Origin of the sequence: Oceanobacillus sp. MO10714A (genome assembly GCF_037072045.1) — a bacterium.
Taxonomy (GTDB): Bacteria; Bacillota; Bacilli; order Bacillales; family Amphibacillaceae; genus Oceanobacillus; species Oceanobacillus indicireducens.
Genome location: NZ_JAXHDC010000001.1, coordinates 286997 through 344667, shown reverse-complemented (window position 1 = coordinate 344667; position 57671 = coordinate 286997). Strand labels below are relative to the sequence as shown.

The window sequence follows — 57671 nt, the reverse complement described above, 5'->3', positions numbered from 1 at the left end:
TTATCCCATTATTGATAAGAGTCTCTTCCCCCGCCTATCTCTTTAACTTGTTATTCAAACCACTGGATTTCACCAGAATATATTTTTTCTTCTTTCCCATTATCATGTAAAACAAGGAGGGCACCGTCTTCTGCAATTCCGTGGAAAATCGCTTTTTTCTCTTCTTTTAGGTTTTTAATTTTAATTTTTTCACCTATTTTAAAACCATAGCTTTCCCATTTTTTCTTCACATCGGAAAAGCCATGGGCTAAATATGCATCAAATGCCGCTTCAAATTTTTGTAAAAACTGTTGAATCAGTTCTTGAATAGACCAATGTTTCCCTGTTTCCAAATAAAGGGAGGTCGCTTTAGATGCAAGCATTCCAGGTATATCATCACTTGTATGGTTGATATTTAGACCGATACCGACCACTATATATTGAATCTGGTCCTGTTCTGCTTGCATCTCTGTTAAAATTCCAGCCGTCTTCTTCTTATTAATCAAAAGGTCATTTGGCCATTTAATCATCGGCTCTACACCTGTATAGTCTTTTAACACGTCAGCCAACACAGTTGCTGTAAGCAATGTTAGCTGGGGAGCCTCTTGCGGAAGGATTTTAGGGCGAAGCAAGATGCTTAGCCACATCCCTTTATTCCCTGCAGAATGCCATTCTCGGTTCATTCTCCCCCTGCCCGCCGTTTGTTCATCAAGAATAGCAACTGTTCCATGCTTCGCTCCATCTGCGGCAGCTTGGTGGATTAATTGCTGGGTAGAAGCGGCGGAAGATTTATGGATGATCGTCTGACCAAGCCACTCTGTTTCCAGGCCCCATTTGATCGTATTATCACTGACTTTATCCGGATGTTTAAGGATACGATATCCTTTTCTTGGGACTCCTTCAATGATATAACCGTCTTTCTCCAATGCTTTCATATGTTTCCAGACACTATTACGGGATATTTGTAAAGCATCGGAAATATCCTGACCCGATATATAAGTCTCCTCATTCTCCGATAGGATATGAATTAATCTGTTTCTCGTTGAATCCACTCTAACCATTCCTTTATGTCACGATACTGATTATTTATTTTACCGGTAACTACAGCATCTTCCGTTTTTTCAAGCAAATGTTTCACCCATACTCCTGGTTTTTTGTCAGGAAAAAGAGCTAAAAGATCATTTCCATTGATGGCTAAGTCTTCCCTTGATTGAATTGGTAACCTTTGCTTCAATTGAATTAATTGTGCCAGAGATGGTTTAACATCTAATAACAAGTCGGCTAAGCGGATAAAGGGTTCAAACCGCTCGTCGTTAAGCTGATATATTCCAATCGCATCCAAGCCTCTTTGCTTGTAACGTTCGATATCGTCAATTAAATCACTTGCAAGCCGCTTCGTCCTGTTGGAACACTTCCATTCCTTTGCCCACTCATTGATAGCTATTTCAGGCTGATGATAGTGAAAGAAAGCAATAACTTCTGCAAAACTTAAGAGAGGCTTCATGTTTTGTGGAATTGCCTCGATTAAAGTCGGATGTTCTTTAAAAACCGGTAAAACAGTCTGAACAGCTGATTTCTTTAAATAATTTATCCCGACTGACACATATTTTCCTGCAAAAAAACGTGCCATTTCATTTGTAATTCTCTCCACTGAAATATCGAGTACTGCTGATTTACAAGCTACCATTGCTGCAAATGTTTCTTCTTCAATATGAAAGCCGAGCACACTGGAAAAACGGAGGGCGCGTATAATCCGCAGTGCGTCTTCTCCGAATCGTTTTTCCCCATTGCCGACAGTCCGAATCATTCGCTGCTTTAAATCTCTTCTACCGGAAAATAAATCCGTAATATGACCTGTTTTATCCATCGCAAGGGCATTGATTGTAAAATCACGCCGTTCTAGGTCTTTTTCAATGTTACGGATGAATTCAACGTGATCTGGACGCCTACCATCCGAATAACTGCCTTCTGTACGGAATGTAGTCACTTCATAGGATTCTTTCTCATGTCTCACGATGACAGTTCCGTGTTCAATCCCAACAGGTATGACACTTGGAAATATCGCTTGAACAATATCAGGGGTGGCAGATGTCGTAATATCGATGTCTTTGATCGGCCGACCGAGCAAATAATCCCGCACACAACCACCAACAAAATATGCTTCATAACCTTCTGCTTCAAGCTTTTCTAAAATCGGCTTTGCCCGTTGAAAATATTTCGTTAACATGCCTTCACCAAATTTCTTTTACTTCAGTAGCTTTTTATATAACTTAATATATTGCTCGACAATGATGTTAGACTGAAATTTCTGCTTTACAACTTCGAGGACCCGTTCCCGGAGCGCTTGCTGATATGCCGTATCTGTAAGGATTTCGAGCGCATAAGCTGCTGCTTGCTTTGTGTCGCCCTGCTCTACAAGATAACCGGTTTCTCCATGTGTGATCACTTCAGGAATACCACCAATATTCGTTCCGATGCCAGGAACCCCGCAAGCCATTGCTTCTAATAAAACAAGTCCGAAGCTTTCTTTTTCAGAAAGTAATAGCGTTAAATCACTGATTGCAAGCAGTTCATTAATATTATTCTGTTTCCCTAAGAACAACACATCAGAATCTAGTTCCAATTCCCTAACTAGCTGCTTTGTTGCTGAATATTCCGGTCCGTCACCTACGAGCAGCAATTTGCTAGGTATCTCCTGGTGAATTCGATGAAACGTGTCTATAACGTCTGGTAGCCGCTTCACTTTCCGGAAATTAGAAATATGAATGATTACTTTTTCTTCATCTTTTATCTCGAACTGTTCCTTCAAATATGGTACTTGAAAAGGATGATATTCCGCTTCATTCACAAAATTATATATGACAGATATCGGATAATCCGTCTCAATCATTTCCATCGTCTGTTTGCGTAAACTGTTCGATACACTCGTTACCGCGTCAGACTGTTCAATACCATATTTTATCATTTTCTTAAATGCATCATCAATTCCAAGTACTGTAATATCTGTCCCGTGCAGAGTCGTGACAACCTTTACTTTATGTCCGGCCATATCCCGCGCAAGAATTGCACAAATCGCATGGGGTATCGCATAATGCACATGCAGGATGTCAAGCTGTTCCTGGTCGATTACTTCTGCCATTTTCGAAGCAAGTGATAAATCATAAGGCGGATATTGAAATACTGGATAATGATTTACTTCCACTTGATGATAAAAGATCTTCGGATGTACTTTATCTAATCGAAACGGAAGGCTTGATGTAATAAAATGGATTTCGTGGCCACGTTCTGCTAACAGTTTTCCTAACTCCGTCGCAATGACTCCAGATCCACCGACAGAAGGATAGCAAGTTATCCCAATTTTCATTTCTTATTTGTCTTCCTTTGCCCGAACAATTTCCCGCCATTTAAAATCTCCTCGTTCCAGGCCATGGATAAAGATTTCCGCTCCGGCAATATTTGTTGCAAGTGGGATTTGGTACACGTCACACAAGCGCATCAGGGCTGTTATGTCAGGTTCGTGCGGCTGAGCTGTTAATGGATCACGGAAGAATATTACCATATCCATTTCGTTATCGGCAATTAGTGCTCCTATTTGCTGGTCGCCACCGAGTGGTCCTGATTTAAATCTATGTATACTAAGTTTTGTAGCTTCTTTAATTAATTTACCAGTCGTTCCGGTAGCAAACAGTTCATGCTCTTTTAACACATGCTCATAAGCGATGGTGAAACGTATCATATCTTCTTTCTTCTTATCATGGGCTATTAAGGCAATTTTCATCATAGCCTGACCTCTTTTCTATTATAAAATATTTTCTAATCCATAAACGAGTGTTTCTAACTCCATTACTTTATAAATGGAAGTTTTTATCCCGTCCATAAAGGAATCCCGGCTCATGGAATCATGTTTGATCGTGAATAGCTGACCTGGGCCACCGAAGATTACTTCCTGATGGGCAACAAGTCCAGGTAGTCTTACGCTATGAATATGCATGCCATCTAATTCGGCGCCACGCGCTCCCTCGAGTTCTTCCCTTTCATCAGGATGACCCTGGGCTTTCGTTGTCCTTGTTTTCTGAATCATCTCCGCCGTCTTAACCGCTGTTCCAGATGGTGCATCAACCTTTTGGTCATGGTGCATTTCGATAATTTCGACATCCGGGAAATATTGTGCGGCCATCTGAGAGAACTTCATCATCAGCACAGCACCGATTGCAAAATTTGGTGCAATAATACAACCAGAGTTATATTCATTCGAAAGATCTTTTAGTTCCTTTATATTCTCTTTCGTGAATCCAGACGTACCAATTACAGCTCGGACACGGTGTTCAATCGCGAGTTTTGTGTGTTTATAACCAGGTTCAGGACTCGTAAGATCAATGAATACATCTGCATCTATCTGTTGAAAGCATTCCGCCAAGTCTTCATAGACTGGAACTTGCGCATCCGATTCCTCTGTAATTTCGTTTAAAAATTTCCCATCATTTTTACGATCAATTACAGCGACAAGGTTAAAATCAGGTACACGCTCAATCATCTTGATCGCTTCTTTCCCCATCTTACCACGTGGTCCCGCTACTATAATATTAATTGCCACTTCTGTTCCACCTCTCCTGTTGTTATTTCTTCGTCCATCTATCTTTATCCCGTGTTTCAAATTTCGACATGGAACGCTCGAAACTTTCGGATAAATCAATGTCAAGTGAATTTGCAAAGCTCGCGATCACAAACAAAACGTCCCCGAGTTCTTCTTCAACCGTTTTTTCTTTCTCTGTCGTCTTTTTCGGTTTCTCTCCGTAATAATGGTTCACTTCTCGGGCAAGTTCGCCGACTTCCTCTGTCAGCCTTGCAATCATTGCCAACGGAGAAAAATAGCCTTCTTTAAATTGGCCGATATAATCATCGACCCGCTTTTGGATTTCTTGCGTCGTAAATTCTTTCTGCATTCGTTAACAATCTCCTTTTTCTCCGTGGTTACCTACCTTTCATGTTAGCTAACCTTACGTAATTTGACAAATTTTTTCTTTGAAAAATCATGAATTTATTTTCTCAGGGCAAAATGATACTAACTTGGCATGGATATGCAAGTATTTTGGAGGTGTTCTAGTATGCTGCTTGGATTGCGGATGAAAAATATTTTCTTCATTTTAATCGGTGCCGCGATTTATTCTTTTGGGATCGTACATTTTAATATGCAAAATAATCTTGGTGAAGGCGGCTTCACTGGTATCACCTTGCTCCTTTATTTCATTTGGAAATTAAATCCGGCGATTACAAATATTTTATTAAATATCCCTGTATTCTTAATTGGTTGGAAACTATTAGGACGGAACACCTTCATCTATACGATAATCGGAACTTCCGCAGTATCCTTCTTTTTAGCTATCTTTCAATCCTATCAATTTGCAATTCCTTTGGAAAACGATATGACTTTAGTTGCCTTATTTGCAGGAGTATTCATCGGAGTTGGTTTAGGGATTATCTTTCGCTATGGGGGCACAACGGGAGGTGTAGATATTATTGCTCGGCTTGCCAATAAATACCTAGGGTGGAATATGGGAAATACGATGTTCTTATTCGACCTGATTGTTATTTCTTCCTCTATTCTGCTAATATTAGACCTCATCCAGGGCATGTATACATTAGTTGCAGTCTATATTGGGGCCCGCGTAATTGATGTTATTCAAGAAGGTGCATATCTTGCCAAAGGGGCGACAATTATTTCGAATCAAAGTGCAGAAATTGTGAAAGAAATTCAAAAAATGGACCGTGGCGTGACTATCTTTTTAGGCCGTGGTAGCTATACCGGAGAGAAGCTGGATATCCTTTACTGTGTCGTACCTAGAAATGAAATTGTTCGTCTGAAGAATACGATTCTAAGGGTTGATCCGTATGCTTTTGTTTCAATAAGTACAGTTCAAGATGTTCAAGGTGAAGGATTTACTCTCGATGAAAACAAGAGACCGGTACAATGATAAAGGCTTAAGCAGCCTTACAAGCTAAGTACTCGCAGAAGCTTTCTCAAGAAATAAATCATTTGGGTTCCGCCAGGCGTGGGTGTAGAGCTAACGTGGCTTTTGGTACAGCATACAATAAAAAAGAGATTGGCATACCGTTTACCAATCTCTCCTCTATCTAGTCTCGGTTGTTCAAAAATATTAAGATAAAACGTGCAAGCTCGAGTAAGGCGACAAGAGCTGCTGCAACATAAGTTAAAGCAGCGGCATCCAATACCTTCTTCGTTTCCCGTTCTTCATCATTCCGGATAATTCCAGTCGAGATAAGCTGTGTCATCGCCCGGTTGGAAGCATCAAACTCTACTGGCAGTGTAACAAGCTGGAAAAGGACAGCCGCCCCCATGAAGATAATTCCAAAAAAGAACAGCTCCATCATATTGAGGAAAATACCTGCAAGAATTAAAAAGAAGGAAATGTTTGAACCGAAGTTAGCGACCGGAACGAGTGCACTTCTAAAACGCAAGAATGCATATTCTTCCTGGTCTTGAATGGCATGTCCAACTTCATGCGCCGCAATTGCGGAAGAAGCCATCGAACGGCCTCCGTAGATTCCGTCTGAAAGTCGGACAACCTTGGAGCGAGGATCATAGTGATCAGACAGTGTACCCTTTGTCCGTTCAATATTTACATGATATAATCCATTATCATCTAGAATCTTTCTTGCTACCTCAGCGCCTGTCATTTGGGAAGATGTCGGTTTTTTCGAGTATTTATTGTAAGCTGACTTAACTTTACCTTGCGCCCATAACGGTATAATGAGGATAAGCGCTATATAAATTAAATAGCTACCCATTTATATCCCTCCAATCGTACTTATATAAGTCAATTTTAGTCAGGATCTCGATTCCAGTCAACTATTTTGTCGCCGTCCTTTGTTTTTCTTCCCCGTCTTATTTTTTCTCCTTTATATTTTCTCCAACTCACATAAGATAATGTAATCAGAATGAACCCACCAACAATCAATAATGCTGGTAAAAGCGGAATCAACTCCGCATTTGTAAAGAGCCATTGCGGAAAACTAATCCTTTCTATGTTCAGTAACGGATACGGAAACGCGGCAGTAACGATCGAATAAATTAAGGTAATACCGGATGTCATTCCCATTTTAGTCACCTCACCTAATCCATTTATATGATGAGGGACTCCTGTTTATCACCTTAGGATAACTTATTCTGCTTCCGGACCGTAAGCCAGTAAGCAAGGAATAAGCAAGCAATACTAAGCCAAAAGGTGAAATAACCAATTCTCTCCATGTACTGGGTTAATGAAGAATAAATAGGCATCATTCCAAATACGTAATCAATTACATCATTATGTAATGTCCATATCCCGGCAACAACAAGGTGTCTCATTTTTATTTTATAAAAAGGGGTATAGAGCACAGCTTGTATTGCCATCCCTGCATGGGAAAACATCAACATATAGCCCGCCGGACTTAAAGAGCCATCAATGATTAATGTAAGTAAGTTCATTACAACAGCCCAGGTACCGTATTTCACGAGCGTTACAAGCCCTAATGCTTCAATATAGGGGACGTTTCTGCCGAATAGGAAAAATAAAAGAAAAATCGTAAAAAATAAACTTGCTGTTGGGCTATCCGGAACAAAAATCAGGAATATATCAGGTGTGATTTCTAGTTGCGGAAGGTACCAAATATAACCATAGATTGTGCCGAATAGGTTTACAATAAAAAGTATGAAAATAAATATTTTATTAGAAAGAATATACCTCATCATCCGGTGACCCGCTCCATTCCTTAAAATAAATATCATTCCCTCCATTTCCACCCGCATTTGCTTTTATTCAGCGTACGTGCAACTTTCATCTGGAAGTCCGCAGTCCAGACACCTCTCGCTTTCCGCAGGCGGCTGGTGAGCCTCCTCGGGCTGCCGCCCTGCGGGGTCTCACCTATGCCTTTCCTCCTGCAGGAGTCTCGAGGTGTCTGGACTGCTCCGAGAAAAGGCCAAGTTTGGAGCACTACTTTTCATTTTAGTAAGAGAGTACCTATCATGCTGGGATATTTTCCATTAATAATAATCCCCTCTACCAGTTCAGTTGCCCGGTGGACGGTGACTCCTGCGGGAATAGCACGAGTCCGAAGACCCCGCAGGGCGATAGCCCGAGGCAGACTAAGTTCGCCACGTCCTGTGGCAACGTCTGCATTAGCACGTCCTGTGCGTCGAGGCTTCGGCTGTGCCCGCGGAAAGCATCCGTCCACCGGGCAGCTGAACGGCGATTAGAACACCATAATTAGTGAACGAACCAGACACTTACGCTGAATGAAAGCGAGTAGTTGCTTTTGGGTTGTGAAGGTTGAGTAATTTAACTATAAGCCTTCGTGTTCCTCATTAGCAAGTATTAAATGCAACAAAAAGCACCTTTACCATTTCGATGGTAAAAGTGCTCTTCATGCTGAATAAAATTATTCTTCTTCGATCGATTCGTTAACGGATAAAATAAAATCTACCAATTGCTCTAATTCTTCATCCGTACCAGTAAATTGATCTGGTGGCATTGCTCCAATTCCGTTCACCGAAATGTCAGCAATTTCTTCCGCAGTGTGGTCAAACTCAGGACCGTACAATGCTGGAGCTGCCGTACCTTCTAATTCGGCACCGTGACACGCTAAACAGCTTGTTTCATATACTTCGTATCCCGGATGATCTGTGTCAATCACGACATCAACATCATCTGACGGTGGAACAGGTTTGTTCGCTTCTGCACGACTTTCCCAGTCAACTGCAGCTGCAGAAGTATAAGTCAACCAAATAACTGACGCTAAACCAAGTAACATCATTCCGACAGCAATTGGACGTTGATGAGGTCTGCGTCCTGGACCGTTATCCAAGAATGGTGCTAGAAGTAATGCACCGAATGCTATACCTGGAATTCCAAGCATTCCTAGCAGGATATAATTTCCGCTAGCAAATTCATATTTCAATAGTTCATACAGAAACAGGAAATACCAGTCTGGCAAAGGAATATATGCAGCATCTGTTGGATCTGCCAACCCTTCAAGTGGTGAAGGATGTGCCAATGTTAAAATTAAAAATCCAATAAGGAATACTGCACCTGCCAACCATTCTTTTAATAAAAAGTTGGGCCAAAAAGCTTCTGTTCTGCCAGGGTACTCTGAATAGTCTTTCGGGATTCGCGAGACTGTCGGTCCTTGTTTGATCCGCGAGTCTCCAACGAATTTCATGCCTTTCCCTCTTTGCATGATGCTTTCCCCTCCTTTTTATAGTGGTCCGGATATACCTTGTCTTCTAATTAAGATAAAGTGTACAGCCAATAGTGCAAATAATGCAGCTGGCAAGAAGAATACATGAATGGCAAAGAATCTAGTTAGTGTTTGTGCACCTACAATGGAGGCATCACCAGCTAATAGAATCTTTAATTGATCGCCGATAAACGGAACTTGCTGCGCTATTTCAAGACCTACTTGTGTAGCGAAAAACGCTTTGTTGTCCCATGGTAGCAAGTAACCTGTGAATCCTAGTCCAAGCATGACGAAGAAAAGCAGGACCCCAACCATCCAGTTGAGTTCACGAGGCTTCTTGTATGCACCTTGGAAAAACACACGTAAAGTATGTAATAAAAGCATCACAATTACCACACTGGCACCCCAGTGATGCATTCCTCGAACTATTTGAGCATGAGCAACTTCAGTTTGCAAGTAATAAACGGATCGCCACGCATTTTCAATATCCGGTACGTAATACATTGTTAAAAACATACCAGACAAAATTTGAATAACGACAACGAAGAATGTCAATCCTCCAAAACAGTAGACGAATGCTGAGAAGTGGTGGGCAGGGTTAACATGCTCAGGAACTTCGTGATCAGCGATGTCACGCCATATTGGTTGAAGGTCGATGCGTTCGTCGATCCAATCGTATATTTTCTGTAGCATCTTTAATTAAGCCTCCCTGTGTGGTTTTGGATCTCCTAAGAATAGCATTCCATCCTTAATTTCCATTTCATATTCATCTAACGGCGCTAAAGGTGGTGTGCCTGGTACGTTAACTCCATCCTTATAGTAGCGTCCATCATGACATGGGCAAAAGAATTCGTCTGGATACTGATCGCTTCCTTCCCAAGAAACAACACATCCTAAGTGTTTACATATTGGGGAAAAGGCTATAATTTCATCACTGTCATTTCTATAAACCCACGCAGAGCGGTTTACTTGTGATTCGTACCAGCCGTCTACTTGGTCTATGCTCCAGTCAATACGTTGTGGTTCTGATGTAATATCATCAACAGACAGTCCGACGTTAGCCAAATCTCCGGCACCTGTTGATTTGAGTACAGGGTCAATTGCCATTCTTACTGGAGAAATGAGCAGACCGGCTGCCATAAATCCACCTACTCCCATTAGTGTGTAGTTCAAAAATTGTCTACGGGATACTTGTTGCTTTTTTTCTTCACTCATGATTTTCCCCCCTCTATTCTTCATTAGTTGCGGACATTTTAAAAATTAATTTAGATTACTAGGACAATACCATGATAGCGCAATCTTGTACTTGGGTCAATATATAAACTAGACTCAAGCAGATAATATTCCTATTTAACAACATTTTTCAAAAAACTAAACGAAAAAGACGAAGTAGAACAAAATATAAAACCGTTATACTTACCAATAGGAACGGATAATTTCTGATAGCTGGGAAATCTGATCCCGGACAACACTTTGCATTTCATTTGAATGAATATCTCCTGTTTGAATCCCCGGCAACCATAATAGATCACCTTCTAATTCTTTTTCATGCTTTCGCCAGGAAGGATCAAACGTCAGTAAAATGGTATGGTTGAATGGTTGATTCTCTGTTTCACTTATCCACTGATTCAATCGCTCTACCTCAATTGCTTTTTCTGTGTCTTTCAAATAGAAATAACTCGGAATAAGTAACACTCTACCACTTAGCTCTTGCTCGATTTCATTAGCGAATATCGTCATTATTTCCTGTTGAAAAGCATCTTTCCCTATGTCCTCATCATTTGTCAGCTGGAAAGGAATTAAAGGCATCAGAATGGTGTCAATATATTCTTTTGCTTGTACATACTTTTCCAGATCGTCTTTTCTCCACTTCATTGCAAACATTCAGCCTCTCTATATTATCAATTTTCATATACACTCAAGTTTACCCTAAGTAATGAAAAAGAATCAACCCATTCGTTAAGAAGTTGGTTGATTCTTTAGGTTTTTCTCGGTTTTCTTTAGTTCGTCGGAAAGTCTGATAAACTTATCATAATCTCTTTCATCGAGCGACTCATCAATTTGTTCTATTAAGCTTTTTCTTATTTGCGCTTGAAGTGTATATTTCATCAGCCGTTCTGCTTCCCGCTTGTCCTCATCCGTAATAAAATCGTCATCCGATAAGAACGGATTTTCTTCAAGGATGAGCGCATATTGCGGGTTCTGTCTCCATTGATGAAAGTTCAATTGGACATAAAGAGCTTCATCATCGTTTAACCGAATATCGTGAAATGCTTTCTCCGGATCAGACGTAATTAATTTGTTGCGGTGGAAACGAAAAGCTACTCCATTTGAACATTTAGTTGAGATAATAATACTGCGCGGACAAGCCTTCGCATGGCGAACAAAATGCAGATTACGCAGTAATTTATTATGACTCGCCAAATAAGATAAAATCCAGTTGCTTTCCCGAGCTTTCATTTCATACTGGTTCAGGAACCAATAAATAAATGCTTTCTTCTCATGCGGATGAATGACAGCATTAGTCATATTAATCCTCCTCAGGTAGTCTTGGTGCATTCATAATCGAGATAAGAATTCTTCAATCGTGTAATCATCAGGAACAAGCTGTAAATACCTTTGAAACACGGCTATTGCTTCAGGTGCCTGCCCTTCTTCAATCAAGAAATAACCATATTCCTTCAGAAAGTCTGTATCATCACTTAAATTCAAATACGCATCCTGATAAGCTTGAAGAGCTTCCTTATATTGTTCCTCCTCATTATAGGCTCTTGCCAGTTCCCAGTCATATAAAGGCTCTAGAGATCCAATTGACTTCACGCTCGAGAGCAAGTCGATAATATCCGCATGCCTGTCCCGCTCTTTTAAAAATTCCAAGAAAAAGAGAATAGCTTCTTTATAATCCGGATCAATCGCAATTGCTTCCCTTATATATTCCTCACTAGCCGAATCATTATTCAATTGACGCGCAATCATCCCTGCAAGGAAATATAAATGTTTATTAAATGTATCTTGCTTCAGCCCTTTTTCTACAATATCAAATGCTTCTTGCAACATACCTTCATCTTGTAATGCTTTTGCTAGATTTTCATAAACAGAATGATAATAAGGATCTAATTCTACTACGCGCTTCCAAGCTGTTATTGCTATATCATTTCTACCAGCCTGGCTAGCGGTGACACCATATTTAAAATATTTATCCGGGGTTTTATCTTGTCCATTTTTGAAATATTCAAGTGCCTTTTCATATTCACCAATCCCTGCATAGGATTCTGCAAGGCGGTCTAATACAGAAACATCCGCAAACATTTCATGCTCCTTGGCAACTTTTTCATAATATGTCACGGCTTTTTTATATGTGCCGGTTGAAAAAGAAAGTTCTCCAAGCGCAAAATCAATTATAACTTCGTTGGGGAGCTTTTGTTTGGCAGTAAGCAGTTTCTGTTCCGCAACTTCAAATAGACCTTGGACCTGGTATAAGTCGGCTAGCTGGATTAATACTTGAATGTATGCTGGGTCCTCCTCTGATATCTCTGCTAAAAGTTCAATTGCCTGTTCGTCATCTTCTTTTTCAATTGCAATATCAGCAAGGCTTAGAATCAGATCGTTTTCATCAGGATATTTCTCCAAGAGTTCTGAAAGAATAAGTTCTGCTTCATCCAAGAATCCCCATTGTAAATACAATTCAGCGATTGTATATTTTTCATCATCATTCGCTTTTGGGGTATATTCTTCCAATAAGCGCAATGCTTGTTCTATTTTATTTTGTTCGACTAATTCTACTGCTTTTAAGATGGTATCCATTTCCCCATCCTTTCTTTAATCATGCTTACTGTAATAATATCGAAAACACCCTACATATTCAATCAAATCACATTCGCCTGCAAGCCACTGAATGTTAGTTGAACCGAATCAGGGATTTACCGAATGTTTCTCCCCACCTTCACATGTTAGGCTTCCCTCTTGTTTAATACGTGATAAAAAGTAACCAAAGAAAGCATGGTAATTTCACTTTCTTTGGTTAGATGGTTAGTTTGTTGTTATTCTTTTTAGGTCTTCGAAAAAGCTTGGGTATGAGATGGCGATAGATGAGATGTCGTCAATAATGATGTCTTGTTTTGTAAAGAAAGAAGCGATAGCACCCATCATTGCCATGCGGTGATCATTATATGCTGATATATTTCCGCCTGTCAATTCCTGGCTTCCCTCAATAATCATTCCATCTTTTGTTGCCGTAACAGACGCTCCAAGTGTTGTTAGAACTTCGACTACGGCCGCAATCCGATCTGTTTCTTTCACCCGAAGTTCTTCAGCATCTTTAATAACCGTTTTACCTTTTGCTTGAGTTGCAAGTAAGGCAATAATCGGAATTTCATCTATTAATCGAGGAATGATATCACCGGATATTTCTATTCCTTTTAAGCTCGAGCTGCTAATTTTAACATCACCAAGCAGTTCTCCGCCAATTCTTTCTTCATTACGAATCTCGATTTGTGCTCCCATTTGCATCAATACGTCAATAATTCCTGTCCGGGTAGGGTTTAGCCCAACCTTCTTTATAACAAGCGAACTATTTGGTTTAGCAGCTGCGGCGGCTAGGAAAAATGCTGCGGATGAGATATCACCCGGAACATAAATGCGCGTAGGCTTTAACGCTTGTTTTCCATCCATTCGAATAGTGTTTCCGTCAACATTAAGCTTTACCCCAAATGCTTCGAGCATCGTTTCGGTATGATCTCTTGTTTTAGCTTTTTCCGTTATAATCGTTTCACCGTTAGCAAAAAGACCTGCAAGTAATAATGCTGATTTAACTTGAGCACTTTTCACCGGTAAAGTGTATTGAATTGCTTGCAGTTCTTTCCCGCTAATTGCCAAGGGTAATAACTTGCCACCACTTCGTCCGAAAATAGTTGCATTCATATCTGAAAGAGGCAGTATGACCCGGTCCATCGGTCGTTTCGATAGGGAAGCATCTCCATAAATTGTTGTAAATAGTGGTAATCCGGATAACAATCCGATCATAAGACGGGCAGTTGTCCCTGAATTACCAAAATAAAGAGGTTCTTTTGGTTCTATCAGACTATCTGCACCGTCGCTATTGATGACAACTGTTTTCCCCTGCTGCTCGATAGATACTCCCATTTTCTGAAAGATGTCCACTGTTCGCAGGCAATCCTCACCATCTAGGAAATGGTCAATTTTTGTCCGGCCTTTTGCCAATGAACCAAAAATTACCGCACGATGAGAAATAGACTTATCTCCCGGTACTTCGAGCTCGCCTATAAGAGCAGAAGATTGAGGTGAAATTCTTTTCTCCCCCACCCAATCACATCCTTTTATCAGTTTTGAATCATTGTTTCGTAACCATTTAACTCTAATTGTTGTTTACTTAGCTTCTGCGCATCCTTTGTGTAAAAACTGACACGGAGCACTCCGGTAATTCCTTCACGGATTTCCAGGATTTCAATATTTTTAATACTAATATTATGTTCGGCAAGAATTTGAGCGACCGATGCTATTGCTCCAGTCTGATCTCGAATATCGACATAAACATCATAGAATGCAGGTATTGCTCCAGCTGTTTTCGTTGGAATGCCGTCGCGATACTTCTGCGCATCCTCTAAATAGTCTATCATTGCCCGCTTTTCACTGTTGTCGATGAGTTCTTTCAATTGGATCATTTCTTCAATCCATTCTTGCAGCAAGACGGACATTTTTTTTCGGTTATGATAGAAGATGTCTTGCCACATCACTGGATTACTAGAAGCGATTCGCGTTATGTCGCGAAAACCTCCAGCCGCTAATTTTGGCAAAAAGGCATGGGTCTGTTGCCATTTTTTCGCCCGGTGTACGAGTGACGAAGCGATTAAATGCGGGAAGTGGGAAATTACACCAGTCATTTCATCGTGTTCCTCTGGTTTTAAAACGACAAATTTACTTTTGGTTGGACTTAGTACATTTTTTAGTGTCGCAACCATTTCGTTTGTGCTCCGAATTGATGGTGCAAGCACATAGATAGCATTCTCAAAAAGGTGAGACTTGGCTGCCCCTATTCCCCGTTTATGGGAACCGGCCATCGGATGTCCGCCAATAAAAGCTATATTTTCATTAGTTAACTGTTCCGCAGCTTCGATAATCGCATGCTTCACTGAAGCCGTATCCGTCACAATCACTTGCCTTTCGAAAGGTATAGAATCAAGTCTTTTTATTAGCTCTATCGTTTCGGAAATTGGCGCTGCAAGGATAATAATATCAGCATCTTGAGCTGCCCGGGTAAAGTCGGTATATGCTTTATCGATAATCCCTTTCTCCAGTCCATATTGTAAGCTTTCTTCATTTAAATCATAGCCAAGAACGGTATGTTCTGGATTGATCTTGACCGCTTTCGCAAGTGACCCACCGATAAGTCCGATGCCTGCCACTAATATGTTTCTGTTTTCCATATTTTCACCTAATCTGCTCATCAAATTTCTGTAATAAGTGTTGAAGTTCCTGCATATCTTCCTTTGTACCAATTGTAATTCGGATTGAGTTCGGGTACCCGAGCAACTCTCCCGGTCTTATAATAAAGCCATTTTCAATTAGATATTGAAAGACGTCTAACCCACTTGCAGGAGTAGAAACGAGAATAAAGTTTGTGTGGGACCGGTAATAATCCCAGTTCAATTCATCGAGAAACTGATAAAAACTTTCTTTTACTTCCAAGTTTTTAGCTGTTGTTTCACTAATAAATGCTTGATCTTCCAGTGCGACAGTTGCTGCTCTTTGAGCTACTGAGGTCGTATTGAAAGGACCACGGACGACGTTTAAATTATGGATTAATTCTGGATTACCGATTCCGTAACCGATACGTAAACCCGCTAATCCATACGCCTTCGAAAATGTCCGCAACGATATTAAATTGGGAAAAGATTTCGTATATGTAGTAGAATCAAGTAAATATTCATCCTCCACAAATTCTCGGTATGCCTCGTCTAAAACAACTAAAACATCTTCCGGACACTTTTTCATAAATTGGAGGAATTGGTCTTCTGTGTTCATGGTACCTGTCGGATTGTCGGGTGCGCAAATCCAGACGACTACAGTATCTACGTCGATCGCTTTAAGTATCGCTTCGAGATCATGTTTCCCGTCACTTGCAATGGGAACTTCCTTTACCGTACCCCCTTCAATAAATGTATTATGCTTATATTGTGGGAATGAATTGGCGGCCATAACGGTGTTGCTGCCTTCTTGCACGAATGCTCGGCAAATAATTTGAATAAGCTCCTCAGAACCACTCCCGAAAATTAATTGATCTTCTTCTACTGCTAATCTTTTACTAAGAGCAGTTCGAAGCTCTGCCGTATGCCCATCTGGATAAATATTTAATTCCGGTAAATGTTCCGATAAATCAGCTTTCACCTTGGAAGAATAACCGTAAACATTCTCATTGGAAGCAAGTTTGACAATTTTTTCCAAGCCATATTCTTCTTTAATCTCATGAGTTTGTTTTCCTTGCTGGTATGCAGTCAATTGACGTAATATCTGTTTCTGTTTCACTTTCTAATTTCCCCTCTTCTCAACTAATTCTGGTCGAAGCGTGATTGCTTCATTATGAAATATATGTCTGATCTCGGCCTGATTTCGGTCCGTATTTACTACCATCATAATCCGGATACAGGATTTCAAACTATTTCTCACATCGATTTCCGCCATACACATTACGGGAACATAGGTCCAACCAGAAAACTCTCTTAGTGCCCGTGCCGGAAAAGCAGCATCGATATCCTTAGTCGCAGAAATAAAAACATGGGAAACGTCTTCTGGTGCGACATCATTTGCTTCAATCATTTCCTGTAAGACACGTTTTGTATGATGGATGATTTCATCAGCTGTATTTTCCGTGACTGTAGTTGCTCCTCGTATTCCTCGTGAAACCATGTTACACCAGCCTCTCTCTAAATGTTTCTAAATGAACTTGTATTGCTTCATCAGACAACTCTTCTGTTTTTAATTTTCCGGGACGTTCTAAAAGCACCATTTTAATCCGTTGTTTCGTTGCCTTTTTATCTGCCTTCATATGATTGATGATTTTTTCCGCTTTAACAGTAAAACCTGTCAGTGGATAGTTGTTATCCACTAACCAATTCTTTAATTTATCAAACGGTAATTTACAGTTATATTCTCTTTCACTAACATGTATTGCAAATAATAACCCAATTGCGACCGCCTCGCCATGGGTGATATTTCCATAACCTAATTCAGCCTCAAGAGCGTGAGCAAGGGTGTGACCAAGGTTTAAATGACTTCGGATACCATGTTCCCGTTCATCAGCTTCTACGATCTCCTGTTTTACTTTAATTCCCGCCATTAAGTGCGATTGTAGTCTCTCTTGGTCCAAGGAGGCAAGAGAAGCTGAAAGCATTTCCTCAAAAAGGTCTTCACTGGATATCAGAGCTTCTTTTATTAATTCCGCATAACCAGACCTCGTCTCTCGGTCAGATAAACTAGTTAATGTTTCCGTATCGTAATAAACACCGACCGGCGGATAAAATGCTCCGATTAAATTTTTACCAAGGGGGTGGTTGATCGCTACCTTGCCACCGACGCTACTATCATGGGCAAGGATTGTAGTTGGTACTTGAATATAATCGATCCCCCGCATAAACGTCGCTGCCACAAACCCCGCTAAATCGCCCACAACACCGCCACCTAAAGCGATAATTAAAGAGTTGCGGTCCAAACCGGTTTCGATTGCTTTTGTCTGGGCAGCATAATAGACATCGATATGCTTAGATTTCTCACCAGCTGGAATAATAAGCTGGGAGAAATCATAGGCTGATAATCCTTTTTTCACGTCATCTAAGTATAAATTTTCAATCGTTTCATCGGTAATGATAAGGATTTTGGAGTATGATTTAATTAAAAACTTATGTAACTTAAAACGGAGGCCTTCACCGACAAGAATGGAATAAGAACCGTTGCTATGCCGGACAGAAAGTTCCTGCATTAAAACCACCTGATTTCTTCACGGTACTTATCCAACGCTTCTTTAAGTTGTGGGAATTGATCATGCGGGAATTGATCGGTGATTGCCTTTGCAATTTCAAATGCGACAACATGCTCCATTACCACCGAAGCAGCAGGAACCGCACAAGGATCGGACCGTTCAATCGTTGCTGTAATCTCTTCCTTTGTATCAATATCCACACTCTGTAAAGGTTTTTTCATTAAAGTAGGGATTGGTTTCATTACTCCTCTGACTACGATTGGCATACCGGTAGACATTCCACCTTCAAAGCCACCTAAGCGATTGGATGTACGATGGTAACCAAGTTCTTCATTCCACGCGATTTCATCATGGTTTTCACTTCCGTATATTTTAGCCGCATCAAAGCCTATACCGAATTCTACGCCCTTAAAGGCATTAATACTAACAACACTGCCAGCAATCCGCGAATCCAGCTTACGGTCATAATGGACATAAGAGCCCACCCCTGCTGGAACACCTTCCACATACACTTCACAAACCCCGCCAAGTGTATCACCTTCGCTTTTAGCATGGTCAATTTTTGCCATCATTTCTTTTTCAGCAGCAGCGTCAAGTACCATAACCGGAGATTTCTGCGAGATTTCTTGTCTTTCTTTCATCGACAGGTTTTCTTGGTCTTCCGCCATGATACCTCCTATTTCCTTAACATATCCAGCGACTTCTATCCCAAGCTCTTTCAGCAGCTTCTTCGCTACGGCCCCTGCCGCTACCCGGGCGGCCGTTTCCCTTGCAGAGGAACGTTCCAGGATATTCCGAATATCACGATGTCCATATTTTAAAGCTCCGTTTAAGTCAGCATGTCCTGGTCGAGGGCGTGTGACTACTCGGCGCAGCTTCGTATCTTCGGGAATTGGATCCTCTCCCATAATATCTGTCCAATGCTTATAGTCATCATTATGGATAACGAGTGAGATTGGAGAACCTAGCGTATAGCCATGTCTGATTCCACCCATAATTTCAACGAGGTCTGTTTCAATCTGCATGCGCTTCCCTCGCCCATATCCTTGCTGTCTGCGTAGTAAGGAATGATTAATATCATCTTTTGTTATTGAAAGATTTGAAGGAATACCTTCAAGAATTGTAGTTAATTGTTTACCATGTGATTCTCCTGCAGTTAAATATCTCAATGTACGATTCTCCTTTTCCCCATTCAATTCAGTTTTTAAGGCCACTGATTAGATTTCTAATTACTATAACATATTCAGACATCTTTTTGGACATAAATTATGTAAATATGAATAAATTTAAGATTTTGCCTTTTGGTAGAAAAAGGTGTCTAATAATTGTAAGTTATATTTTTCTGGTGTAAAGATCTGCTCTGTACTGCCGACGAATAAAACACCGCTGTTACGCAATGAATTACTAAAGCCGCTATATATTTTTTCCTTCGCTTCATCCGTGAAGTATATCAGGACATTCCGACAGACGATCAAATCATAATTCGAAGGATAACTATCGGCAAGCAAATTATGTTTCTTGAAGGTTATGTTTTGCTTTAACAGCGGATCTAGCTTATACCGTCCATTTTCGTATGTAAAATGCCTTTGTTTCAAAGCAGGAGGAACTTCTTTTAAAGCTTGCTCCATGTATTCTGCTTTTTGAGCTTTTTTCAGAGCAGTTTCATCGATGTCCGTAGCAAGTATTTCCACTTTAATATTCGGAAAATACTCTTTAAATAAAATGGCTAAGCTGTATGGCTCTTCTCCTGTGGAGCATGCTGCGCTCCAAATGGTGATACGTGACTTGTTATTGGTTAGTTCTGGAATGACACGATCTTTTAAAACATCCCAACGTTTTTTGTTCCGGAAAAACTCCGATACATTAATCGTTAATCGTTCGATAAATTCTTTCATGAGTTCGTTGTCTTTGTTCATTGCTTCAAAGTAGTGGATATAGCTGGAAAATCCGCGTTTATTTCTTAATGTAGTAATTCGGCGTTTCATTTGTGTTTCTTTATATAAACTGAGATCGATGTCGTGCCTTCTGTTTACACGATCAATAAACTCACTGTAATCATCAATCATCATATTCCTCCTCATATATTAATAGACTTATTGCGAGTTTCAATCAACTGATTACTTTCATACAGCGTAAGTGCAGCTCTTACCTTGAGGTTCGCAGTCCAGACACCTCTCGCTTTCCGCGGGCGGCCGGGTTACTCCTCGGGCTGTCGCCCTGCGGGGTCTCACCAAGCCTATCGACGAACAGGATGTTCTAATGCCGGCATTGGTCACAGGACGTGACCGTACTTAGCCGGCCTCCCGCAGGAGTCTCGAGGTGTCTGGACTGCTCCGAGGAATGTCCTAATTTGGAACGCTATTTTTCATTTTAGGAATTAGATCGCTTATCATAGTGGTGGGTTAGTTTCCATTAATAATAATCCTCTTTACCAGTTCAGTTGCCCGGCGGACGGTGACTCCAACGGGAAAAGCACGCGTCCGAAGACCACGCAGGAAGCGCTTTTCTTCCGAGGCAGACTAAGTTCGCTCTCGTATGTGGCAACGTCTGCATTAGCACGTCCTGTGCGTCGAGGCTGAGGCCGTGCCTTAGGATGTGCATCCGTCCTCCGGGCAACTGAACGGCAATTAGAACTCCGAAATAAGTGAACGAGCAAAGCACTTATACTGTATGATAGTAATTCAGAGGCTTTTCTTATTAGGTTTTTAAAAGGTGTTTCTGGTTGGGATATAACTATTTTCTATTTGTTATTTGTTCTTAAAAACCTCCGTTTGGGAACGGAGGTTTGTTGGTGGATTAGTAAATCCAGGTTGTATCTACTTTTTCGTAAGTAATTAATTCGCTTTCATCAAAGAATAGTTTGATTTCGCGCTCTGCACTTTCTGGTGAGTCTGAACCGTGGATGATGTTTTTTCCTACAGTGATTCCGTAATCGCCACGAATTGTGCTTGGTGCTGCTTCACTTGGATTTGTTTTCCCCATCATATTGCGTGCCGTTGCAATTACGTCCTCACCTTCCCAGACCATTGCAAATACAGGGCCAGAAGTGATGAATTCCACTAATTCACCGAAGAAAGGTCTCTCTTTATGCTCCCCGTAATGTTGCTCTGCCAGCTCATTCGACACTAGCATTAACTTTGCCCCTGCAAGTTTGAAACCTTTTTCCTCGAATCGTTGTACAATCTTTCCAATTAAATTACGCTGTACTCCATCTGGCTTTACCATTAAAAATGTCTTTTCCATACAAACACTCCTCAAGTATAATGATTATGTAACCGCTAAAATTATACAAAATTATTAGGAAAATAACAATTATTTTCCTTATGCCCTCCGTTTTCCAATATATTTGGCAATGGATTGTAAGGTTTGCTTTGATTTGCTAGAGGGCAGTTTTTCCAATGTTGCCAAAGCTTTTCTTAAATATAAATCACTTAATTCATAAGACTTCTTAATTGCATCTGTTTGTTTCAATCGCTCAATGACAGCTTTCATATCTTCAGGATGAACCTTGGCCGGATTTTTAAACATTTCTCTCGTATAGGAATAAAATGCTTCATTATCCATTCCATATAATACAGGGAGCGTGATATTTCCTTGCAGGAGATCACTTCCCGCTGGTTTACCGAGTTGCTTTGAAGTTTCTGTGAAATCCAATATATCATCAATAATTTGATAAGACATGCCGATATAGTAACCATAACGATACATCCGCTTTATATCTCTGTCCGACAAGCCGGACAGAATAGCGCCAAGTTCACAGCTTGTTGCAATTAATAACGCCGTTTTTCTTTTGATTCGTCGCAAGTAATCTCGTAATGTCTGGTCCCAGTTAAATTTATCCTCGATCTGCTCCATTTCACCGATCGCAACCTCGACAAGCGATTTAGATAGCGCCTTGTGAACTTTTGGATTGTTAATCATCGTTATTTCTTCCAGCGCCCTCGCTAGAATATAATCCCCTGTATACATCGCTACTCGGTTAGAATAAGTATGCTTGATAGTCGGTTTCCCTCTTCTCAAGGTCGCTTCATCAATCACATCATCATGCACGAGCGTTGCCATATGTATTAATTCAAGCGCAATTGCTGCTCTATTAATATTCTCGGCATCATAATGACCCATTTGCCCCGAAAGAAGAACAAATACAGGACGAATTCTTTTTCCTCCTGCATGCAATAAATCTGTCGAAGCTTGACGTAAAACCGGGTGTTCCGCTTGAATCGATTGATTTAAAGATGCCTCGATCAAGTCGAGATCTTTTTTTAAGTATCCGTATGTTTTAGGAAGTTTCATATGTGTCACCTATACTTTTAAATTGCAACTTAGCTGGTATATTTAGCGAATCTGCTTTGTTCCCATATGCATTGCCGCTACGCCAAGGGTATAGCTTTTCACCTCGACAAAAGAAAAGCCTGCTTCTTGAAAGAGTTCTTTTAACTTATCTTTATCAGGGAAATGCTTAGTCGATTCGTTCAGCCAGGAGTATTCATCATAACTTTCCGCAAAAAGTTTACCAAAAAGGGGCATGATGAAACGGAAATAAAAGAAATATAATTGCCTGAAGCCAATGATTTCCGGCTGCGAAGTTTCTAAACAAACTACCTTACCATTCGGTTTCACAACCCGGTACATCTCTTTTAATACCGTTAAATAATCACGGACGTTTCGTAAGCCGAAACCGATCGTCACATAATCAAATGTATCGTCTGGAAAAGGTAGTTCCATTGCATCTCCATGTACAAGATCAAGCTGTGATAAATTTAATGCATCACGTTTTTCTTCGGCGATAGAAAGCATATTTTTGCTGAAATCCAAACCGACGACTTCTCCTTCGTCACCGACAGCTTCAGCAAGGGTTAGAGCCCAGTCTCCTGTGCCACAGCAGACATCCAGCGCTTTTGCACCTTTTTCCACGTGCATTCTGTCCATCACATCTTTCCGCCATAATTTATGCTGTTGGAAAGAAATAATGGAATTCATGGAATCATAATTTTGATATATCTTTTCGAATACGTGATGGACACGTTCTTCTTTCGTTTGTTTTTGCATATCTACCCTTCTTCCACATTCGAAGCTTTCATAGCAACATGATCCGCTCTTCTCTGATTAAAGTAGTTATAAATTTCTCCAGAAGAATGGGGGAGTTGCTTTAACCCTTGTTGGAGAGTCAGCCATTCTTTATGGAGAATATATCTAAATTTATCCTCTTTGTTCATATACGTATTGGAACGTTTAACATCTAACAAACTGTTAAGCACAATTTCATCTGCCATTACCCGTTCCTTCTCCTCTTGGAGCGTTGAAATATAGAACCATTGTGTTATGTTATCTACAAATTCATCGTGTTTAAAGTATGCTGCAACTGTTTTTAATAGCAATGTGTTGATTTGCACTTTCAAGTCGATATACTCATTAAGGCTTGCGAATTCCTGATAGTAAAGTTTCATTTTCAACTCATTGATCGCTTTAATTGCAGACGCTAGTTTATGTATAAAATCAAACTCATCTATTTGTGAGAGCAGATAGTAGTATAAGCCGCTATAATAATCACCAGCAAGCACGTGTAGCTGTCTGGATAGATTTTCCTCCGTGCTTTCATCTGCTTCACTTTCATTAACCAGTTCGTGGGTATCTAATGCTATCTGAACAAGCATGGTCGTAACAATATATGCATCACGCTTTGTATGGGGAAGCGCGGAATTAATTGGAACGAGATTTGATAGAATAAATAATTTATCTTCTTCTATCACGGGCTTTTGAATATTTTTCCATAGAAAGTCATATCTTATTTTTTCTTCTATTGCTTTTTTAAATCGAAGTATTTCATTTACCGAGTTACTCAAGAGAAATCACCTAAGCCCTTTCGTCTATAGAAGTGCCTTAGCTATTATAGCATATTTAATTACAATCTACATCTTCCCATTTATGTAGAAGTAAAATTTGTAAAACTAGTGAAACTCACTTTTATTCGTTGCTCATTTCTCCATTATTTGTTTGAATAACAGCTTTGCCGCGGATCTTTACTGCAGATGTATGCTCGGTGAATTGCGCAATCATGATTTCATCCTTATCAAGCTTTTCTGTATGGTGAAATTTCGTATCGGTACCTCGGGTGAGTCCAATGACATTCACACCGTCTTCCAGCGCTTTGATAACAATATAATCTGTTTTGAAATTTGGCTCTTTCATGCTTTCATCCCCTTAAACACCTTATATTTTAAATTTACCAACTTCTATATTCTCATGATTTGCATGCTTTTTGCAACATTGTAGAATGCATTAAAAAAGGGTACGTATAAAACGTACCCTTTATAAGCCCTATGTAGCAAGTTATTTAACAGCATCTTTAAGAGCTTTTCCTGGTTTGAACGCAGGTACTTTGCTTGCAGGGATTTCGATTTCTTCTCCAGTTTGTGGGTTACGGCCTTTACGTGCTGCACGGTCGCGCACCTCGAAGTTACCGAAACCGATCAATTGTACTTTTTCACCTTGTTTAAGTGAATCCATGACAGTTTCAAATACAGCTTCAACTGCTTTTGTTGCGTCTTTCTTAGAAAGCTCAGTTTTCTCAGCTACTGCATTGATTAAATCAGTTTTGTTCATGACATTCACCTCCTCCCGAAATGTTAAACTTGACAGTGTAACAAACAAAAACTACTTAATTCATTTGTTCACATCTTTGTCTCCTTTTATACCTTGTTACCAAAATCAATTAGTAACAAGGCTAATATTAAACGAATTCGCATTGAAATTCAACAATATATGCGCTTTTTCTGCATATTTTTTATAAAAACAGCTACTTCGCTCCATTCGTCAGATATTTCAGATGTGAAAGCAGTTTTCATTTGAGTACCCTATACTATACCTATTCGACAAGGATTTCTATTTTCCTGCCGTCCAAAAATAAAAAGCAGCCTTTTTCAGCTGCTATAAAATGATTGCCAATAATCCGCCCGATCCTTCATTGATGATGCGCTCTAATGTATCCTTCAGTTTATATCTGGCGTTTTCTGGCATTAATGAAATTTTTCCTTGAATACCTTCTCGTACAATCGAATTGAGAGATCTTCCGAATATATCCGATTCCCAGATAGATAATGGGTCGTCTTCAAAATCCTGCATTAAATATCTCACAAGTTCTTCACTTTGCTTCTCCGTCCCGATAATCGGTGCGAATTCTGATTCAACTTCGACTTTAATCATATGAATGGATGGAGCAACTGCTTTCAGTCTTACGCCAAATCTTGTACCTTGCCGGATAATTTCCGGTTCATCGAGGATCATATCTTGTACACTCGGAGCTGCAATTCCATAACCCGTCTGTTTTACCATCTGCAGGGCACTTGCAATCTGATCATATTCCCGTTTCGCATGGGTAAATTCCTGCATAAGTTCCAAGAGATGGTCTTTCCCCCGGATTTCTTCTCCAACAATTTCTTTTAATATTTCATCATACAATTCCGGCGGAGCGTGGAGATCAATTTCCGCAATTCCTTCTCCCATCTCCATACCGGCTAAGTTTGCCTGGTCAATGTATTCATATTCTGAAAATGTTGCAACAATCTCATCGACATCTCTTAAACGTTTAATGTTCTTCACTGTTGTTTGAATTGCGCTCTCATAATTCTCCCGCAGCCAATGCTCCTCTTTAAGGACCATCACCCAGCTTGGTAGATTTACATTCACCTCAAGTACAGGGAATTCAAACAAAGCTTCGCGGAGAACTTTATAAACATCTTGCTCTGTCATATTCTCCACACTGACAGCTACAACGGGGATATCATACTTCTCAGCTAACTCCGTTCTTAAAAATTCTGTTTCCGGGCTTGTCGGGCGAACGGAATTCACAACCATAATGAATGGTTTGCCAACATCCTTTAATTCCTCGATTACCTTTTCTTCAGCCTCTTCATAGTCCGAACGGGCAATCTCTCCAATTGTGCCATCGGTTGTTACGACAATTCCAATGGTAGAGTGTTCTTGGATTACCTTTCGAGTTCCAATCTCTGCCGCGTCATGGAATGGTATAGGTTCTTCATACCAAGGAGTGTGAATCATTCGTGGTCCATTTTCATCTTCAAATCCTTTTGCTCCTTCGACTGCATAACCGACACAATCGACAAGCCGCACATTCACATCGAGACCTTGTTCTACATTGACGGTGACTGCTTGATTAGGGATGAACTTGGGCTCCGTTGTCATGATTGTTTTCCCTGCAGCGCTTTGGGGCAGTTCATCCATTGCTCTTGATCTGTCACTTTCATCGGTGATATTTGGCAGGACGACGAGTTCCATAAACCTTTTAATAAATGTTGATTTTCCCGTACGGACAGCTCCGACTATTCCAAGATATATATCTCCGTTTGTCCGTTTAGAAATATCTTTAAAAATATCGATTTTCTCCAAAGAAATCCCTCCCGATCCTAAAAACTATTAGAAATACAGCGGAATATTACTTGACATTACAAGTCTATGATGTTGTCCTAATAAAATATGCATGATTAATCAATACTAGAATGCATTTATATATCTTCCATTATTCTTCGCCTCCATGATATGAAAAGCTATTGGAAAACTAATATGTTATGGAAAACTCCAGATCCCCTACCCTCTCCTTCCGGGGGCACCTGACGAGCCTCGACGCGCAGAATCTGCACATGTAGGCATTGACCACATACAAGAGAGAGAATAGTCTGCCTCGTGGATAAGCCTGCTGAGGGCCTTCTCGATGCTTCTCATTCCGCAGAAGTCAGGAGGCGGCCGAGGCAAACTAAAGGTTCGCACTTTAATTTATACACTCAAAAAATTAGACAGCCTAGCTAACATATCTTCCGGGAGCAGTCCGGATACCTTGAGACTCCTGCGGCAGGACTAGCCTAGGTAAGACCCTGCAGCATGCAAAGTGTGCGAGGAGTAACCTGACCGCCTGTGAAAAGGAGAGGTATCGGGACAGTGGATCTCCAGATAGAAAACCGATGATATATATCAATTAAAGCGAACAATAAAAAACCCTCGGAACAGTATATGTGCCGAGGGTGTTGGTTTATGCATGTTTTTTTGGAGGCTATTCCTCCTCCATCATTAAGACCGGTTCTCCGTCTTTTACCGTGTAAGGAAGCGAATAGGCTGGTGCAAAGGGAGTGTGGTCGGTTAAGAGATAACGGATGTCGTCTCCCTCTTCATAGTCATGATCATATTCGTCTAACGCTTGCTGTAAGTCAATCCGGTAGTCTACATATAAGTTTCCTTCCACATCCATAATAATCGGCAAGTTCTCCTGACTATACGGACTTACGACAGTCGGCGGTTCATCTAGTTTCAATTTCTCATGATCGATGAGATAAATACCATCTTCTACCTTTTCACCAAAAGCCGGGTATGTATGTTCATCACGAAATGTATTCATTCGAATATTAACACTGCGGATGGCTTCCGTAATTCTTAAATCAATCACTTTAACAGTTGGATCAACTTCTGGATTAATTAAAATATATTGATAATAGCCACCATTTTCAAAAGCGTTGCCTGGGATTTCTGCAATCGCATGGTGCTCCTTCAACAAGTTAAAATCTATTAAATATTTCTCAAAAATTGGTGTGTCGCTCGGTTTCGTGCGAATTGGCACGAGGCCATCCGTCTGTTCTTGATAAGTATTTACGGCAGACTGGACTGTTTCAAGCTGTGTAGCATGCGGTACTTGATTCTCTACTCGTTCACTGTCCGGGTACAGGCAGCCCGCAAGCAGGACGAAGGAGAAGGCAAGTACGGCTATTTTTATGTATGAAGCTTTCACTTTTTACCCTCCTGATAACTATCTTGTAGGACCTGTAAACACGACAAAAAGAATAATCAGTGCACCGGATACTAAGCTGAAATAGGCAAGTAAAGAAACGATTCCCGCTATCCAGCCCTTTAATTTTTGTCTGCTTAACCAGATCAGACCCATTGCTAAAAATAATAAAATCATCCCCGCAAACGATACGTACATTTTAAACATGGATATGCTCATTTTATTTCACCCCTAATTTATAGAATCTGCTTAGGAACACCACATATTATACCATAAGCAATTCATATAATTATATCAAGATGTATAAGCTTGTAAAAAAAACCGGAACAGAGGGGGCCGCTCCGTTCCGGGTGACTAGATAATACCCTTGCAGACTCTATCCACGAATGCTTGTGCGATTTATTGTATGCGAGAATGCAACGTTCTGTATCCTCATCTGCCTACTGACCTAATTAATTATCGAATAAATTATTCATGGTTTGAGGATTCATTGGAACTTTATTCTTAACAATTGCTTCTACGATCTTATCCTCTTTATCCTTGGAAACAGGTTTGTTCGCTAATCTAGATAAGCGTTGGATAAGTTCGCGGACCGTTTTTTCATCAGAAAAGTCAGCGTGTTTTACGGAATCTGCCACCTGGTAAATCTCCTCAGGGGATATGTTCGCTTTTTGATTGATTTTATCGAACATGCCTTTTTGAAAATTATTCACTACATTTCCTCCTTGATTCTTTATTTCAACATAGTATATGCAAGGAGAAAGAATGCGTGTGAATCAGGAGTACAGATCCTTAAGCATCTGATCAAGTCCGGCCATCTCTTCACGCTTGTCTCTTGTCATCAATTGAGTGACCGCATCTTTAGGATTTTTATTTTCAAAAAGAATCTGGTAAATCCCTGAAGTGATCGGCATTTCAACCGCTTGTTCTTCAGCAATCTGATACGCGGCCTTAACTGTACGCACCCCTTCAACAACCATGCCCATTTCACTTAGGACATCATCAAGCTGGTGTCCTTTACCCAGCAAGTTTCCAGCACGCCAGTTCCTGCTATGGACACTTGTACACGTAACAATCAAGTCACCAACACCGGATAATCCTAAGAAACTAATCGGGTTCGCTCCTAGCGATGTTCCTAATCGGGTAATTTCAGCAAGTCCTCTTGTGATAAGGGCTGATTTAGCATTGTCACCATACCCCAACCCATCTGAGATACCTGCGCCTAGGGCGATAATATTCTTTAATGCTCCGCCTAATTCAAGCCCTAACACATCTTGACTTGTATACACTCTAAATGTATCACTATTGAATAGATTTTGAGCATGTTTACTCTTCTCTGGATTCTTCGCCGCAACTGTTACCGTTGTCGGGTGTCGCAATGCAACTTCTTCAGCATGGCTTGGACCCGATAGAACAACGATATCGTCGGAAGGATATTCCGGAAATTCTTCAGCAATCATTTCCGATACGCGCTTCAATGTAACGGGCTCAATTCCTTTCGTTGCGTGAATGATCGTTGCTCCGTCCGGTAAGACATGTTGTAAAGAACGGGTCACTTCCCGGATTGCCTTTGCTGGAACAACAATTAAGACAGCCTCCGTTCCCTTCACTGCCTCATTTAAGTCAGAGAAGGCTTGGATTCCTTCAGGTAATTCTACATCTAAATATCTTTCATTGCGCTTTGTATTGTTAATCGCTTCAGCTTGCTCCGCCCGGTGGCTCCACAATCTTACGGAATGACCATTATCAGCTAAAACGATACTTAAGGCAGTCCCCCAGCTCCCTGCACCTAACACTGCAATTTTTTTCATATAACTTTCTCCTCTCTGGCTACTGACGTCTTCTTACAAAAATGTTGATCGGTGTGCCAGTATAGTCAATCGCTTCCCTAATCTTATTTTCTAAAAATCGCTTATACGAGAAATGCATTAACTCCGGATCATTAACAAAGATTACAAAGGAAGGAGGCTTCACAGAAACCTGTGTCGCATAGAGAACCTTCAAACGCTTCCCTTTAAATGTCGGAGTTGGGTTCACCGCAATTGCATCCATAATCACATCGTTCAACAAATTGGTAGGTATCCGTTTTGCATGGTTCTCACTGACCATTTTAACAACCGGAAGCAATGTGTGCAGTCGCTTTTTCGTCTCCGCAGATAAAAATACAATCGGTGCGTAATCCAAAAATTGAAACTGCATTCTGATGTCCTCTTCGAATTTCTGCATTGCCTTTTGATCAGATTCGACGGTATCCCATTTATTAACTACAATGACAACTGCCCGCCCTTCTTCATGGGCATAACCGGCCACTCGTTTATCCTGTTCAATGATTCCAGTTTCAGCATCAATCAAGACAAGGGCAACGTCCGCCCTTTCAATCGCCTTTAAAGTCCGCAGCACACTATATTTCTCCGTCGTCTCATATACTTTCCCGCGTTTTCGCATACCTGCCGTATCGATGATGACATAGTCTTGTCCATCCCTAGTGAATGGAGTATCAACCGCATCTCGTGTCGTCCCTTCCATATTACTTACGATGACACGATCTTCATTTAAGAGTGCATTTACTAAGGAGGACTTACCGACATTCGGCCGCCCGATTACACTGAAGTAAATCGTTTCATCATCATCTTCTGGTTCTTCTTCTGGAGGAAAGTGGCGAATCACTTCATCCAGTAAATCACCAAGACCGAGACCATGAGCGCCTGAAATAGGAAAAGGCTCTCCAAATCCAAGAGAATAATATTCGTAAATAGTTTCTTGCATCTCTGGATTATCTATTTTATTCACACCTAAAACAATCGGTTTGTTGGATTTAAATAATAATTTAGCAACTTCCTCATCCGCTCCAGTGATTCCTTCTTTACCATTTACTAGAAAAATAATAACATCTGCCTCATCGATTGCAATTTCAGCTTGTTGGCGCATTTGAACAAGCAATGGTTCGTCGCCCGCTTCAATTCCTCCTGTATCGATGAGATTAAATTCTCTATTCAGCCATTCCGCTTGCGAATAGATCCGGTCTCTTGTAACACCGGGAATATCTTCTACAATTGAAATTCTTTCACCGACTAATCGGTTAAATATCGTTGATTTGCCTACATTAGGTCTTCCAACTATTGCAACAACTGATTTTCTCATGAAAGGAACTTCCCTTCTGCACCATACTTTATTACTTCATTCATTCTAGCAAAATCAACCGATTTAAACAATTTTAAACCGAAATCAATGTTTTACAATGATGTACAATTCCTCGCTTAAGGAATGCGCAATTCCGTCTGTTATCGCTTCCAGATTTGCAGCAATCATTTCCAGTTCTTGCTTGGATTCACAAATAAAAATTGGTGCGCCTCCATCAATTTTTGATTGATCTGTTGTAATGACGGCAAGGATGGCTTTCTCGATATTCATCATTCATCCCTCGTTTCATGATAGGATTTTGATTCGGTAGGCATGCGGATTGCGCTTTCGAGCACTGGAACGGCACCGATAATTTTAATGGCAAGGTCAATATCACGGTTTTGCGGAAGAATAAACATACCGATTCTGCCGTCGTCCAAATCCCGTTTAATAAGCGGTGTTAAAGCTGGTGTTCCCGAGTCACGAAAAATCCCAAGTGAAACAGAAACGTCGTGAAGCATTGCCTGTCGTTGCCCTAAATTAGCTAAGGTCTGCACGACATTCCGGTTTTTCGGATAGATGATGAATCCGGCACCGTATTTCAATATTTCTTCACGTCTTTCTTTTAACCCAATATTCATAATATAAATATTATCAACATACAACCCCGCACCATCAAACTTCAAAGGGGTATATTCGATATTAGCGATGCTTTTAATCGTTTTGCCACTCATTAGGCGTAACCCTAGAAGGACGGAAACAACACCTCCAGCGATCGCAATGGGAAGGCTAAAATAAATATACAATACTGTAGAAATAAGCGCCGTGAAAATACAAAGATAATTTCTGCTTTCAAATGAAATTGCAATCCCTTCAATATACACTTTCCCACGGGGAACTAGCTCCAAGGGGTCAATCTCAGTCAATGTATTCCTCTCCATATTACGGACCTCCCGAAATTGCGTAGCGGCAACCGTTAGTAACGTAACTGCCGTATATTCTCGCTCAATTAATGCAGGAACTGCAATCGCCCCTAAAGAGGCCGCAATAAATCCAAGAGAAACGTGAATGATTTTCCCGTGGAGATAGGTTGGATACTGTCTATAATCAGTTCTCAACATTAGAATCCTTGCCATCGTACCGACAAACACGCCAAATAAAATGGCATACTTAAATTCGCTCATATTCTCACTCCTTGGCATTCAGTCTGCCAAAAAAGCAATTCTTGTATACACCAAGAAAAAGGTCCTCCTTTCGCAGGAAGACCTTTCATTATTATTTATATTTGTCGAGCTGATCGCCAATGACGTCTCCAAGTTGGAATCCGGAATGGTCGTCATCTTTTTCATAATTTTTAACTTCGACTTGCTCTTTCTCCTGTTCCAATTCTTTGATACTTAAGGAAATACGTTCGTCTTCTTCGTTCACGTCAAGCACTTTAACATTCACTTGCTGACCTACTTCAAGCACTTCATCTGGTGTGCCGATATGACGGTTCGCAATCTGAGAAATGTGAACAAGTCCTTCTACTCCAGGGAATAATTCAATAAAAGCACCAAAGCTAACTAAGCGTTTAACGGTTCCTTCTAACACATCACCTTGAGAAACGCGTTCCCCGATGTTTGTCCAAGGTCCTGGTAAGGTCGCTTTATGGGATAGAGAAATTCTTTCATTATCTCTGTCGACGGATAGCACTTCCACTTCAATCTTGTCACCTTCTGAAACAACATCGGAAGCTTTTTCAACATGGTAGTGGGCTAATTGGGAAATATGAACTAGTCCATCAATACCGCCGAGATCAACGAATGCACCAAAGCCTGTTAGGCGTTGTACAGTTCCTTCAATTACTTGACCTTGCTCGAGAGAATCAAGAAGTTCTTTCTTTTTCTCCTCTTCTTCCTTTTCAACTACGGCACGGTGAGAAAGGATAACGCGATTTTGACTGCGGTCGAGTTCTTCTACAATAACTTCTAATGTTTTACCTTCATAATCACTGAAATCTTCTACATAATATGTTTCTACGAGTGATGCAGGGATGAAACCACGCACACCCACATCAACAACAAGTCCACCCTTAACAACTTCTTTTACAACGGTTTCAAAAACTTCCTTGTTGTCATGCTTTGCTTCAAGGTCTTCCCATGCTTTTTCAGCATCTACTGCCCGCTTGGACAATACTACTTCTTCATCTGTCAATTTCTTCACTTGTAGGGTAACAGAATCCCCTTCGCTTACAACATCGCTTGGAAGCTCGACATGTAAGCTGGAAAGTTCACTAATTGGGACAATTCCCTCTGTTTTATAACCGATATCTACGAGAACTTGTTTTTCCTCTACTTTTACAACTGTTCCCGTAACCGTATCTCCTACATTTAATTCTGGTATTTCGTTAAATTCGTTAGTCATAACCTTAGCCCTCCTAATAGCATCATAGCGATATAAAATTATTCTTTCTATAACTTCTAATAATTACATTTCTTTGTCAAGTAAAGTATTCTAATTTTGCTTATTTTTATACTTTTCCACTTCTTGCAAGATAGAGTGGACGACTTCATGGATGGAAAGGGATGTTGTATCAAGTTCAACCGCATCATCTGCCTTAACTAAAGGTGCTGTTTCACGGTTAGTGTCTATTTCATCTCTTTTCTCAATTTCAGCTTTTAATTGTTCTAAATCCGATGGGATGCCTTTTGCAATATTTTCATCATGACGCCTTTTTGCTCTTTCATCAACAGATGCCACGAGAAATATTTTCACTTGTGCACCGGGAAGGACATGGGTACCAATATCCCGGCCGTCCATCACAACTCCACGGTCTTTCGCTAATTCCCTCTGCCGTTTCAACATCTCTTGGCGTACGGCAGTAAGCTTAGCAATATAAGATACATTCGCAGATACAGGCTGGTAACGGATTTCTTCTGTTACATCTTTTCCATTCAAAATAACACGTTGTCCTGTCGAATCGTTGGCAAGTTCGATATTCGTCTCTAGTAACAAGTTTAAAACTGCTGCCTCATCGGAAGGATCAACTCCATCGTTAAGCGCCTTCAACGTTAATGCACGATACATCGCACCTGTATCCACATAGATATAATTTAATTTCTCGGCTACAATTTTTGCGACCGTGCTCTTACCAGCAGCTGCCGGACCATCAATCGCAATAGCTATATGTTCTTCCTGCATCTACAAACTTCCGTCCTCTCATAAGCATGTGGGTAATTTCTTCATAAGTACTGTAAGTAATAATCATTTCTATCTCTTGTTTATCATAGCATAATTCAATTTGACTGGTCTACAATCTCTACTTAAGATAATTCTTTTTTTCTCATTTCCCGCTGTTTTTCAAAACAGTAACTGATGACTAATTGTTGATCCATCGGTTTTAATCCAAGGAACTTTATTGAAGCTGTATGGATTCCGTTTCTCAGTTGCAAGAAAACGACTTGACCCGCTGTCTGTATATAATGATATTTCCCTGAGCTAAAGCTGAGTACGAGCCAGACATTAATCACTTCATGTATATCCAGTAGATCTTCCCTTGGCACGATTAATGATAACCCGCCACCGCTTATGTCGGAAGTAACCGTTGTAAAAGCTTCCTTGTCCTCATTTTGACGATGGATAGCGGCATCAATTGTTGCATCCACACGTACAAACTGTCTCCGCTGAATTCGCTCAATATCTTCTAGCTCTGGTTTACAAAGTGCTAAAGCGGGGACATTCATCTTAACTCTATCTGCAAGTGTCGTCTGAAATTGATAAACTGCTTCATCATCACCTACGAAATCAACTTTAAAAGAGGCACCTATTTGGAAAAATTTGGTCTTCCCTGTTTGTTTATGTACGGGATAATCAATAAGAAGATAGTTGTCGTTGATGTCAACAACTTTACAATAATATTCATCCGCTTGCAATCCAGGTTCTTTAAATGTTAATCCCAGTTTTGTGCCAATCTTTATCATTGGTCCTTTCATATCTTCACCACGATTCTATCTGCCTTCATTACGGAATGATTGTATATATTTATTATTACAGATTTAAGAGAAAAGGGGAAGGCTTTTTGCCTCCCCCCTTTACCTGTATTAAAAAAATATAAAATAAAGATGCAGTGGACAACTATAGTTGCTAGCAATCGCCACATCCGTTCTGGAGCTTTTTCAGGAATACTTCAATTCCTTGCCCCCGAGTTTTTCGACTTTTTCTTCTCTGCCATCCATGGCGTTAATGAAGATGCGGTACGTATCATTGTTGAATGTACCTAAGAATTCATAAGTAAGCACTTCTTCATCCACATCATTCGTAATAATCGCTAGGCCGCTTTCTTCTATTTGGACATTCGGATTAACGAATTCACGTGCTTCTTCTTCCGTTAGTTCCGGTTCATCGATTTCTCGTTCATGATGATTACTATAATATTCGCTTGCTGTCACTCCTAAGACATCTCCATTATCTAGCGCTACTTTCACCTCTACGGAATCAGAATAAATCCGAATGCCATCCTGATTATAATTGAACGAATACATTCCGACATTATTCAGCTCCATACTTTGATATAGTTCCATATCGTCAAAGTCAAATTGCTCCAAATATTTTTCCGCATGTTCTTGTCCTTCATGCAAACTAAGCTTCTTATTTTCTACCGGACGTTCGATTAATAATGTTAACGGATAACCTCCTTTTTGAGAGAGGTCCATGTAAGCGCGTTTCTCACCATTTTGATAAGATACACTGTAAATTGGAATATCGGCGCCATCTCCAGAAGGTGTAATTTCAATATTTTCTTTCGAATTGATATCGAAAATCTTTCTGCTTTTATCTAATGCTTCCTCTTCACTCAATTCTTTTCCGGGTAGATTTTCGAAGTGATCTTCTGGTTTTGTACTAACCCCGATTAAACCGGATTGGCTGTTCGCCTCAGCGTACCCCTCCACTTGCTTCTCCACAGTTTTGAACCCATCGATAATCGTGTTATCTGTTTGGTCATTGTTAACCAATGCAAGCTGAACATCCATCCACCGCAAATTATTTTCAAGTGCTAAATGCTGTACATGCCGCAATTCATCCTTAATATCATTTGCTTGCACGTAAAGATTCTCTAGAACTTTCGTTTCATCTTCAGTTAGCGGGTCATCATCCAAGTTGCGAATTGCCGTGCGGTACGTGAAATCACCAATATTCGAGAGAAACTCTTCTGTTTTATTAAATGGCAAGAGCCCAAGTGGTAATTGGGAAACATTGGAATGGGCTTCTGAAGTAATCCGCCAAATATCAACGAACTTAGGTGATAACCGTTCATGGGAGTTCATTGCCAGCACTGTTCCAATCTCATCATGCAGTAAATCCATATAATAACTAAGTTCGTGGAATGATTTTTGATAACTGTTTTCCGCCTGTATTAAAATCGCATTTTTCTCCTGGTGTTCTTGGTAGCCCCAAATGGCTGCACCAACTAATCCGAGCGACAGAATACCAATGGTAATCCAACGAATCATACTATTCACGCCTTCCTATTTACAAAAGATATGCTTACCAATTTGCTTAATCTGCGGCCTTGACCATATCCAAGGCGAGGTTGCCGTATCCGGGTTAAAATAATAAATGGCATTGGATGAAGGATCCCAACCATTAATTGCATCAAGCACAGCCTCTTTTGCCACATCATTCGGTGTGAGCCAGATTTGACCATCTGCTACGGCTGTAAAAGCCCGTGGCTCAAAGATGACACCTGAGACTGTATTGGGAAAACTAGGACTCGCTACCCGGTTAAGAATTACGGCTGCAACTGCAACCTGACCTTCATATGGCTCTCCCCTTGCCTCCCCATATACCGCATTTGCCATCAATTGAATATCATTCTGTGAAAAGCCTTGCGGAACATTGACTGCGGTTGTATTATCTACCGGTACATTTTGCTCTGTTTGTTGTGCTTGGCCAGCCTGTTGCTGCCCGCCTTCCGTTCCGCCATAATGACTAAAGCGATTACCCTTGGAAATTTGTTCTTTCACATAAGCTTCATTGAACTGACTCGCTTTTACTAGTTTATTCTTTGTCTCCTGACCAGCGAGCCCATCAATGTTCATACCGAATTCATATTGGAAATTGCGAAGAGCCCAATATGTTCCCCACCCGAAAACTCCGTCAATATTTCCGTTGTAAAATCCTAAATATTGTAATCTCGCCTGTAATTCAATAACATCATCCCCAACTGCACCATGTTGAATAACCTGGGGACTGAATGCTTGTGCCTCTTCTTTTCCGTCGAAGAATAAAGGTAATAGAAACAAACCGAAAACGATGAAAAAACTAATCTGTCTGTATCGCAAGTCTAACCCTCCTCAAAAAACGATTCGTCATGCCGAAGAATCTTTGCTTATCTTCCGCGAAATGTTAACTAAGTTATCAGAGTATAAGCGTCCGTTTCCTCTCACCTTTTTAATTTGATTTCCTTATCTTTTACAAGCTGAAAGATATACGAACGGTTACACTTTGATAAAGCAATGACTTGAGGATAGCTTTTGTTGCTAATCTATTTTTATACACTTTTATGAAATAAAAAGCATGTACAGCTAGGGATACTGTACATGCTTTTGTAACGACGTATTCTGTTCTTTAATTCAAATCAGGTTGATTAGCAATTTTCATGCGGTGAAGTCCGAATATCCATAAGATAATCATAAATGGGACAAGGTAGTAAATCCAGTTGCTCGAAACTGACTGCAAGATGTAATTATAGATTCCATGAAGTAGAAACGGGATGAAAAAAGCGAGCCAAAGATTAAACCTTGTCTTACTTACACGTGTCTTCGCTTTTCCGAAATAATACCCCATAATAACACCGAATAATGCATGAGATGATACAGGAAATATCGCTCTTGAAAAGGCATATTCAATACCATTTGTCAGTAAATATAAGATATTTTCCACCGAGGCGAAACCCAAACTAATTGCCACAGCATATACAATTCCATCATAATGGTCATCAAATTCGTCATGATGGTACATGGAGAACATAAAAATAAACCATTTTAAAAATTCTTCCAGTAAAGCAACTTGGAAAAAGGATGTCAAGAAAATATTTAACACGAACCCTTCCTTTACAAATGCATGCTGCACAAACATAATCGGAAATACAATCAGACAGCCTAATAGAAAAGACCGTACAATTAAAGGGATTGGTTCCGTATATTCATCCTTTAGATAAAAAAAGGACATCAATGCTACAACAGGGGCAAGTCCCACAGAAAAAATAGCAATCATAGTTATAAACCTCTTTCCAAGTACAATACTTTTATCGTATCATGAAGTTATCCTATTGGAAATAGTGAAAATGTGAAGCAGGTGATTTCGTTGAAGAAAATCTTGATTATCCATACAGGTGGAACAATTTCGATGCTGGAAAACAAGGAAACTGGAGCAGTTAACGTTACAGATGAACATCCATTGACTAAACTGCAGGATCAATACAACAAATTTGCCGATGTGGATGAATTCGTTGTTTTTGACCTGCCTTCCCCACATATTACACCAAAGAACATGTTGGAACTGGCAGAGTACATTAAACAATCCATACCTAAATACGATGGGATTGTCATTACTCATGGTACAGATACACTGGAAGAGACGGCGTATTTCCTTGATCTGGTGATCGATACTGAAAAGCCGATTATCATTACCGGTGCCATGCGTTCCAGTAATGAAATCGGATCAGATGCACTCTATAATTTAATCAGTTCCCTCCGCGTTGCCTGCGCGGAACAAGCAAATGGCAAAGGTGTACTAGTTGTTATGAACGATGAAATTCATACAGCTGCAAACGTCACGAAGACCTCAACAAGCAATGTCGCAACCTTTCAAAGTCCGCAATATGGCCCAATTGGAATTGTTACGAAAGAATTGATTGTTTTCCATCACAGCATTTTAAAAAGGGAGCATTATCCTGTTACGAAAGTTCGATCTAAAGTTTTTCTTCTGAAGGCATTTGCTGGGATGGATGAGGATTTAATTCACGCGCTCCACTTAGGGAAACCGGATGGACTTGTTATTGAGGCATTTGGCCAAGGTAATTTACCAGGAGCGATTATGGATGCACTTACGATAGTTATAAATGATAATATCCCAATCATCCTCGTCTCCCGCTGTTACCAAGGAACCGTTCAGCCAACTTATGCTTATTCCGGTGGCGGTAGACAATTAAATGAAATAGGTGTAATCTTCGCTAATGGACTAACCGGCCCTAAAGCAAGAATCAAATTACTCCTTGCCTTAGAACAAACGACGAATATGGAAGAGTTGAGCAAACTATTTTCTGAACAGTAAAGGAGCTAGCAGTCGCTAGCTCCTTTATAAATTATACTTTCATTGTCCGCTTCGCCGCGATCGAGCGTGCAATTGCTTCTCCGTGAAAACGTCCATTTTCAATAAAGATAGCATTGTTGTTAAACCCTGCCGCTACGACACCTGCTACATAGATTCCTTGTATGTTTGTTTCATACGTATCTTCATCATACGCTGGAATTCCACTCATTGGATCTGTTTCGACACCCGCGTCGTGTAAAAATTTGATATCTGGTTGGTAACCGATCATTGCGAAAACAAATTCATTATCAATACGCCGCTCGACTCCATCCACTTCATAAGAAACCGCATTTTCAGTAATTTCTTTTACGTTTGCATTAAATACCATCTCAATCTCATCTTTCCTAACTAAAGAATCAAATCCTGGAAGAATCCAAGGCTTAACGCTCGAAGAATATTCCTTTCCGCGGTAAAGGACTGTCACATTTGCTCCTGCCTTATGGAGTTCGATCGCTGCATCTACTGCAGAGTTTTTCCCACCTATAATTAAAACGTCTTTATTGTAATAAGGATGTGCTTCTTTAAAGTAATGGCTAACCTTAGGCAAATCCTCACCCGGAACATTGAGACGGTTTGGTTGATCATAATAACCTGTCGCGATAATTACAAATTTTGCTTTGTATTGTTTTTTCTCATTATGATTAGTTTCCGTATTGAGCAAAAAGCCTTTATCTTTCTTTTCAATCTTAGTAACTTCCTCGAAGGATTGAATGCGCAGAGATTTTCTTTTTGCTACTTCTCTGTAATATACCAGTGCTTCATTTCTGACTGGCCGCTGTTTCTCGGTAATAAAAGCAATATCACCGATTTCCAGATTGTCACTGGAGCTGAAAAATGTTTGGTGTGTCGGGAATTTGTACAAGCTATTCACGACGTTTCCTTTTTCAATTAACAGAGGGTTGATACCTCTGTCTTGTAAAGCAATCGCTGCAGCCATTCCACAAGGTCCGGCTCCAACAATAATAACTTCTTCCTGTTGCATTTACTGCCACATCCTTTTCACATGCTCTAATAATATTCTACTATAATTTGCTTATCGGATAAACCAAGATGGTTAAAAACAAAAACTTATATTCTACTGAACGTCAGCAGTCTAAAAATGGTAATTGTATCTTACCCAACAGAAAAAACCCCTATCCTAAGATGATAAGAGTTTTTTGTGTGATTAGCTTAAGTTTCTTATACCCAACCGCGGAACCTTGCTGCTTCGGCCATTTTACGGACCCCTATCATATAAGCAGCTAGCCGCATATCGACTTGCCTCGTTTCGGAAAGATTGTAAATGTTATTAAAAGAATCAATCATAATCTCATGTAGTTTTTGATCAATTTCTTCTTCAGACCAGTAATAACCTTGGTTATTCTGTACCCATTCGAAATAGGATACTGTTACTCCACCAGCTGAAGCAAGTACGTCAGGCACTAAAAGAATATCTCGATCGGTTAAAATTTTTGTCGCTTCAGCTGTTGTAGGCCCATTGGCAGCTTCGACAATAATACTCGCTTTAATATTATGTGCATTCTCCCGTGTGATTTGATTCTCGACTGCAGCAGGAATGATAATGTCACAGTCGAGTTCAAACAACTCTTTATTCGTAATTGTATTGTCGAACAGGTTGGTCACCGTGCCAAAACTGTCTCTCCTGTCAAGAAGATAGTCAATATCAAGGCCATCAGGATCGTGCAGTGCACCGTGTGCATCCGCAATTCCCACAATCTTTGCCCCTTGATCATAAAGGAATTTCGATAGATAACTACCCGCATTTCCAAACCCTTGAATGACGATACGGGCCCCTTGAATATCAATTCCGCGTTTTTTCGCAGCTTCGTTTAGTACGATTGTAACCCCTTTTGCTGTAGCAGATTCTCTACCATGTGAACCACCAAGAACAATCGGCTTCCCGGTAATAAATCCTGGATTATTAAATTCATCAATCTTACTGTACTCATCCATCATCCAGGCCATGATCTGTGAATTCGTGAATACGTCTGGTGCCGGAATATCTTTCGTCGGTCCAACGATTTGACTGACAGCACGAACGTAACCACGACTAAGCGTTTCCAATTCACGGAAGGACATATGGCGCGGATCACAAATTATTCCACCCTTTGCTCCGCCATATGGTAAGTTGACAATACCCGCTTTCAAACTCATCCAAATGGATAAGGCTTTTACTTCTTTTTCCGTTACGTCTGGATGGAACCTAATGCCACCTTTCGTCGGGCCTACTGCATCGTTATGCTGGGCGCGATATCCAGTGAACACTTTCACCTTGCCATCATCCATACGTACCGGAATGCGAACAGTCATCATACGAAGCGGGTCTTTTAATAGCTCATATACCTCATTGGAGTATCCCAACTTTTCCAAAGCCGTCATAATTACTGCCCTTGTTGAACTTAAAACATCTAGATTTTCATGATTTTCTTCGGTAGAATCTACTGCTTTATCGGCTACCATGAAATTTACCCCCTAGAATACATATATTAATAAACCTTCTACTAAGAAGTTAGTATACACTTTCACTGTAAATATGCAATTAAAATACTATGGAACACCTATATTATTTGTCAGTTGAAACTAGTTGTAAAAATGATTCATAATCTGTTTTACAGCCTGCTTTTCATAAATAATTTTCCCGTATTCCTTTAGACGATGGGAAGTAAGAATACTTGAATGAGAATACTCCGACATGATTGCAATGATGCTTTCTTTTTCAATATCGGGAAGGGACTCTTCATCAAATAACATATAATAATGATCATCCAAATAATATACTTGCCCATCTTCTATTCCAAGTGGCGATAAATAGGATGCAACGTCGATTAAATCTTCAATGTCCTCAAATAAAAATATTAATTCATGGCTTTCGTCAAGTGTCACTTTCATTTCAATAAAATCTTCGTCTTCATTTTCCATATCACTCATTTGCGTCACGACTACATGCATACCTTGAGCCTGCATCATGAAAACTTGAACAAGCAGCATTCCATCAAGTTCTATATCTAATTCATCACTTGCATCATACATCATTTCACTAAATAAACTCCGGACACTAGCTGCATCGTGCCATATTTCATCACTCGTGAAACCACGCTCAATTAAATCGTCAAAAGTCAAAAATATGGTGAACTGATGACTGGATAGTCTTTCCACACGCATACAGTATCCCCCTTAAAAAATATTACTTAACAACAAAGACAACGGTCTATACATGCAGATGAAACATTGGATGTATACAATACTATATGCAATTAATCAATTTTTAGGTAGTAAGCTAATCCGTAAAGTCTGTTCCTTATTAGAGTTTATGCAACAGAGTCGTAATTTCATCCTGCCAGACATAAATTGCCGTTCCCAATCCCGCTATAACAATAATCACCGTAAAAAGAAATCGCAAGAGTGGCTTGCTTAACTTAATTTTAGTCCGTTTATTTTTCGTATGTACCTCTTTTCTCGGAGGTAAATTCAAAACATCAATCTCATTTATGATTTGATCAGCGAACAATTCTTCATCATTTTCATTTCCTTCTTCAATATCCTGAAAAAGGGTCCTCAACTCATTCGCTTGATCTTCCTCTTTATGTTCAAGCTGCGTACTCAACTTAGAAAGCACCTCACTTTTTGAAGCGAATAAATAATCCTAAAAGAAAGTCTACTATAAAATGAAGTGTAATAGTAACAAAAAGATTTTCCGTTAATAGAAAAAGGTAACCTATTAAAAGACTGATCACCAATATGGATAGGAATAATACCGGTTTCCTTAAATAACGGAGATGAACGAGTGCAAATAATATACTTGCAGGTATATATCCGATTGTACTTTGGATCACACCGCGGAATAGTAGTTCCTCTGAAATTGCTACTAGTAAAGCTATACCAAAAATAAAAGAAATGGATCTGTTTCTAAAAATCCTTTCATTTATTCCGCCATCATCAACTGCAGATTCAGGCAGCAATCTAATTAATAGCAAGTCCATCCCGACGATGAATATAGCAGGTAGAACACCAAAGTAAATAACTTCCTGTGTGTCCCAAACAAATAAAGTTGTCCAATCACGAAATCGATCAAATAAAAACAAGCTTAACAAGAGAGCAATTCCAAGAAATATCCCTTGGGAAAACAATAGATTAATTTTTAGTTCCCGATCTGATAATTGTTTGATTAATTCACTTTGCTTCATGTTCTGCTCCAAGTAGTAGCTTTCGAAGTTTTCCCCTCCAATCGGTATCTTTCTGTAGACTAGGGGGTAACGCTTGAGCTTCCCATTGTTCAAGATCGATCCCACAGTTACTGCAGCACTCAAAGATTGGCGGATCATAACCCGATTGAAACTTTTTATACAACTGCTTCCGTAAGCAATCATCTGACTCAGCCCAACGAATCATCTCTTGCAACTCTTCCATTTTATACAGACTTCGTGATTGGATCCACTTGACAAGATGCTCATATACATTACGCCAATGCTCAGCTTGATAGACAACTTTCTTACCATTAATCATACCATGTTTTTCAAAATGAAACCGTAAAAATCTCCATTTTATTTCACTGATTTGAAAGAGTTCATTTAAATCATGCAGCGTTTCTTTCGTCAGTTCAATTCCTTGTTCACTCAACACTTTTAACTGTTGCATAATCATCCGGATTTCACCGGATTCTGGTAATTCATTTTCAATAATACTCTTTGGAATTGCAGCATCATAACGCCCATAGAGTAATAAACAAATACTTGGTTTTCCGTCTCGGCCTGCCCTTCCGACCTCTTGAATATATGCTTCCATTTGCGACGGAATATGATAATGAATAATTAAACGGATATTCTGCTTATTAATTCCCATTCCAAATGCACTTGTACAGCAAATTACATCAATTTGATTATTCATGAACTGTTGTTGAATCTGGATTCTATCGATTGGTTCTACGCCACCATGATAGAAAGCAACTTGAAGTTCAGGTAATTTCTCTGTTAAAATACGTGCAAGATTTTCAGCTTGGATTCTGCTCGAGAAATAAATTAAAGCAGGTCCATAATGTTTATTGAGGTATATAGTTAATAATTCAAGCTTCTCTTGATCAGAAGTTACATCTTGAATCGCAAATGTTAAATTGTTCCGATCCATTGGATAGACCCGCTTCACCATTCGGGGTCGGTCCAAGCTTTTAATAATATCCGCCTGAACTGCAGGGGTTGCTGTTGCACTTAATGCCAGCACTGGTGGATGATGCAAATTTTCAATTACCTTGCCAAGTTTTAAATAATCCGGACGGAAATCATGTCCCCATTGGGAAATACAATGGGCTTCATCGATAACGAATAAACTAATTTTAAGTTGCGACAATCGCTTGAGTAGCTGCGGCTGCTGCAATAATTCTGGAGAGATATAAAGTAATTTATAATGATGCAACTGTTCCATTACCATCTGTCTTTCGGAATAGGTGACAAAGCTATTTAACGCAACAACTCTTTTAAAGTTTTTAGCTTTCAATTCTTTTACCTGGTCGATCATCAAAGATATTAAAGGTGAAACGACAACGGTCAGACCATCCAATAACAGGGATGGCAGCTGATAACAAATCGACTTTCCAGAGCCGGTCGGTAAAATGCCAAGCACGCTTTTACCTTGCAGTACATCGGAAATAATTTCTCGTTGCCCTAGGCGGAACGAATGATATTGAAAATGTTTCTGTAATTCATTTTCCAAATGAAGAGTTTCACCCATGTCGACTTCCTCCCTCCCTCAATTTGTGATGAAAGACGAGCATTAAGCGTATTTGGAAAAAACTTATCTCTGGGTGGACATTTTCTTTAATCGTCTTCAATTTAAATGAATTCGTTTCTTGAATCGCTTGTAAAATTTCCTTCGTGTCTCTTTCCGATACATAATCCGAAAAGGGGAAAGCAGGATCATACAGTGCGATTTCAGCTAAATGATCGTAAATTGTATTAATTTTTAAGCTCCGTATGCGAGAAATCTCTTCAGGAGTAAGTCCTTGCTTGAACAAATCATATGTCTTCCCTGGTGAGCCGACTAATTTTACTGTCTGGCCAAGATCAGCAACTAGCGGGTATAGAGCGCTGTAGTCTGATTGACTTATTTCAATCTTTTGCAACAACATATGTATCATACCGACCAAGAGCAAGCGGATATCAGCTGCTTCTCTGTTATACTGGATCGCAAGTTGATCGAGACTTTTCCCGTAATGATTATATCCTGAAAATCGGTCAATGAATATTTGAGCTTCCTCTTCGGGAAAAGCAGCCAGTAACTGAACAAGTTCATCATATAATTCTTCCAAGTAACTTCTCTCATTTTCTTTAATCTGCTTATAAAATTGTCGTACAAACCGTTCAGTAGCCGGCTGATGAATAACGGGAATAAACGAGAAATTACTTTCGTTCGTATTACTTAATGTTTGAACGAGTAATAGTAATCTATTATAAAATACGTCGGCTTTATCAAAATACAGAAACCCCTGAAAATAGTGAAAGGGAATTCTGCTCTGGTGAGCGGCAAGCCACGTTTCTCCCTCAGGTAAACAGCGTACTGCTTGGCGTCCCTTTTCTTCAACAGTTTCTTCCAAGAAACCTGCTTGAATTAATGCAGTTATTTTCTCATCAAAGATTTGCTTCCTCAGCCCTCTATAAATTCCAAAGAATGCCTGGTTGGAGAAAATATGGGCATCTTGAAGGGTCTGGATGCTCCTGCTGCCTGTTAGTAAATGATAAATGCTTGATGTACTCCGCTCTTGTTTAATTTGTTTTGCTGCTGTTAAGAGTATACCGTTAAAAATCAATTATCTCACATCCATTCCTAATCATCTAATTGAAATTATTCGTGACTAGTTTTACAATAAGGAGTGTTTAATGGGGGTAAAATAAATGTATGTTATCGTGAATCAGGATACTTGTATCGCTTGTGGAAATTGCGGGGCTAATGCACCGAAGTTATTTGGATATAATGAGGAAGGGTTGTCTTTTGTTAAAATTGATGGCAATACAGGGACGAAAAAGGTAAAAAGAAGATTAAGAAACGACCTTCTGGATGCTTATGAAGCTTGTCCATCTATGTCTATTCATATTAGCAAAAAGCCATTTCAAACGGACAAGTAATAGATGTTACCCAAGTCATATTATAGTAAAATTTAAAGTAACAGCCAAGTGTTTCACTAAAACTATTGAAAACTGCGAGAATCAGTTAAAATTCTCGCAGTTTTCATTTAATATCAGCGATTATATTTACAGCGGTTGGAACAGGTAGCGGTGAATTGAAGTTATAGCCTTCTAATTGATTGAACGGGAGTTGGTCAAACTGGACTTCGGTATATCCAAAGCTTTTTGCTGTTAGTAATATTGCTTCAACCATTTGAATCGTTACATCTGCTTCTTGAATAGATTCTTGTACGAACTCCACTATAACTGTTTCCCCGGCTTCTTTCACAGTGAATTCAATATCTGCATCCATCACCGGTTTAATTTGACTATCGGAGTACGACTGTTTTAGTGCATGTAATGCCTCTTCAACTGTCGAATCATTGTCCAGAGGAACAATGATATAGTTACCACCATACAAAAAATAGCTTTCCCGCTGCTTAGCGTACGTAGATAAGTCAATTGTTTGCGTCGTTTCGCTCGCGTCATTTACAAACGTTACCTCTTCAATACCATATGGAAGGAACATTTCGCCCAATAATTGTGGTAGTAATTCATTCGAATTCGAATCCTCAAGTAACTCGTTCTGCATAGTTAGGACGACTTGCTTCGTGTCGAGATCGATTGAAAACTCTGCACCCTCCAATATATAATGATCTGGTAAAAGGTCGAAAGCATTTAATATTTCATCCAACTGTGCGTAATAACTCTCCATGTCTGCTTCTTCTGGTACAAGAAAGGTTAACGGAATAACATACTCCCCTGTTGCATTATAAGTTGCAAAGTGAATGACTTCCCTGTCTGACGGTACATCGGTAAGTACCCCGCCACTAATAAGAGATATCTCCATTAGTCCCTCCCGCTCGAATGTTTCCGTACTTTCCATATTATCGTCGGAAGTATGGGACGATTCCTCTTCTATTCCGAAAATTGCACGTTCATCGGTTGCATCTGTTTCCATTGTTGTTTGTTCCGTTATGTTATGATTGACAACAAAAGGTAAGCCCAGAAGCAAAAGGAAGATCGAAAGAGCAGCAACATAAGGAATAAATCTCTTGCTCTTTCTTTGAGATTTTCCCTTGAACTGCAAAGTCAATTTTTCATATATTTCCTGTTGGGGGCGCTTGTCCTTATGCTGGGGCAGATTTTCCAATAGTTTAATTATCTTCTCATCATCTCGGTTAGTCACCCGACTCTCCCCCTTTCTTCTCTTTCGCAAACAAATTCTTCAACTTCTTTATTGCACGGTGCTGCAAGGTTTTCACATTGCTTACTGTCATATTCAGTATCTCTGCCGTTTCTTTCAGGCTATGCCCTTGTATGTAACGGAGAACAACTACTTGTTTCTGATTAATACTGCACTTATCTAGAAGGCGATACAATACTTGCATATCCTCCTGTTGGATAACGACTTCATCTGGAGCGGCCTCTGTCGTAGGGATGAATTCCGTCCATTCACCAAGATCGACTGTTTCGTTTGTATGTTTTTTCTTTCTTTTTTGCTTACGGAAGTGATCAAATACGGCATGTCTAGCTATCGAGAAAGCCCATGTTTTTTCACTGCTGTCTCCACGAAAGCGGTCATAGGATTTAATAATACGAATATATACTTCTTGAACGATATCTTCTGCCACAGTTCTGTCTTTAACCATATAGAAGACATAATTATAAATGTCCTGATGATACGTCTCATAAAAATGATTAAACAGAGCTTTCATCTGCTTCCCCCATTCCTCCTATTAGACGTCATTCCAATCAAAAACGTTTCACATTCATTTAGCGTATGTGTTTTGCTCATTCACTAATTTTAGGGTTCTAATCGACGTTCAGTTGCCCGGCGGAAAGCGAGAGGTGCCTGGACTGCGGACCTTCAGAAGTAAGTTGCACATACTACGCTGAATGAGAGTGATTAGTAGTTCTTTTTGAAAAAGCCTTTTATATTAAAATAAGGGTGTCTTGGGATGATTTGCTTTCTTTTTTAAGGTGTGAAGTCTAAATACTTTAGCGATGAAACTTGTATGTTCTAATTATAGATCATAAAAAAGGTTGGAACAAAACTTTGATGTTATGTTCCAACCTAATCTTGCCTTTTATTGCAAATCGAGGATGATTCGATCTCCACCGCTTAAGGTGTAATCTTTAGCTGGTACGTCGGATATTTCGTCGTTTACGAATAGATGCCAGCTTGTGCCTTCTTCTTCACTGATTGCGACCCGTTCAATGGAGGTCAGCTCGTCATCTTCATCTGTTTCGATATAGAACGTATCATCTAGAACTTCCAGTAAATTTGCACCATCTTCAATTTCAACTTGCTGTTCATTAATAAATTGTTCCCCATCATTGATTGAAATCGTGAGCCGGACCTCATTTTCCGGAACATCGTTCATTTCACCAGTTTCATTTGTACTAACTGTTGTTGTCGTCTCTTCATTACTGTTCCCGCATGCTGCAAGGAATAGGAGAACTGCAAAAATGATGAGAACGTTTATTAATCGTTTGTTCATTTGTAGCAACCTCACTTTGTAATCTGTTTCTTATTGGACTGGGGAATTACAAAAGTAAAAGTAGTACCTTGCAGTAACTTACTTTTCACGCGAATCGTACCTTGGTGAGCATCGATAATGTTTTTCGCAATAGCAAGTCCAAGGCCTGTCCCTTTCTTCTCTTTATTCCTTGTCCTTGATTTATCCGCTTTATAGAATCGTTCAAAGACAAACGGCAAGTCCTCTTCAGGAATACCGCTGCCATTGTCGGCAATCTCTCCAAGAAATTCTGTTTCATTCACTGTAACTTTAATATGAACATATCCTTGTTCATCAGTGTGTCGAATCGCATTATCAATCAGATTAGTGAAAACTTGTTCGACCCTGTCCGAATCAAAAGTTGCCTGATTTGTTGTGATATTCGTAGACAGTTTTACTTCTACATGATTCTCCTCGGCAACTCGTTGGAACTTCTTAATAATCCTTTCGATAAAGGGTTCTACCTCCACTGTTTCCAGGTTCAACTGAATATGTCCTGCTTCCATTCGTGCTAAATCTAATAATTCATTAACAAGTCTGCTCATTCGCAATGATTCATCATGAATGATGGCCGCAAGTTCATTTTTCTCCGATTTAGATTCTGCTACATCATCAACAATCGCTTCACTGTATCCTTGCAGCATTGCAATCGGCGTCCGCAATTCATGTGAAACATTTGCGATAAAATCTTTCCGTAGCTTATCCAGTCTCCGTTCTTCCGTCATATCTCGAATGACGGCAACTGCGCCTCGAACATAATTCTCATCGTACAATGGTGTCATCAGCATGACATAATCTCTTCCCTGTAGATGCATTTCGTGAACGACTTCTGTTTCTCCTCCGATTACTTTCTCTAAAGCCTTCCTTAATTCATCCGGTAATTTCTGTTGGTTTGCATTCGGTTCGATATTTCTTTCAAAATACCAGTCTTCGATATACTTCTCAGCTGGTGGATTGATCACAATAATATCTTCGTTACGGTTAAGCGTTATGACTCCATCAGCCATCGATTTTACAATACTTGCGAGTTGTTCCTTTTCTTGACTAACAGCATTAATATGATACTTCAGCTGTCTTCCCATCCGGTTGAATTCCCTGGCCAGATCTCCAAGCTCATCATGAGTTAAAACAGGAACTTTCGTATTAAATTCTCCTCGTGTCAAATCGGCTGCAGCTTCTCGCATTTTAATTAGCGGAGACGTTATCCGCGTTGAAAGGAATACTGCAAAGAATACAGTAAACACAATGGCAAAGCCTGCAGCAATTAAGATGATCTTCTGTGTCTCTTCCTTCGTTTGATTTACAACATCAAGGGATTGATAAATATAGACTGCACCATCATTTAAGAGTGGCTTACCAACAATTATTGCTGCCGTTGTATCGTCCGGCAGCACAATAAGTTTTTGAATTTCCCGTTCCAAGGTAATCACTTCAAGGAGATCCGGTTCATTTTCGATCCAGTCCAAATCAATAGCACTAAGTTCATTATCACTGCTCATCGACAGCCAGAAATCCCCTGTCGGATAAAGAATTGCAATCCTGCTTGCGGGATCTTTAATTAATTCGGCTGTTTCATGAATAAAACTCCGATCATCCTGCTGGTCAATGATTGTAGCAATCTTTGTAGCTGTTTCAAGCATATCCTCTTCTGCTTCATTAATATAGAAATTCTCAAAGAACTGCATGAGAAGCATAAACAGAATGAATAAAACAATAAACACAAGAAGGATAATTGTTAATGCCAATTTAATAACAATATTATTACGCCATACCATTATTCGTCCTCAACAACCTCGAATTTATAGCCGACACCCCAAACAGTAACAATCATCTTTGCAGCTTTATCTGAAACAGAACTTAACTTCTCTCTCAGTCGCTTGACATGCGTATCAACTGTACGCAGATCTCCAAAGAATTCATATTGCCATACTTCTTTCAGCAAGACTTCCCGGTTAAATACCTTATCAGGCGCTTTAGCGAGGAAACAAAGTAATTCATATTCTTTTGGTGTCAGGTTTACTTCTTCACCATCTGCGGTAACACGGTGGGCGTCATGATCAATTGTCAGATGCGGGTATACAAGAACATCTCTTGCCGAGCCATCTGCATTTGTTAATGAAGAAGAGGTCACTCTTCTTAGGATTGCTTTTACTCGTAGGACAACTTCGCGTGGACTAAATGGCTTCACAATATAATCGTCCGCCCCGACTTCAAAGCCTTGTACACGATTTGATTCTTCTCCTTTTGCTGTTAACATTATAACCGGTGTTGATTTTTGCTTTCGTAATTCCTCACATACTTCAATACCGTCCATTTCAGGCATCATGAGATCTAGGATGATACAGTCATAGTCCTCTTCCAATGCCATTTCCAAAGCTTCGTGACCATTCTCCGCTTCATCGATCTCATAATTTTCCCTTTCTAAATACATCCGAACAAGCCTGCGGATCCTTTCTTCATCATCAACTACTAAAATTCTTACATCGGTTTCCATGAATAAATTCCCCCACAATCTCTAATCTTTCATATATTCCACTAAACTCAATTATTACAAAACCCTTACATCAAATCTCTATCAATCATTATAAACGAATCCGTAATAAATGTATAAGAAAAGAGACAAATGCAGCCGAATTCTAACGATGCGGTGCATTTGTCTCTTTTTTTATTCCTGATATTTAAGCGTATGAGTGTAATCCGGCAAGGACGAGGTTCACGACAACCAAGTTAAACATAATGATACCGAAACCTACAACAGCAAGCCAACCTGATTTTTCACCGTGCCAACCACGGGATAGACGTAAGTGCAGGAAGGCAGCATAGAAGAACCATGTAACAAGTGCCCATACTTCTTTCGGATCCCAGCCCCAGAATCTGCCCCAGGCGATTTGTGCCCATATCGCAGCAAATATTAGTCCACCGAGGGTAAAGACTGGGAATCCAATTGCAACAGCACGATACATAATCTCATCAAGAAGGTCAGCTTTCACACCGCGCAGTAAAGGCTGGATTGCAGCAGCGACCCGTTTTCTTAAAATAAGTACGGTGATCCCATAGATGAGTGTACCGGTTAATAGAGACCAGATGACCGTATTAAACTTCCTGCCAGCGTCCTCTCCTTGCATCCAGGCTGGAGCTTCGAACAACGGCTCCATTACATTCTCTGAACGTAACACACCATTATTTGGAGAAACAATTGCCGGGAGGTGGTATTCTGTCTCTATAATTTGATTTCCATCTTGATATTCAAAAGTCGCTTTATAATCCGCGATATTAAATGCAGACGTGATCACGATAAAACCAATAACTATAAACAATGTATACATAACAATTTCAAGCCACGTATTCCTTTTTGTCCGCTTCATCTGATCAATCTCCTTAATCAGGTACATTAATCCAGCAACGAAACTGATGAACAAAATACCTTGACCAATCGCTACAGTCGATACATGAATCCAGAGCCAGTAAATATTTAGTGATGGGACTAATGGAGCTACCTCTGTCGGGAACATACTCGCATAAGCAATAATTAACATTGCAATCGGTAAAGCAAATAGTCCTAAAAATCCAAGTCGATACATAAAATAAATAATAATGAATGCAAGAACCATCGCCATCCCGAGGAATGTGACAAATTCAAACATGTTTCCAAGCGGAGCATGGCCACTTGCTATCCATCTTGTAAAGAAATACGTTAATTGTGCTAAGAATCCAAGGATTGTAATAGTGATTGCAATATTGCCAGCGACTTCTTTTTTGTTTTCTTTATTACGTTTTTCACGAATTGTCGCTCCGAAAAATAGCGTCGCAATCAAATATAAGATAAAAGCAGCAAAAAGCATATTACTGCTTAAATTGACTAAATCCATTAAACACCCTCCTATAGAAGTTAGTAGACTAGACAAATAGATATACTACTTGTCTAGCTCCTGCCTATCTTCGACCATTTTTATATTCGTTTGTTCAATCGCTTTCTCTATATCTTTCGACAAGCCAAACCAGTTCTTATTCGTATGGGCAGCCAATAATACACCATCGTCTTTCGGGTGGATCCAGACTCTGCGATGTTGCCAGTACATTCCTTGAATAACACCAATCATAAAGATAGCTGCGCCAATTCCAAAGAAGATCAATGTATGGTCCACACGTAACGTCAGGCCACTGACATAATGGGTATCGAAATCCTGAATAGCAATTTTATATTCATTCTCTCCAGTTGCATCGATATTTCTACCGATACCAAGGAAACTTATTTCAGGTTCCGTTTCGTCTGGCGGGTAGACGAGCAATACAAATGCTGGATTTCTTGGATAATTCGTTTCTGAAGCCGGTGTTCCATCATCTGCTAAATAATAATCTGGATAATACTGATCAATCACTACCCTGAAATCATTATCCAGTATGTATTCTGATTCTGGATTAAATAAATCAATGGTAAAGGAATCAATCGCTTTTGCATCTTCATCATCCGTTTCATGGATTTTAAAGGTCATACTGCTGAATTCATTCTCCTGATACCCTTGTTGATATAGTGTATATCCGTCAAATTTCGCAGGTTTATTCATTTGGATGGATTCTGTTAGAATTGGTTCCAGTTCAGGTTCAGCACCTGGTATATCCTCATTTGCATCCTTATATATGACAGCATCTGTTTGGAAATTACTAGCTACCGCTCCAGTTTGTTCAATTGCATCTTTGAATCGCTCATCATCTGGATCGTGCAAGTCTAAATGAAACTTTTTGTTTTCAATATAGTATTCGCCGTTTGTTCCAGGGATAACGATTGTCTCGCCTTCCCTCACCCAGACATACTCATCAGTGAACATAATCGGGGTTGTCCGTAATATTGCTGCAAGCAGAATGATAATGAGTCCGATGTGGTTGACATATGGTCCCCATCTCGAAAACCTGCCTTTTTCAGCTAAAATATGGCCGTTCTGCTCAGTTATTTTATAACGTTGTTTCTTCAATTTTTCTTTTACTTGTTCAATTTCCGCGTCACTGACTTCTTTTGATTCACTGTAAAAACGCTGTCTGTTCAGAAATGTCTCATGACGGCGCGGCTTTTGAATCTTCAGTGCTTTGTAAAGTGGTATAAAACGGTCTAGACTACAAATAACTAAGGAGACACCAATTAAACCTAATAATAGCAAGTACCACCAAGCACTGTACATTTCATGAAATCCGAGTAAATAATAGATCTTACCAATCAACCCGAATTGATCTTCATAATAGATTGCAGGGTCCCTTGATACAGCATTCTGTGGAATGAATTGTTCTTGCGGAAAAATCGTGCCAATCATAGAAGCGACAAGCGCAAGGACGATGAGCCAGACTCCTACTTTAACGGAAGAGAAGAAACCCCAGACTTTATCGACCATTGATTTCCGGTAAGTCTGTGAACGGCGTGCAGATCCTTCATATCTCATATTAAGTAATTTCTTCTGATCATTGCCGTCAATATGCTGATTCCCTTCTACCGGTTTCCCGCATGCTTCACATAGGACCGTTCCCTCCGGGTTAATATGACCGCATTCACATTTGATCTTGTTCATTTATATCCCTCACAGTTGTCTTTACCAAATCTGGAATAAACATATTTTCTGGTAAGGTAACTTTCATACCTATTAATTTGGTGTTATTTCGTTCAAATATCCTTCCAGCAGATCCAAAGTCAAAGCACCGTTCACTACTTCCTGTATCTCGCCGTCAGGGTTAATGAAAAATGTGCTCGGAATTGGACCAACTTTATATAAATCCCTAATTTCCCCATTTTTGTCATGAGGGATTGGGAATGTCAAATCATAGCGATCGATGAAACGATCAATGACAAGCTCCGTAGTATCCAGACTAACAGCTACAATTTCCACCCCTTTATCCTTATACTTTGGATAAAGTTCTTGCATATACGGCATTTCCGCTTCACAGGGTTTACACCAAGTTGCCCAGAAGTTCAACATGACACCTTTCCCCTCGTAGTCACTTAAGCGCAACGTTTCCAAATCACTATTCTTATTGATTTGCGTTAACTGAAAGTCTGGCGCCGGATCCCCTACTCGGTAAACCGTATTATCTTTTTGCAGGTTCGATACAATGGCAAAAATAAGCGCACCAACAAGCGCAGCTAAGATGACGCCCCTATATATTAACCTGTTTCTTTTTTTTTGTTTTTTTCTCTTTTTTGCTTTCTCTATACTCATCAAAATCACTCCCAGTGTATTGTACCATCATAGCGGCTTAGAGAATTAACAATTCTATGTCAAAACTGGTACAATTTACTTCGCGATATTCTTTAATTGTTTCACTTCTTTAGGGGTCAATGGTCTCGTTTCACCGGGGGATAAACCATCCAACGTCAAGAAGCCATACCTTTCTCTTTTTAATTTTTGTACAGGGTATCCGAGTGCCTCCATCATCCTTCTTACATGACGGTTCTTCCCTTCCACCAATGTTAGTTCCAGTATCATTGTATCTTTTTTTCTATCGGCAGATAATATATTATACCGGACCGCTTTTAGTAGTTCTCTATCTGCTGTTACACCCTTTCTCAGCTTTGCCAACTCTTGTTTACTCGGGATCCCTTTCAGTTTAGCTACATAAACCTTCTCCACACCATGGCTTGGATGCATAAGTGTATTGGCAAGATCCCCATCATTCGTTAAGAGAATTAAGCCGGAACTATCATAATCAAGTCTCCCGACAGGGTAAATCCTCTCTTCGACCTCCGGAAAGAAATCAAGAACAGTCTTTCTTCCTTTATCATCTTTTGCACTTGAGATGATGCCTCTTGGCTTATACAACATATAGTACACGTGCGCTTCCTTTTCAATCGGCACACCTTCTACTTCAATCTCATCTTGGGCAGAAACTTTCGTACCCAGTGTCGTAACAACTTGATTATTTACTTTCACCTTGCCACTTGCAATTAACTGCTCCGCCTTCCTCCTTGAAGTAAGCCCGCTCTGAGCAATAACTTTTTGTAATCTTTCCAGTGCCATTCTTTCATCATCCTAAAAATTATTTTTTCGCGTTTTCCGTCCATAAGGTGAAACTTCATTCAGTGGGGGTTTCCTTCCCCCCCCACTGAATGTTAGTTGAACAGAATCAGGTATTTACGGACTGTGTATCCCTACCCTTCACATATTGATTTTCTCTCATGTTTAGAAGTAGGGGTACTACAGACCGTTAATACGTGATAAAACAATAATAGCGTTTAATCTAGATTAAACGCTACAAATTAGCTTATCCAAATACAATGCTAACTATTATTATCGCAACAATTATACCAACCAGGTCCGCTAATAGTCCAACCTTAAGTGCATAACGCATCTTTTTTATTCCAACTGCACCAAAATAAATCGTAAGGATATATAGCGTCGTATCTGTACTACCCTGCATGGTCGAAGCTAATCTTCCAATAAACGAATCTGGTCCATATGTTTGAATCAATTCTGCTGTCATTCCTAGCGCCGCTGTACCTGAAATTGGTCTAATGAGTGCGAGCGGTAATACTTCCGGCGGGACTCCGATAAAAGTAAGTACCGGTGTGAGTAACCCGATCAGTGCATCCAGAGCTCCAGAACTTCTTAAAATCGTAATCGCTACAATCATACCTACCAAAAAAGGAAGTAAAGAAAATGCCAATTTGACACCTTCCTTCCCTCCTTCAACAAACAGTTCATAACTGGGCAGCTTTTTCCAAGAGGCTGTGACTAATACAATTAATAAAAAACAAGGGATGATCCATACGCTTATTGTAGTCATCCAACTCATCCTATTTCCTCCGTGACTCTTTATTATAGTAATACCGATCTATCAGAACAGCACTCGTAACACCGGCAATTGATGCAATTAAGGTTGTCCCGACGATTTCAGTTGGCGAAACCGAGTTATATTGCATGCGGATGGCTATAACAGTAGTCGGAATCAACGTTAGACTCGATGTATTGATAGCAAGAAAGGTTATCATCGACCTGGATGCGGTATCAGAGTTACTCAGGTTTTTCATTTCTTGCATCGCTTTGATCCCTAATGGGGTTGCAGCGTTACCTAAGCCGAAAAAGTTCGCAGTGAAATTGGAGAGGATATACCCCATTGCCGGATGATCCTTCGGTATGTCCGGGAAAATTTTTATAATAAGAGGTCGCAATAATTTAGTGATTAGCTTAAGTATTCCCGCTGCTTCAGCTATTTTCATTACGCCAAGCCAGAAAACGAGAATGCTGATTAATCCAATCGATAACGTTACGGCTTCATTTGCACTTTCAATTATTGCTTTATTCACATCAGCCATCGTACCATTCAACATCGCATAAAGGATTCCGACAATCGCCATCAGTGCCCAAATTAAATTCACCATGTTTGAATCCCTGCCACTTTACGTAATATTTCAGATAAAATAGACGAAACACTGTTTCCAGCGGTTTCTTTTACCTTTGTCTCTTTTTCAGGGCTATTTTCTGTTAACTCTTCAAATCCCCATTCAAATAAGGCGATGTGATCATTCCAATCATTCCCGGCATTCAAGG

Annotated in this window: 64 protein-coding genes (1 of these 64 cut by a window edge); 3 read left to right on the top strand and 61 right to left on the bottom strand. The window is 40.0% G+C overall.

What is annotated here, in order from left to right; translation table 11 throughout:
* Positions 1-50: 50 nt before the first annotated feature.
* From SPD53_RS01895 to SPD53_RS01870, 6 genes are read right to left on the bottom strand one after another with little or no spacing between them, the layout of a single operon-like run.
* Positions 51-1040 carry a biotin--[acetyl-CoA-carboxylase] ligase gene (locus SPD53_RS01895; protein ID WP_336251484.1) on the bottom strand — a complete coding sequence of 330 codons (990 nt, stop codon included), beginning with the start codon at positions 1038-1040 and terminating at the stop codon, positions 51-53.
* Entirely contained in the window at positions 1007-2206 is a 1200-nt protein-coding gene (locus SPD53_RS01890; RefSeq protein ID WP_336251483.1) for a CCA tRNA nucleotidyltransferase, read from the bottom strand. Before SPD53_RS01890 ends, SPD53_RS01895 begins: the two co-directional genes overlap by 34 nt.
* Positions 2207-2224: 18 nt before the next feature.
* A complete protein-coding gene (gene bshA, locus SPD53_RS01885) occupies positions 2225-3343 on the bottom strand; it encodes an N-acetyl-alpha-D-glucosaminyl L-malate synthase BshA (protein WP_336251482.1) in 1119 nt (372 codons plus the stop codon).
* 3 nt (positions 3344-3346) lie between these two features.
* Entirely contained in the window at positions 3347-3757 is a 411-nt protein-coding gene (gene mgsA / locus SPD53_RS01880; RefSeq protein ID WP_156855974.1) for a methylglyoxal synthase, read from the bottom strand.
* A gap of 21 nt (positions 3758-3778) precedes the next feature.
* Positions 3779-4573, bottom strand: a complete 795-nt coding sequence (dapB, locus tag SPD53_RS01875) for a 4-hydroxy-tetrahydrodipicolinate reductase (protein ID WP_156855868.1) — start codon at positions 4571-4573, stop codon at positions 3779-3781.
* Positions 4574-4595: 22 nt separating this feature from the next.
* Positions 4596-4922 carry a nucleotide pyrophosphohydrolase gene (locus SPD53_RS01870; protein WP_188856751.1) on the bottom strand — a complete coding sequence of 109 codons (327 nt, stop codon included), beginning with the start codon at positions 4920-4922 and terminating at the stop codon, positions 4596-4598.
* Between the two features lie 162 nt (positions 4923-5084).
* Between SPD53_RS01870 and SPD53_RS01865 the strand changes: the two genes are divergently transcribed.
* Positions 5085-5951 carry a YitT family protein gene (locus SPD53_RS01865; protein ID WP_156855870.1) on the top strand — a complete coding sequence of 289 codons (867 nt, stop codon included), beginning with the start codon at positions 5085-5087 and terminating at the stop codon, positions 5949-5951.
* A 160-nt stretch (positions 5952-6111) separates the two neighbouring features.
* Here SPD53_RS01865 and SPD53_RS01860 read toward each other — a convergent pair whose 3' ends face one another.
* From SPD53_RS01860 to prsW, 36 genes are all read right to left on the bottom strand, one after another.
* A complete protein-coding gene (locus SPD53_RS01860) occupies positions 6112-6786 on the bottom strand; it encodes a zinc metallopeptidase (RefSeq protein WP_336251481.1) in 675 nt (224 codons plus the stop codon).
* 35 nt (positions 6787-6821) lie between these two features.
* Complete coding sequence (locus SPD53_RS19785; protein ID WP_442946171.1) at positions 6822-7097, bottom strand: sporulation protein YpjB; 276 nt, start codon at positions 7095-7097, stop codon at positions 6822-6824.
* A 53-nt stretch (positions 7098-7150) separates the two neighbouring features.
* Entirely contained in the window at positions 7151-7729 is a 579-nt protein-coding gene (locus SPD53_RS01850; protein ID WP_336251574.1) for a DUF1405 domain-containing protein, read from the bottom strand.
* A gap of 686 nt (positions 7730-8415) precedes the next feature.
* Positions 8416-9213, bottom strand: coding sequence for a menaquinol-cytochrome c reductase cytochrome b/c subunit (locus tag SPD53_RS01845; protein WP_188856755.1), 798 nt, complete (start codon positions 9211-9213; stop codon positions 8416-8418).
* Between the two features lie 18 nt (positions 9214-9231).
* A complete protein-coding gene (gene qcrB, locus SPD53_RS01840) occupies positions 9232-9906 on the bottom strand; it encodes a menaquinol-cytochrome c reductase cytochrome b subunit (RefSeq protein WP_188856756.1) in 675 nt (224 codons plus the stop codon).
* A gap of 6 nt (positions 9907-9912) precedes the next feature.
* Positions 9913-10428: a QcrA and Rieske domain-containing protein gene (locus SPD53_RS01835; protein WP_188856757.1), complete on the bottom strand. Its 516-nt coding sequence runs from the start codon at positions 10426-10428 to the stop codon at positions 9913-9915.
* A 201-nt stretch (positions 10429-10629) separates the two neighbouring features.
* Positions 10630-11088 carry a YpiF family protein gene (locus SPD53_RS01830; protein WP_336251480.1) on the bottom strand — a complete coding sequence of 153 codons (459 nt, stop codon included), beginning with the start codon at positions 11086-11088 and terminating at the stop codon, positions 10630-10632.
* An 84-nt stretch (positions 11089-11172) separates the two neighbouring features.
* The gene (locus SPD53_RS01825) at positions 11173-11742 is read right to left on the bottom strand and encodes a ReoY family proteolytic degradation factor (protein ID WP_336251479.1); all 570 of its coding nucleotides are present in this window, start codon (positions 11740-11742) and stop codon (positions 11173-11175) included.
* Between the two features lie 30 nt (positions 11743-11772).
* The gene (locus SPD53_RS01820) at positions 11773-13017 is read right to left on the bottom strand and encodes a tetratricopeptide repeat protein (protein WP_336251478.1); all 1245 of its coding nucleotides are present in this window, start codon (positions 13015-13017) and stop codon (positions 11773-11775) included.
* A gap of 225 nt (positions 13018-13242) precedes the next feature.
* Positions 13243-14535 carry a 3-phosphoshikimate 1-carboxyvinyltransferase gene (aroA, locus tag SPD53_RS01815; RefSeq protein ID WP_336251477.1) on the bottom strand — a complete coding sequence of 431 codons (1293 nt, stop codon included), beginning with the start codon at positions 14533-14535 and terminating at the stop codon, positions 13243-13245.
* Between the two features lie 17 nt (positions 14536-14552).
* Positions 14553-15677: a prephenate dehydrogenase gene (locus SPD53_RS01810; RefSeq protein WP_336251476.1), complete on the bottom strand. Its 1125-nt coding sequence runs from the start codon at positions 15675-15677 to the stop codon at positions 14553-14555.
* A complete protein-coding gene (gene hisC, locus SPD53_RS01805; RefSeq protein ID WP_156855880.1) occupies positions 15661-16755 on the bottom strand; it encodes a histidinol-phosphate transaminase in 1095 nt (364 codons plus the stop codon). The genes SPD53_RS01810 and hisC overlap by 17 nt, the downstream gene beginning before the upstream one ends.
* A gap of 3 nt (positions 16756-16758) precedes the next feature.
* Positions 16759-17136, bottom strand: a complete 378-nt coding sequence (gene aroH, locus SPD53_RS01800) for a chorismate mutase (protein ID WP_336251475.1) — start codon at positions 17134-17136, stop codon at positions 16759-16761.
* Between the two features lies 1 nt (position 17137).
* Entirely contained in the window at positions 17138-18205 is a 1068-nt protein-coding gene (gene aroB, locus SPD53_RS01795; protein ID WP_336251474.1) for a 3-dehydroquinate synthase, read from the bottom strand.
* Complete coding sequence (gene aroC / locus SPD53_RS01790; RefSeq protein ID WP_336251473.1) at positions 18205-19374, bottom strand: chorismate synthase; 1170 nt, start codon at positions 19372-19374, stop codon at positions 18205-18207. Before aroC ends, aroB begins: the two co-directional genes overlap by 1 nt.
* Positions 19375-19491: 117 nt before the next feature.
* Positions 19492-20271: a CheR family methyltransferase gene (locus SPD53_RS01785; protein ID WP_336251472.1), complete on the bottom strand. Its 780-nt coding sequence runs from the start codon at positions 20269-20271 to the stop codon at positions 19492-19494.
* A gap of 730 nt (positions 20272-21001) precedes the next feature.
* Positions 21002-21448: a nucleoside-diphosphate kinase gene (gene ndk, locus SPD53_RS01780; protein ID WP_156855885.1), complete on the bottom strand. Its 447-nt coding sequence runs from the start codon at positions 21446-21448 to the stop codon at positions 21002-21004.
* A gap of 78 nt (positions 21449-21526) precedes the next feature.
* The gene (hepT, locus tag SPD53_RS01775; RefSeq protein ID WP_336251471.1) at positions 21527-22498 is read right to left on the bottom strand and encodes a heptaprenyl diphosphate synthase component II; all 972 of its coding nucleotides are present in this window, start codon (positions 22496-22498) and stop codon (positions 21527-21529) included.
* Between the two features lie 42 nt (positions 22499-22540).
* On the bottom strand, positions 22541-23254 hold the full coding sequence (locus SPD53_RS01770; RefSeq protein ID WP_336251470.1) for a demethylmenaquinone methyltransferase: 714 nt from the start codon (positions 23252-23254) through the stop codon (positions 22541-22543).
* Between the two features lie 2 nt (positions 23255-23256).
* The gene (locus SPD53_RS01765; RefSeq protein WP_336251469.1) at positions 23257-24048 is read right to left on the bottom strand and encodes a heptaprenyl diphosphate synthase component 1; all 792 of its coding nucleotides are present in this window, start codon (positions 24046-24048) and stop codon (positions 23257-23259) included.
* 121 nt (positions 24049-24169) lie between these two features.
* Positions 24170-24394, bottom strand: coding sequence for a trp RNA-binding attenuation protein MtrB (gene mtrB, locus SPD53_RS01760; RefSeq protein WP_156855889.1), 225 nt, complete (start codon positions 24392-24394; stop codon positions 24170-24172).
* Between the two features lie 141 nt (positions 24395-24535).
* Positions 24536-24808, bottom strand: coding sequence for an HU family DNA-binding protein (locus SPD53_RS01755; RefSeq protein ID WP_156855890.1), 273 nt, complete (start codon positions 24806-24808; stop codon positions 24536-24538).
* Positions 24809-25132: 324 nt separating this feature from the next.
* Positions 25133-26611, bottom strand: coding sequence for a stage IV sporulation protein A (spoIVA, locus tag SPD53_RS01750; protein WP_156855891.1), 1479 nt, complete (start codon positions 26609-26611; stop codon positions 25133-25135).
* 658 nt (positions 26612-27269) lie between these two features.
* The gene (locus SPD53_RS01745; protein WP_336251468.1) at positions 27270-27998 is read right to left on the bottom strand and encodes a hypothetical protein; all 729 of its coding nucleotides are present in this window, start codon (positions 27996-27998) and stop codon (positions 27270-27272) included.
* An 18-nt stretch (positions 27999-28016) separates the two neighbouring features.
* Positions 28017-28214: a DUF2768 domain-containing protein gene (locus tag SPD53_RS01740; RefSeq protein WP_156855893.1), complete on the bottom strand. Its 198-nt coding sequence runs from the start codon at positions 28212-28214 to the stop codon at positions 28017-28019.
* Positions 28215-28447: 233 nt separating this feature from the next.
* Positions 28448-28708: a stage VI sporulation protein F gene (locus SPD53_RS01735; RefSeq protein ID WP_156855894.1), complete on the bottom strand. Its 261-nt coding sequence runs from the start codon at positions 28706-28708 to the stop codon at positions 28448-28450.
* A gap of 63 nt (positions 28709-28771) precedes the next feature.
* Positions 28772-29806: an NAD(P)H-dependent glycerol-3-phosphate dehydrogenase gene (locus SPD53_RS01730; protein WP_336251467.1), complete on the bottom strand. Its 1035-nt coding sequence runs from the start codon at positions 29804-29806 to the stop codon at positions 28772-28774.
* Positions 29807-29825: 19 nt separating this feature from the next.
* Positions 29826-31136, bottom strand: a complete 1311-nt coding sequence (gene der, locus SPD53_RS01725) for a ribosome biogenesis GTPase Der (RefSeq protein WP_156855896.1) — start codon at positions 31134-31136, stop codon at positions 29826-29828.
* A gap of 84 nt (positions 31137-31220) precedes the next feature.
* Positions 31221-31406, bottom strand: coding sequence for a capping complex subunit for YIEGIA (locus SPD53_RS01720; protein ID WP_235760798.1), 186 nt, complete (start codon positions 31404-31406; stop codon positions 31221-31223).
* Entirely contained in the window at positions 31406-32299 is an 894-nt protein-coding gene (locus SPD53_RS01715) for a YIEGIA family protein (protein ID WP_336251466.1), read from the bottom strand. The genes SPD53_RS01720 and SPD53_RS01715 overlap by 1 nt, the downstream gene beginning before the upstream one ends.
* Before the next feature lie 91 nt (positions 32300-32390).
* Complete coding sequence (rpsA, locus tag SPD53_RS01710; protein ID WP_336251465.1) at positions 32391-33521, bottom strand: 30S ribosomal protein S1; 1131 nt, start codon at positions 33519-33521, stop codon at positions 32391-32393.
* Between the two features lie 90 nt (positions 33522-33611).
* Positions 33612-34298, bottom strand: coding sequence for a (d)CMP kinase (gene cmk, locus SPD53_RS01705; protein WP_156855899.1), 687 nt, complete (start codon positions 34296-34298; stop codon positions 33612-33614).
* Positions 34299-34420: 122 nt separating this feature from the next.
* Positions 34421-35077 (bottom strand): flagellar brake protein, encoded by a 657-nt coding sequence (locus SPD53_RS01700; RefSeq protein ID WP_336251464.1) that lies wholly within the window; start codon positions 35075-35077, stop codon positions 34421-34423.
* Between the two features lie 195 nt (positions 35078-35272).
* Entirely contained in the window at positions 35273-36607 is a 1335-nt protein-coding gene (gene ypeB, locus SPD53_RS01695) for a germination protein YpeB (protein ID WP_336251463.1), read from the bottom strand.
* Between the two features lie 15 nt (positions 36608-36622).
* Positions 36623-37411 (bottom strand): spore cortex-lytic enzyme, encoded by a 789-nt coding sequence (gene sleB / locus SPD53_RS01690; RefSeq protein ID WP_232334359.1) that lies wholly within the window; start codon positions 37409-37411, stop codon positions 36623-36625.
* 313 nt (positions 37412-37724) lie between these two features.
* On the bottom strand, positions 37725-38372 hold the full coding sequence (gene prsW, locus SPD53_RS01685; protein WP_156855903.1) for a glutamic-type intramembrane protease PrsW: 648 nt from the start codon (positions 38370-38372) through the stop codon (positions 37725-37727).
* A gap of 90 nt (positions 38373-38462) precedes the next feature.
* Between prsW and SPD53_RS01680 the strand changes: the two genes are divergently transcribed.
* Complete coding sequence (locus SPD53_RS01680) at positions 38463-39431, top strand: asparaginase (RefSeq protein ID WP_198042605.1); 969 nt, start codon at positions 38463-38465, stop codon at positions 39429-39431.
* Between the two features lie 31 nt (positions 39432-39462).
* Here SPD53_RS01680 and SPD53_RS01675 read toward each other — a convergent pair whose 3' ends face one another.
* The 7 genes from SPD53_RS01675 to SPD53_RS01645 all read right to left on the bottom strand — a co-directional run bounded on the left by SPD53_RS01675 (position 39463) and on the right by SPD53_RS01645 (position 46266).
* Positions 39463-40452, bottom strand: a complete 990-nt coding sequence (locus SPD53_RS01675) for a YpdA family putative bacillithiol disulfide reductase (protein ID WP_336251462.1) — start codon at positions 40450-40452, stop codon at positions 39463-39465.
* Positions 40453-40649: 197 nt separating this feature from the next.
* Positions 40650-41930 (bottom strand): Glu/Leu/Phe/Val family dehydrogenase, encoded by a 1281-nt coding sequence (locus SPD53_RS01670; RefSeq protein WP_156855905.1) that lies wholly within the window; start codon positions 41928-41930, stop codon positions 40650-40652.
* A 120-nt stretch (positions 41931-42050) separates the two neighbouring features.
* Positions 42051-42632: a genetic competence negative regulator gene (locus tag SPD53_RS01665; RefSeq protein ID WP_156855906.1), complete on the bottom strand. Its 582-nt coding sequence runs from the start codon at positions 42630-42632 to the stop codon at positions 42051-42053.
* Positions 42633-42771: 139 nt separating this feature from the next.
* Positions 42772-43074: a hypothetical protein gene (locus tag SPD53_RS01660; RefSeq protein ID WP_156855907.1), complete on the bottom strand. Its 303-nt coding sequence runs from the start codon at positions 43072-43074 to the stop codon at positions 42772-42774.
* Between the two features lie 13 nt (positions 43075-43087).
* Positions 43088-43654, bottom strand: a complete 567-nt coding sequence (locus SPD53_RS01655) for a CPBP family intramembrane glutamic endopeptidase (protein ID WP_156855908.1) — start codon at positions 43652-43654, stop codon at positions 43088-43090.
* Positions 43641-45191, bottom strand: coding sequence for a RecQ family ATP-dependent DNA helicase (locus SPD53_RS01650; protein ID WP_156855909.1), 1551 nt, complete (start codon positions 45189-45191; stop codon positions 43641-43643). Before SPD53_RS01650 ends, SPD53_RS01655 begins: the two co-directional genes overlap by 14 nt.
* Positions 45184-46266: a helix-turn-helix domain-containing protein gene (locus tag SPD53_RS01645; RefSeq protein WP_156855910.1), complete on the bottom strand. Its 1083-nt coding sequence runs from the start codon at positions 46264-46266 to the stop codon at positions 45184-45186. Before SPD53_RS01645 ends, SPD53_RS01650 begins: the two co-directional genes overlap by 8 nt.
* Before the next feature lie 85 nt (positions 46267-46351).
* Between SPD53_RS01645 and SPD53_RS01640 the strand changes: the two genes are divergently transcribed.
* The gene (locus SPD53_RS01640; protein ID WP_156855911.1) at positions 46352-46582 is read left to right on the top strand and encodes a ferredoxin; all 231 of its coding nucleotides are present in this window, start codon (positions 46352-46354) and stop codon (positions 46580-46582) included.
* Positions 46583-46685: 103 nt separating this feature from the next.
* On the opposite strand, the gene SPD53_RS01635 is transcribed toward SPD53_RS01640, so the two are convergent.
* The 12 genes from SPD53_RS01635 to SPD53_RS01580 all read right to left on the bottom strand — a co-directional run.
* Positions 46686-47810, bottom strand: a complete 1125-nt coding sequence (locus SPD53_RS01635; RefSeq protein ID WP_188856784.1) for a hypothetical protein — start codon at positions 47808-47810, stop codon at positions 46686-46688.
* Positions 47803-48339, bottom strand: coding sequence for a sigma-70 family RNA polymerase sigma factor (locus SPD53_RS01630; protein WP_156855913.1), 537 nt, complete (start codon positions 48337-48339; stop codon positions 47803-47805). Before SPD53_RS01630 ends, SPD53_RS01635 begins: the two co-directional genes overlap by 8 nt.
* Before the next feature lie 372 nt (positions 48340-48711).
* Positions 48712-49125, bottom strand: a complete 414-nt coding sequence (locus tag SPD53_RS01625) for a DUF4430 domain-containing protein (RefSeq protein WP_156855914.1) — start codon at positions 49123-49125, stop codon at positions 48712-48714.
* 11 nt (positions 49126-49136) lie between these two features.
* Positions 49137-50918, bottom strand: coding sequence for an ATP-binding protein (locus tag SPD53_RS01620; protein WP_156855915.1), 1782 nt, complete (start codon positions 50916-50918; stop codon positions 49137-49139).
* The gene (locus SPD53_RS01615; protein WP_156855916.1) at positions 50918-51637 is read right to left on the bottom strand and encodes a response regulator transcription factor; all 720 of its coding nucleotides are present in this window, start codon (positions 51635-51637) and stop codon (positions 50918-50920) included. Before SPD53_RS01615 ends, SPD53_RS01620 begins: the two co-directional genes overlap by 1 nt.
* Positions 51638-51821: 184 nt before the next feature.
* A complete protein-coding gene (gene ccsB, locus SPD53_RS01610) occupies positions 51822-53012 on the bottom strand; it encodes a c-type cytochrome biogenesis protein CcsB (protein ID WP_336251461.1) in 1191 nt (396 codons plus the stop codon).
* 45 nt (positions 53013-53057) lie between these two features.
* The gene (gene resB / locus SPD53_RS01605) at positions 53058-54698 is read right to left on the bottom strand and encodes a cytochrome c biogenesis protein ResB (protein ID WP_156855918.1); all 1641 of its coding nucleotides are present in this window, start codon (positions 54696-54698) and stop codon (positions 53058-53060) included.
* A gap of 72 nt (positions 54699-54770) precedes the next feature.
* On the bottom strand, positions 54771-55343 hold the full coding sequence (gene resA / locus SPD53_RS01600; RefSeq protein WP_156855919.1) for a thiol-disulfide oxidoreductase ResA: 573 nt from the start codon (positions 55341-55343) through the stop codon (positions 54771-54773).
* A 75-nt stretch (positions 55344-55418) separates the two neighbouring features.
* On the bottom strand, positions 55419-56141 hold the full coding sequence (locus SPD53_RS01595) for a pseudouridine synthase (protein ID WP_308425591.1): 723 nt from the start codon (positions 56139-56141) through the stop codon (positions 55419-55421).
* A gap of 244 nt (positions 56142-56385) precedes the next feature.
* Complete coding sequence (locus SPD53_RS01590) at positions 56386-56916, bottom strand: spore maturation protein (RefSeq protein WP_156855921.1); 531 nt, start codon at positions 56914-56916, stop codon at positions 56386-56388.
* 1 nt (position 56917) lies between these two features.
* Positions 56918-57502 carry a nucleoside recognition domain-containing protein gene (locus SPD53_RS01585; protein ID WP_336251460.1) on the bottom strand — a complete coding sequence of 195 codons (585 nt, stop codon included), beginning with the start codon at positions 57500-57502 and terminating at the stop codon, positions 56918-56920.
* Positions 57496-57671, bottom strand: partial view of a D-alanyl-D-alanine carboxypeptidase family protein gene (locus SPD53_RS01580; RefSeq protein WP_336251459.1) — the end only. 721 nt of this gene lie beyond the right edge of the window; only the last 176 of its 897 coding nucleotides appear in the window; the start codon falls outside the window, past its right edge; the stop codon is at positions 57496-57498. Before SPD53_RS01580 ends, SPD53_RS01585 begins: the two co-directional genes overlap by 7 nt.

Excerpts from the sequence above, each read along its gene's own strand:
- SPD53_RS01720 (WP_235760798.1), bottom strand. The coding sequence starts at position 31,406 with ATGAATATCGAGAAAGCCATCCTTGCCGTCATTACAACAGATCAATCA.
- SPD53_RS01595 (WP_308425591.1), bottom strand. The coding sequence starts at position 56,141 with ATGGCACTGGAAAGATTACAAAAAGTTATTGCTCAGAGCGGGCTTACT.
- SPD53_RS01895 (WP_336251484.1), bottom strand. The coding sequence starts at position 1,040 with ATGGTTAGAGTGGATTCAACGAGAAACAGATTAATTCATATCCTATCG.
- ypeB (WP_336251463.1), bottom strand. The coding sequence starts at position 36,607 with ATGATTCGTTGGATTACCATTGGTATTCTGTCGCTCGGATTAGTTGGT.
- SPD53_RS01770 (WP_336251470.1), bottom strand. The coding sequence starts at position 23,254 with ATGCAAAAACAAACGAAAGAAGAACGTGTCCATCACGTATTCGAAAAG.
- SPD53_RS01850 (WP_336251574.1), bottom strand. The coding sequence starts at position 7,729 with ATGATGAGGTATATTCTTTCTAATAAAATATTTATTTTCATACTTTTT.
- SPD53_RS01700 (WP_336251464.1), bottom strand. The coding sequence starts at position 35,077 with ATGATAAAGATTGGCACAAAACTGGGATTAACATTTAAAGAACCTGGA.
- SPD53_RS01585 (WP_336251460.1), bottom strand. The coding sequence starts at position 57,502 with ATGGTGAATTTAATTTGGGCACTGATGGCGATTGTCGGAATCCTTTAT.
- qcrB (WP_188856756.1), bottom strand. The coding sequence starts at position 9,906 with ATGCTACAGAAAATATACGATTGGATCGACGAACGCATCGACCTTCAA.
- SPD53_RS01825 (WP_336251479.1), bottom strand. The coding sequence starts at position 11,742 with ATGACTAATGCTGTCATTCATCCGCATGAGAAGAAAGCATTTATTTAT.
- SPD53_RS01620 (WP_156855915.1), bottom strand. The coding sequence starts at position 50,918 with ATGGTATGGCGTAATAATATTGTTATTAAATTGGCATTAACAATTATC.
- SPD53_RS01810 (WP_336251476.1), bottom strand. The coding sequence starts at position 15,677 with ATGAGCAGATTAGGTGAAAATATGGAAAACAGAAACATATTAGTGGCA.
- SPD53_RS01820 (WP_336251478.1), bottom strand. The coding sequence starts at position 13,017 with ATGGATACCATCTTAAAAGCAGTAGAATTAGTCGAACAAAATAAAATA.
- SPD53_RS01730 (WP_336251467.1), bottom strand. The coding sequence starts at position 29,806 with ATGAAAAAAATTGCAGTGTTAGGTGCAGGGAGCTGGGGGACTGCCTTA.
- aroB (WP_336251474.1), bottom strand. The coding sequence starts at position 18,205 with ATGCAGGAACTTTCTGTCCGGCATAGCAACGGTTCTTATTCCATTCTT.
- SPD53_RS01835 (WP_188856757.1), bottom strand. The coding sequence starts at position 10,428 with ATGAGTGAAGAAAAAAAGCAACAAGTATCCCGTAGACAATTTTTGAAC.
- SPD53_RS01630 (WP_156855913.1), bottom strand. The coding sequence starts at position 48,339 with ATGAAAGCTCTGTTTAATCATTTTTATGAGACGTATCATCAGGACATT.
- SPD53_RS01665 (WP_156855906.1), bottom strand. The coding sequence starts at position 42,632 with ATGCGTGTGGAAAGACTATCCAGTCATCAGTTCACCATATTTTTGACT.
- SPD53_RS01625 (WP_156855914.1), bottom strand. The coding sequence starts at position 49,125 with ATGAACAAACGATTAATAAACGTTCTCATCATTTTTGCAGTTCTCCTA.
- hepT (WP_336251471.1), bottom strand. The coding sequence starts at position 22,498 with ATGAAACTTCCTAAAACATACGGATACTTAAAAAAAGATCTCGACTTG.
- SPD53_RS01890 (WP_336251483.1), bottom strand. The coding sequence starts at position 2,206 with ATGTTAACGAAATATTTTCAACGGGCAAAGCCGATTTTAGAAAAGCTT.
- SPD53_RS01590 (WP_156855921.1), bottom strand. The coding sequence starts at position 56,916 with ATGAGTTGGATGACTACAATAAGCGTATGGATCATCCCTTGTTTTTTA.
- SPD53_RS19785 (WP_442946171.1), bottom strand. The coding sequence starts at position 7,097 with ATGGGAATGACATCCGGTATTACCTTAATTTATTCGATCGTTACTGCC.
- SPD53_RS01615 (WP_156855916.1), bottom strand. The coding sequence starts at position 51,637 with ATGGAAACCGATGTAAGAATTTTAGTAGTTGATGATGAAGAAAGGATC.
- resA (WP_156855919.1), bottom strand. The coding sequence starts at position 55,343 with ATGAGTATAGAGAAAGCAAAAAAGAGAAAAAAACAAAAAAAAAGAAAC.
- aroH (WP_336251475.1), bottom strand. The coding sequence starts at position 17,136 with ATGGTTTCACGAGGAATACGAGGAGCAACTACAGTCACGGAAAATACA.
- resB (WP_156855918.1), bottom strand. The coding sequence starts at position 54,698 with ATGAACAAGATCAAATGTGAATGCGGTCATATTAACCCGGAGGGAACG.
- rpsA (WP_336251465.1), bottom strand. The coding sequence starts at position 33,521 with ATGACTAACGAATTTAACGAAATACCAGAATTAAATGTAGGAGATACG.
- SPD53_RS01870 (WP_188856751.1), bottom strand. The coding sequence starts at position 4,922 with ATGCAGAAAGAATTTACGACGCAAGAAATCCAAAAGCGGGTCGATGAT.
- SPD53_RS01670 (WP_156855905.1), bottom strand. The coding sequence starts at position 41,930 with ATGGTAGCCGATAAAGCAGTAGATTCTACCGAAGAAAATCATGAAAAT.
- SPD53_RS01785 (WP_336251472.1), bottom strand. The coding sequence starts at position 20,271 with ATGATTGATGATTACAGTGAGTTTATTGATCGTGTAAACAGAAGGCAC.
- SPD53_RS01865 (WP_156855870.1), top strand. The coding sequence starts at position 5,085 with ATGCTGCTTGGATTGCGGATGAAAAATATTTTCTTCATTTTAATCGGT.
- cmk (WP_156855899.1), bottom strand. The coding sequence starts at position 34,298 with ATGCAGGAAGAACATATAGCTATTGCGATTGATGGTCCGGCAGCTGCT.
- ndk (WP_156855885.1), bottom strand. The coding sequence starts at position 21,448 with ATGGAAAAGACATTTTTAATGGTAAAGCCAGATGGAGTACAGCGTAAT.
- SPD53_RS01755 (WP_156855890.1), bottom strand. The coding sequence starts at position 24,808 with ATGAACAAAACTGATTTAATCAATGCAGTAGCTGAGAAAACTGAGCTT.
- SPD53_RS01860 (WP_336251481.1), bottom strand. The coding sequence starts at position 6,786 with ATGGGTAGCTATTTAATTTATATAGCGCTTATCCTCATTATACCGTTA.
- SPD53_RS01655 (WP_156855908.1), bottom strand. The coding sequence starts at position 43,654 with ATGAAGCAAAGTGAATTAATCAAACAATTATCAGATCGGGAACTAAAA.
- ccsB (WP_336251461.1), bottom strand. The coding sequence starts at position 53,012 with ATGGATTTAGTCAATTTAAGCAGTAATATGCTTTTTGCTGCTTTTATC.
- bshA (WP_336251482.1), bottom strand. The coding sequence starts at position 3,343 with ATGAAAATTGGGATAACTTGCTATCCTTCTGTCGGTGGATCTGGAGTC.
- mgsA (WP_156855974.1), bottom strand. The coding sequence starts at position 3,757 with ATGAAAATTGCCTTAATAGCCCATGATAAGAAGAAAGAAGATATGATA.
- SPD53_RS01640 (WP_156855911.1), top strand. The coding sequence starts at position 46,352 with ATGTATGTTATCGTGAATCAGGATACTTGTATCGCTTGTGGAAATTGC.
- der (WP_156855896.1), bottom strand. The coding sequence starts at position 31,136 with ATGAGAAAATCAGTTGTTGCAATAGTTGGAAGACCTAATGTAGGCAAA.
- SPD53_RS01830 (WP_336251480.1), bottom strand. The coding sequence starts at position 11,088 with ATGAAGTGGAGAAAAGACGATCTGGAAAAGTATGTACAAGCAAAAGAA.
- SPD53_RS01845 (WP_188856755.1), bottom strand. The coding sequence starts at position 9,213 with ATGCAAAGAGGGAAAGGCATGAAATTCGTTGGAGACTCGCGGATCAAA.
- SPD53_RS01675 (WP_336251462.1), bottom strand. The coding sequence starts at position 40,452 with ATGCAACAGGAAGAAGTTATTATTGTTGGAGCCGGACCTTGTGGAATG.
- SPD53_RS01740 (WP_156855893.1), bottom strand. The coding sequence starts at position 28,214 with ATGAGCATATCCATGTTTAAAATGTACGTATCGTTTGCGGGGATGATT.
- mtrB (WP_156855889.1), bottom strand. The coding sequence starts at position 24,394 with ATGAAAGAGCCAAATTTCAAAACAGATTATATTGTTATCAAAGCGCTG.
- prsW (WP_156855903.1), bottom strand. The coding sequence starts at position 38,372 with ATGATTGCTATTTTTTCTGTGGGACTTGCCCCTGTTGTAGCATTGATG.
- SPD53_RS01650 (WP_156855909.1), bottom strand. The coding sequence starts at position 45,191 with ATGGGTGAAACTCTTCATTTGGAAAATGAATTACAGAAACATTTTCAA.
- SPD53_RS01715 (WP_336251466.1), bottom strand. The coding sequence starts at position 32,299 with ATGAGCGAATTTAAGTATGCCATTTTATTTGGCGTGTTTGTCGGTACG.